Source organism: Azospirillum sp. (assembly GCF_035627195.1).
GTDB lineage: Bacteria > Pseudomonadota > Alphaproteobacteria > Azospirillales > Azospirillaceae > Azospirillum.
The window spans coordinates 1-40,382 of the sequence record NZ_DASPMG010000271.1 but is presented as its reverse complement, the minus strand read 5'-3'; the positions used below and the strand labels follow the sequence as shown (position 1 = coordinate 40,382).

General features: G+C 69.3%; 38 protein-coding genes and 1 pseudogene. 11 read left to right on the top strand and 28 right to left on the bottom strand.

Annotation, left to right across the window (positions count from 1 at the left end; translation table 11 throughout):
• The 6 genes from VED21_RS25175 to VED21_RS25150 all read right to left on the bottom strand — a co-directional run.
• On the bottom strand, positions 1 to 1,166 hold a 1,166-nt coding region (locus tag VED21_RS25175), incomplete at its 3' end, for a GNAT family N-acetyltransferase (RefSeq protein ID WP_324887211.1).
• Positions 1,167 to 1,290: 124 nt separating this feature from the next.
• Positions 1,291 to 1,554: an acyl carrier protein gene (locus tag VED21_RS25170; protein ID WP_324887209.1), complete on the bottom strand. Its 264-nt coding sequence runs from the start codon at positions 1,552 to 1,554 to the stop codon at positions 1,291 to 1,293.
• Between the two features lies 1 nt (position 1,555).
• Complete coding sequence (locus tag VED21_RS25165) at positions 1,556 to 2,509, bottom strand: methionyl-tRNA formyltransferase (RefSeq protein WP_324887207.1); 954 nt, start codon at positions 2,507 to 2,509, stop codon at positions 1,556 to 1,558.
• Entirely contained in the window at positions 2,509 to 4,149 is a 1,641-nt protein-coding gene (locus VED21_RS25160) for an amino acid adenylation domain-containing protein (protein WP_324887205.1), read from the bottom strand. The genes VED21_RS25165 and VED21_RS25160 overlap by 1 nt, the downstream gene beginning before the upstream one ends.
• Positions 4,149 to 5,168, bottom strand: coding sequence for an LLM class flavin-dependent oxidoreductase (locus VED21_RS25155; RefSeq protein WP_324887204.1), 1,020 nt, complete (start codon positions 5,166 to 5,168; stop codon positions 4,149 to 4,151). The genes VED21_RS25160 and VED21_RS25155 overlap by 1 nt, the downstream gene beginning before the upstream one ends.
• Before the next feature lie 347 nt (positions 5,169 to 5,515).
• On the bottom strand, positions 5,516 to 6,040 hold the full coding sequence (locus VED21_RS25150) for a hypothetical protein (RefSeq protein WP_324887202.1): 525 nt from the start codon (positions 6,038 to 6,040) through the stop codon (positions 5,516 to 5,518).
• A gap of 141 nt (positions 6,041 to 6,181) precedes the next feature.
• On the opposite strand from VED21_RS25150, the gene VED21_RS25145 reads away from it, so the two are divergent.
• The gene (locus VED21_RS25145; protein WP_324887200.1) at positions 6,182 to 6,562 is read left to right on the top strand and encodes a hypothetical protein; all 381 of its coding nucleotides are present in this window, start codon (positions 6,182 to 6,184) and stop codon (positions 6,560 to 6,562) included.
• A 55-nt stretch (positions 6,563 to 6,617) separates the two neighbouring features.
• Here the strand turns inward: VED21_RS25145 and VED21_RS25140 are convergent, their stop codons facing one another.
• Entirely contained in the window at positions 6,618 to 7,577 is a 960-nt protein-coding gene (locus VED21_RS25140) for a transporter (RefSeq protein WP_324887198.1), read from the bottom strand.
• A 65-nt stretch (positions 7,578 to 7,642) separates the two neighbouring features.
• Positions 7,643 to 8,044 (bottom strand): DUF2946 family protein, encoded by a 402-nt coding sequence (locus VED21_RS25135; RefSeq protein ID WP_324887196.1) that lies wholly within the window; start codon positions 8,042 to 8,044, stop codon positions 7,643 to 7,645.
• A gap of 158 nt (positions 8,045 to 8,202) precedes the next feature.
• Here VED21_RS25135 and VED21_RS25130 point away from each other — a divergent pair, with 158 nt between their 5' ends.
• Positions 8,203 to 9,840, top strand: a complete 1,638-nt coding sequence (locus tag VED21_RS25130; RefSeq protein WP_324887194.1) for a lysylphosphatidylglycerol synthase domain-containing protein — start codon at positions 8,203 to 8,205, stop codon at positions 9,838 to 9,840.
• A 9-nt stretch (positions 9,841 to 9,849) separates the two neighbouring features.
• On the opposite strand, the gene VED21_RS25125 is transcribed toward VED21_RS25130, so the two are convergent.
• The 8 genes from VED21_RS25125 to urtA all read right to left on the bottom strand — a co-directional run bounded on the left by VED21_RS25125 (position 9,850) and on the right by urtA (position 17,192).
• Positions 9,850 to 10,278 carry a group III truncated hemoglobin gene (locus tag VED21_RS25125; protein WP_324887193.1) on the bottom strand — a complete coding sequence of 143 codons (429 nt, stop codon included), beginning with the start codon at positions 10,276 to 10,278 and terminating at the stop codon, positions 9,850 to 9,852.
• Between the two features lie 365 nt (positions 10,279 to 10,643).
• The gene (locus VED21_RS25120) at positions 10,644 to 10,982 is read right to left on the bottom strand and encodes a zinc ribbon domain-containing protein (protein ID WP_324887191.1); all 339 of its coding nucleotides are present in this window, start codon (positions 10,980 to 10,982) and stop codon (positions 10,644 to 10,646) included.
• Between the two features lie 14 nt (positions 10,983 to 10,996).
• Positions 10,997 to 12,226 (bottom strand): formamidase, encoded by a 1,230-nt coding sequence (gene fmdA, locus VED21_RS25115; RefSeq protein ID WP_324887189.1) that lies wholly within the window; start codon positions 12,224 to 12,226, stop codon positions 10,997 to 10,999.
• Between the two features lie 38 nt (positions 12,227 to 12,264).
• The gene (gene urtE / locus VED21_RS25110; RefSeq protein WP_324887187.1) at positions 12,265 to 12,954 is read right to left on the bottom strand and encodes an urea ABC transporter ATP-binding subunit UrtE; all 690 of its coding nucleotides are present in this window, start codon (positions 12,952 to 12,954) and stop codon (positions 12,265 to 12,267) included.
• A gap of 20 nt (positions 12,955 to 12,974) precedes the next feature.
• On the bottom strand, positions 12,975 to 13,721 hold the full coding sequence (urtD, locus tag VED21_RS25105; RefSeq protein WP_324887185.1) for an urea ABC transporter ATP-binding protein UrtD: 747 nt from the start codon (positions 13,719 to 13,721) through the stop codon (positions 12,975 to 12,977).
• A 26-nt stretch (positions 13,722 to 13,747) separates the two neighbouring features.
• Positions 13,748 to 14,878 carry an urea ABC transporter permease subunit UrtC gene (gene urtC, locus VED21_RS25100; RefSeq protein WP_324887183.1) on the bottom strand — a complete coding sequence of 377 codons (1,131 nt, stop codon included), beginning with the start codon at positions 14,876 to 14,878 and terminating at the stop codon, positions 13,748 to 13,750.
• A 14-nt stretch (positions 14,879 to 14,892) separates the two neighbouring features.
• Positions 14,893 to 15,819 (bottom strand): urea ABC transporter permease subunit UrtB, encoded by a 927-nt coding sequence (urtB, locus tag VED21_RS25095; RefSeq protein ID WP_324887181.1) that lies wholly within the window; start codon positions 15,817 to 15,819, stop codon positions 14,893 to 14,895.
• Between the two features lie 113 nt (positions 15,820 to 15,932).
• A complete protein-coding gene (urtA, locus tag VED21_RS25090) occupies positions 15,933 to 17,192 on the bottom strand; it encodes an urea ABC transporter substrate-binding protein (RefSeq protein ID WP_414638301.1) in 1,260 nt (419 codons plus the stop codon).
• Positions 17,193 to 17,522: 330 nt separating this feature from the next.
• Between urtA and VED21_RS25085 the strand changes: the two genes are divergently transcribed.
• On the top strand, positions 17,523 to 20,903 hold the full coding sequence (locus VED21_RS25085) for a hybrid sensor histidine kinase/response regulator (RefSeq protein WP_324887179.1): 3,381 nt from the start codon (positions 17,523 to 17,525) through the stop codon (positions 20,901 to 20,903).
• Between the two features lies 1 nt (position 20,904).
• Positions 20,905 to 21,840 carry a response regulator gene (locus tag VED21_RS25080; RefSeq protein ID WP_324887177.1) on the top strand — a complete coding sequence of 312 codons (936 nt, stop codon included), beginning with the start codon at positions 20,905 to 20,907 and terminating at the stop codon, positions 21,838 to 21,840.
• Between the two features lie 48 nt (positions 21,841 to 21,888).
• Here VED21_RS25080 and VED21_RS25075 read toward each other — a convergent pair whose 3' ends face one another.
• Complete coding sequence (locus VED21_RS25075) at positions 21,889 to 22,932, bottom strand: aliphatic amidase (RefSeq protein WP_324887175.1); 1,044 nt, start codon at positions 22,930 to 22,932, stop codon at positions 21,889 to 21,891.
• Between the two features lie 349 nt (positions 22,933 to 23,281).
• Here VED21_RS25075 and VED21_RS25070 point away from each other — a divergent pair, with 349 nt between their 5' ends.
• Positions 23,282 to 24,976, top strand: a complete 1,695-nt coding sequence (locus VED21_RS25070; protein ID WP_324887173.1) for a sensor histidine kinase — start codon at positions 23,282 to 23,284, stop codon at positions 24,974 to 24,976.
• Complete coding sequence (gene btsR / locus VED21_RS25065) at positions 24,973 to 25,692, top strand: two-component system response regulator BtsR (protein WP_324887171.1); 720 nt, start codon at positions 24,973 to 24,975, stop codon at positions 25,690 to 25,692. Before VED21_RS25070 ends, btsR begins: the two co-directional genes overlap by 4 nt.
• Positions 25,693 to 25,726: 34 nt before the next feature.
• Here btsR and VED21_RS25060 read toward each other — a convergent pair whose 3' ends face one another.
• Entirely contained in the window at positions 25,727 to 25,909 is a 183-nt protein-coding gene (locus tag VED21_RS25060; RefSeq protein ID WP_324887169.1) for a CstA-like transporter-associated (seleno)protein, read from the bottom strand.
• 239 nt (positions 25,910 to 26,148) lie between these two features.
• On the opposite strand from VED21_RS25060, the gene VED21_RS25055 reads away from it, so the two are divergent.
• The 3 genes from VED21_RS25055 (at position 26,149) to pflA (ending at position 31,092) form a co-directional block, all read left to right on the top strand.
• A complete protein-coding gene (locus tag VED21_RS25055) occupies positions 26,149 to 27,957 on the top strand; it encodes a carbon starvation protein A (RefSeq protein WP_324887167.1) in 1,809 nt (602 codons plus the stop codon).
• Between the two features lie 70 nt (positions 27,958 to 28,027).
• Positions 28,028 to 30,313, top strand: coding sequence for a formate C-acetyltransferase (gene pflB / locus VED21_RS25050; RefSeq protein WP_324887165.1), 2,286 nt, complete (start codon positions 28,028 to 28,030; stop codon positions 30,311 to 30,313).
• A gap of 5 nt (positions 30,314 to 30,318) precedes the next feature.
• Positions 30,319 to 31,092 carry a pyruvate formate-lyase-activating protein gene (gene pflA, locus VED21_RS25045; protein WP_324887163.1) on the top strand — a complete coding sequence of 258 codons (774 nt, stop codon included), beginning with the start codon at positions 30,319 to 30,321 and terminating at the stop codon, positions 31,090 to 31,092.
• 123 nt (positions 31,093 to 31,215) lie between these two features.
• Here the strand turns inward: pflA and hpaE are convergent, their stop codons facing one another.
• Positions 31,216 to 32,739, bottom strand: coding sequence for a 5-carboxymethyl-2-hydroxymuconate semialdehyde dehydrogenase (gene hpaE / locus VED21_RS25040; protein WP_324887161.1), 1,524 nt, complete (start codon positions 32,737 to 32,739; stop codon positions 31,216 to 31,218).
• A 159-nt stretch (positions 32,740 to 32,898) separates the two neighbouring features.
• On the opposite strand from hpaE, the gene hpaR reads away from it, so the two are divergent.
• Both hpaR and VED21_RS25030 read left to right on the top strand, forming a co-directional pair.
• Positions 32,899 to 33,426: a homoprotocatechuate degradation operon regulator HpaR gene (gene hpaR, locus VED21_RS25035; RefSeq protein ID WP_324887159.1), complete on the top strand. Its 528-nt coding sequence runs from the start codon at positions 32,899 to 32,901 to the stop codon at positions 33,424 to 33,426.
• 156 nt (positions 33,427 to 33,582) lie between these two features.
• Positions 33,583 to 33,855: a DUF4242 domain-containing protein gene (locus tag VED21_RS25030; RefSeq protein WP_324887158.1), complete on the top strand. Its 273-nt coding sequence runs from the start codon at positions 33,583 to 33,585 to the stop codon at positions 33,853 to 33,855.
• Between the two features lie 72 nt (positions 33,856 to 33,927).
• Here VED21_RS25030 and hpaI read toward each other — a convergent pair whose 3' ends face one another.
• The 9 genes and pseudogenes from hpaI to VED21_RS24985 all read right to left on the bottom strand — a co-directional run.
• Positions 33,928 to 34,722, bottom strand: a complete 795-nt coding sequence (gene hpaI / locus VED21_RS25025) for a 4-hydroxy-2-oxoheptanedioate aldolase (protein ID WP_324887155.1) — start codon at positions 34,720 to 34,722, stop codon at positions 33,928 to 33,930.
• 11 nt (positions 34,723 to 34,733) lie between these two features.
• Positions 34,734 to 35,537, bottom strand: coding sequence for a 2-oxo-hept-4-ene-1,7-dioate hydratase (hpaH, locus tag VED21_RS25020; protein ID WP_324887153.1), 804 nt, complete (start codon positions 35,535 to 35,537; stop codon positions 34,734 to 34,736).
• A gap of 6 nt (positions 35,538 to 35,543) precedes the next feature.
• Positions 35,544 to 35,933, bottom strand: a complete 390-nt coding sequence (locus VED21_RS25015; RefSeq protein ID WP_324887151.1) for a 5-carboxymethyl-2-hydroxymuconate Delta-isomerase — start codon at positions 35,931 to 35,933, stop codon at positions 35,544 to 35,546.
• A gap of 14 nt (positions 35,934 to 35,947) precedes the next feature.
• Positions 35,948 to 36,799, bottom strand: a complete 852-nt coding sequence (hpaD, locus tag VED21_RS25010) for a 3,4-dihydroxyphenylacetate 2,3-dioxygenase (protein ID WP_324887149.1) — start codon at positions 36,797 to 36,799, stop codon at positions 35,948 to 35,950.
• A gap of 29 nt (positions 36,800 to 36,828) precedes the next feature.
• Complete coding sequence (locus VED21_RS25005) at positions 36,829 to 37,569, bottom strand: fumarylacetoacetate hydrolase family protein (RefSeq protein WP_324887147.1); 741 nt, start codon at positions 37,567 to 37,569, stop codon at positions 36,829 to 36,831.
• A complete protein-coding gene (locus tag VED21_RS25000) occupies positions 37,566 to 38,234 on the bottom strand; it encodes a fumarylacetoacetate hydrolase family protein (protein WP_324887144.1) in 669 nt (222 codons plus the stop codon). Before VED21_RS25000 ends, VED21_RS25005 begins: the two co-directional genes overlap by 4 nt.
• A gap of 3 nt (positions 38,235 to 38,237) precedes the next feature.
• Positions 38,238 to 39,569 carry a TRAP transporter large permease gene (locus tag VED21_RS24995; protein WP_324887142.1) on the bottom strand — a complete coding sequence of 444 codons (1,332 nt, stop codon included), beginning with the start codon at positions 39,567 to 39,569 and terminating at the stop codon, positions 38,238 to 38,240.
• Positions 39,566 to 40,096, bottom strand: a complete 531-nt coding sequence (locus tag VED21_RS24990) for a TRAP transporter small permease (RefSeq protein WP_324887139.1) — start codon at positions 40,094 to 40,096, stop codon at positions 39,566 to 39,568. The genes VED21_RS24995 and VED21_RS24990 overlap by 4 nt, the downstream gene beginning before the upstream one ends.
• A gap of 21 nt (positions 40,097 to 40,117) precedes the next feature.
• Positions 40,118 to 40,382, bottom strand: a pseudogene (locus VED21_RS24985) (C4-dicarboxylate transporter); the annotation flags it as partial.

Here is a 40,382-nt window from a genome sequence, read left to right as displayed (position 1 = left end):
CCGCCGCGGCGCAGGCGCCGCAGGATCCTGCCGACGCGGCTGCGCAGCTGGCGCGCCTGCGCGTCGATGGCGCGGTGGATGCCGTCGCGGCCCAGCGCGAACCAGTTCATCGGCTGCTCGGCGTTGGACAGCAGCGGCTTGTGGCCGGCGGCGGTGGACATGAAGTCGTAGCAGCGCTCTCCGCGCGCCAGCGCGTCCTCGATCGCCAGCACGTGGCTGACGAGGCCGGGCTTGAAGCGGTTGTCGCTCTCGAAGGCGAAGCCGCCCTGGTAGTTCAGCACCCGCCCCCGGCTGACGAAGTTGTAGAGGAAGCCGATGGGCTCCCCGGCCGCCGTGATCCGGCACAGCCGGACGGAGCCGTCGGGCACCCCGGTGCGGATCAACCGCTCGTGAAAGGGGCGGAAGGCCGGGTTGTCGAAGGCGCCGGACTCGCCGCGCGCCTTCCAGCGCGCCTGGTGAAGCACTTCCAGCGCGTCGAAGTCGGCCAGCGCCTCCTCCACCGTGGCGGCCACGCGGAACTCCAGCGGCCCGCGGTCGGCGTACAGGCGCAACGCCCGCTTGACGGCGGAGCGCGTGCTGCGTCCCAGCGTGGCGAGGTAGTCGCCGCCCTGCCGCCGCACGAGGTCGAGGTCGACCCACTGCACGCAGTCGGCCGTGCGCACGTCCAGCGCGTGCCCGCCGGCGGCGGCGGCCCGGCGCACCGCGCGTTCGTTGACGGCGTCGAGACCGCCCAGCATCAGCTCGTCCCGTTGCGTCACGCGGGCGGCCAGCCACGCGAAGCAGGCGTCGGTCACCGCCTCCGCACAGCCGGCGTCGGCGAGGATGCCGTTGTACTCGACGAACAGCCGGTCAAAGACGCGGTCGCCCGTTTCGTGCAGCAGCCAGTGCCGCTGCGGCAGCAGGCCGAAGCGCCAGCGCGCGCGCCGGCACAGCACGGCCAGCCCGACGACGCGCCCGCCGCGGCGCGCGGTCAGCAGGTGGGCCCGCGTGCCGGGCGGCAGGTGCCGCAGCCAGTTGCCGACCCACAGCCAGGACAGGAAGAAGGAGCCGTCGGCGCGCCGTTCCAGGTCGGTCCAGGTGCGTTCCAGCGCGTCGACGGGGGGCAACGGGACCAGGTCGACGTCGATCGCGTCGGTGGCGCTGACGGCGTGCGGCTCCGCAGGCATGCGGCGGTCTCCTCCGGGCAGGGGCGGCGCGTCGGTGTCGGGTTTTCGGCTTTGGCCTCAACCCAACCTACAGGTGCGCCGTAGGTTGGGTTGAGGCGTCCGCCGAAAACCCAACGTCATGCGATCACACGGCGGGCTGTTTCAGGCCGTGCAGCAGCGCCGCGATGCCGCCCACGGTGCGCAGCTGGTCGATCTCCAGCGATTCCAGCGGCATGGTCAGGCCGAACCGCTCCTCCAGCAGCACGATCAGGTCGACGAAGACCAGGGAGTTCAGCAGCCCCTCCTCGATCAGGTCGGTGTCGGGCGACGGCACGACGATGTGCATGTCGTCGCGGAACAGGGCAATCAGGGCGGCTTCGGTGGCGGCGTCTTTCGTCACGGCGAGCATGTCAGGCCACTCTCCTTGTTTCGGCGAAGTCGGAAGCACCGGCGAAGCGGCAGCCGGCGGCCAGGATGCCGGCGGCTGGATGACGCCGCCCGTCGACGAGCAGCTGGTTGAGGAGGAGCGTGCCGCCCCGCGCGGCGACGAGTGCCGAGCCGTCGGCGTTCAGCGCCACCACTGTGCCCGGCGGCGCGTCCGCCGGCCGGTCGCCGCGGCGCAGGCGGGTCACCGCCATCATGTCGTCGCCCAGCAGCAGCTTGGGCGAACCCCAGGGCGAGGCGAAGGGGCCGAAGGCGCAGGCGCGGGCGAAGTTGGCGATGGTGTCGGCCGGCCAGTCCCAGTCGATCCAGCCGCCGTTCGGCGGCTTGCGCCCGTACACGCGGCGCCCGGCGGGGTCGAGGTTGCGGTGGTGCACGGACGCGGGATCCTCGGCATACCGATCCACCAGCCGCGCGACCAGCAGCAGGCCGAACTTGGCGCAGCGGGTGTAGACGGACAGCGCGGTGTCGTCGGGGCCGATGGGGAACGCCTCCTCCGCCGCCACCGGCCCGGCGTCGATGGCCGGGACCATGCGGTGGAGCGTGACGGCGTGCCGCGTCTCGCCGTTGAAGATCGCCCAGCTGGGCGCGTTCAGCCCGGCGTAGTGCGGCAGCGGGCCGGGGTGCAGGTTGTACGCCCCCAGCCGCGGCGCCTCCAGCACCTGGGGACAGACCACGTGCAGGGAATGGACGTTCAGCAGCAGGTCCACACCCGCCGCGCGGATGGTGTCGGCGAAGGCCGGGTCCTTGACCAGCGACGCCGGCCATACGGCCAAGCCATGGCGCAGCGCCAGCCGCTCCACCCCCGCCGGGTCGCCGGGGGTGACGGCGACACCGGCGATGCGGTGCGGCGTGCGCAGCAGCGCCTGGAGGAGTTGGAGACCCGCCGCCTCCTCGACGGCCAGGAACAGGGTGAGCGGCATCAGGCGCCGGCCTCCGCCCCAGCGGCCTGCCCCGCAGCCTGTCCTTCGATCTGTTTCGCGAACACCTCGTTGCGCAGGTAAGGGCGGTCGATCTTGCCGTTGGCGTTCTTGGGCAGCGGGTCCATCACCGCCCACTGGGTGGGCAGCATGTAGGCCGGCAGCCGGGATGCCAGACGCGCGCGCAGCTCGCCCGGGCGCAGCTCGGTCCCGTCCTGCGGCGCGTAGGCGCAGCAGATGGTCGCCCCGTCGAAGCCGCCGCGGTCCACCGCGACGACGGCGTAGTCCTTCAGCCCCTCCACCGCGCCCAGCGCCGCCTCGATCTCGCCCAGCTCGATGCGGTAGCCGCGGCTCTTCACCTGGGTGTCGGCGCGGCCGACGAAGTGCACCTGCCCGTCCGCCCCCATCCGCGCGAGGTCACCGGTGCGGTACATGCGGCTGCCGTCGCTGCGGCCGACCTCCGGCACGAAGACGGCGGCGGTTTTCTCCGGATCCTCCCAATAGCCTTCCGCCAGACCGGCGCCGGCGATGTAGAGGTGACCGATCTCGCCCGGCGGCGCCGGGTTGCCGGCATCGTCCAGCACGTAGAGCCGCTCGCCGCCGCAGGCCACGCCGATGGGCACCGGCACCGCCGGATCCTCCGGGCAGGACGGGACGGTGTAGTAGCTGGACGCGATCGTCGCCTCGGTGGGGCCGTAGAGGTTGGTGAAGGTGACGTGCGGCAGGCGCTTCATCCAGTGGATCAGCGGTGGTGTCGGGAACGCCTCGCCGCACCACATCAGGCGCTTCAGGCTGGGGAAGTCGTCCTGGCGGACGGCGTCCAGCTTGGCCATGTAGTTCAGCACCGACGGCACGGAGAACCACTGCGTCAGCTCCCGCTCGCGGATGAAGGCGGCGAGGCGGGCCGGGATCAGGTTCAGCTCCGGCGGCACGATGTGCAGCTCCGCCCCGGCGGCGAAGGCGCCGTAGATGTCGAAGGTCGACAGGTCGAAGTGCAGCGGCGCGTGCCCGGACACGCGGTCGCTCCCGTCGATGCCGAAGTAGCCGACCGACCACTCGACGAACGCCACGACGCTGGAATGCGGGATCACCACGCCCTTCGGCTGCCCGGTGGAGCCGGAGGTGAACAGGATGTGTGCCCGCCCCTCCGGATCGCCGGACAGCGCCGGCGGCTCGTCGGACAGGCTCGCCACCTCGTCCGGTCCGAAGGCGAAGGACAGGCCGTCCAGCACCGCCGCCTCGCGGCCCAGGCGGCCCAGCGTGGCGGCGCGCGCGGCCGGGCTGACCGCCGCCACGTCGCTGAGCAGCGGGGCGGAGGCCGCGGTGGCGAGGATCACCTTCGGCCGGCAGGCGTCGATGATGCGCGCGGCGCGGGGTGCCGGGTTCTGCACGTCCACCGGCACGTAGAGGCAGCGCGCGCGCAGGCACGCCAGCATGGCGACGATGGCGTCGGCCGACTTCGGCACCATGATGGCGACACGGTCGCCGTCCCGGCACCCGGATTCCCGCAGCGCGCGGGCGAGGCGGCCGGAGGCGGCCCACATCTCCCCATACGACAGGCGGCCGTGCGGGGTGACGATGGCGGCCGCGTCCGGGCGGGCCGCGGCCGTTCGGGCGACGAGATCGTGGATCAGCGCGGCCATCAGGCGGCCTCCACCAGGGCGGCGGCGTCGAAGGCGGCGCCGATGTGCTCGTACTCCGCCTCGTCCGGGGCGATGTCGAGGATCACCGTGCGGTAGCCCTTGGACAGGTAGCGCGCCAGTTCCCGCCCCACCGCCTGGTAGCTGCCGACGAGGTAGGGGCAGAAGGTCTTGTAATGATGGAACGGACCCAGCCAATACGGGCTCTCCCCGCCGTCGGGCTGATCGTTCAGGCTGGACAGCTCCCTGTGCCAGACGCTGTCGCTGACGCTCATGGCCACGCGGTGCATGACCGCCCCCTGGCGGGTGGCCGGGAACCGCTCGTGCGCGACGCGCCACGCCTCCTCCACGCTCGGGCGGGCGACGATGCCCACGCGGATGCCCAGCGGCATGTCGGGGAAGTCGGCGGCCCCCACCTCCTCCTCCGCCGGCTTGGGGTAGCGGATGGCGGTGGCGCCGATGGCCTGGGCCGCCTGCATGCCGGCCTCCGACGAGCCGGAGATGAGGATTTCCGGCTGCAGCCCGGCCGGCAGGCGCACGGCCATGGACAGCTTGTCGGTGCGGTAGTGCTTGCCCTCGAACGTCACCGCGCCGCTGCCTTCCAGAAGGGCGCGGATGATGCGGGTGTACTCCACCGTGCGCTCGTACCGGGCGTCGTGCGGGGTGGCGTCGCCCAGCGCCAGCAGATCGTTGATGAAGCCGCCGGCCAGCATGTTCAGCGCGACGCGCCGGCCGTGCAGGAAGCCCAGCGAGGCCACCATCTTGGCCGCGGTGTAGGGGTGCATGTAGACCGGCTGCACGGCCACCAGCGGCATCAGCCGTTCGGTCCCCGTCAGCACCGTCTGCGCCACCAGCCAGGGGTCGACCAGCCCGTTGTCGGTGTAGACGAGCATGCCGGCGCATCCCGCCGCCTCGCTCCACCGGGCATGCTCGGCGACGGTGCGGAGGTAGTCCGCGGGGCCGACGTCCTTCGATTGCGGACAGGTCGAGTAGAGCTGAATCGAGCCGTGGCGAGCAGACATGGTCGAGCCTCGCAGCAAATATCCCGGTCAGGCGCGGAGCAGGTCACCGGCCGCGGGCCTGATAGGGCGGCATCGCCGCCCGGCCCAAGCGGCCTGTTGCGTGCGCTCACTATCGCAGAGCAGGAAACCTTAAGCGAAAGCGCGGAAGTTGAGCGGCCACGGGTCTGAGCAACTACCCCTTCCGACGCGCCAAATCGATAGTGTTAGTGCCACCGATCGGCCGTCTTCTTGCAAGGATGCAGTTGAAGAAGGGGGCAGTACTTCCCACCGGCGCGCCGTTCAGCGGCATCGGCCACGCATGCGCAAGAAAACAAAGGGGCACAGAGAGAAAAATACAAGGCCGCTGTTCAGCCCAGCGCCCTGCCGATGCGCTCCACCGCCGCATCCACAGCCATGCGGCTGTCGGCCGCGAGGCGCGACGGGGCGCCAGGGTCCAGCGGGCCGGCGCGGTCCGCCTGCGCCTGCCAGCGGGCCGCGTCGGACTCGGCGACCGCGGAGATCAGGAAACGGTCGGGCAGGTCCTCCGCCCCGAACGCCTCGAACCCGCGCTTGGCGCCGACCAGCCGGCCTTGCTGCGGCCGGGCCAGCGTGCGGGCGAGGCGCCCCACCAGCGCATCGACCTCCTCCACCGTGGCGTCGCGCCAGCCGGCGCCCGCCCCCGGAGTCAACTGGCGGATCGCGTCTTCCAGTTCGGCGGCGTGGCGCAGCGGCGGGGTGCCGGACAGGATGCGGTAGGCGCGCCGCACGGCCAGCGGACGCGGGTTGCCGGCCTGCAGCAGGCGCAGGTGTTTCACCGGATCGACGGCGCCGCCGGTGCGCACTGGGCGATCCTGCCCCGCCTCGGTCAGCAGGTAGAAGAAGCACTCGGCCACGGCACCGCCCCCATCGTCGCACGCACCCGTTCTGCCAGAATTGCGGGAAGACAGGAAGCACACGCCGCCAGCCATATCACCGGTTGCATTTCCCTCACGGGACTGGCATGCACATGCGTGTACCCACGCCTGGAGTCAGCCATGGACGACGACGCGAAGGTTCCGGAGAGTGCGCGCGAACTGACCGAGGCGGAGCTGTCCGGCGCCGGCATCGAGGCGCTGGTCGTGCGGCTGAACGCGGCCCGGCGCAACGCCGCGCTGGCACGGGCGCGGGCCGAATACCAGGATGCCAACAACAACCACCGCGAGGCGGTGCACTACGAACGCCTCGTCGCCGCCAACGAGAAGATGCCGCAGGCCGAGCGCAAGGCGATTGTCGAATCCAGTCCCGACGTGCTGAAGGGCCGGCAGCAGAGCATCGTCCACGCCAAGGACGCCGCGCTGTGGACCGCCGAGGCCGAGGCGCTGCGCCTCTACATCCTGGCCCGCACCCGCTCGGCGGACGCGGGCGAGACGGCCTGAGAGGGACCGGCCGCCCCCCGATCACCCAAAGAAGGCGGCCGGCCCCTGCCAAAGATCAGAACCGGGTCCGCAGGCCCAGCACGCCGGACCAGTCGGCGGTCAGTTGCACGCCGTTCACCCGCTGCCAGACCGGCAGCTGCACGAAGCCGTACAGGCTGACGTTGTCCAGGACGGCGTAGCTGACGCCGGGGCTGAGGGCGATCATGCTGCGCCCGCTGTCGTCGGGCTCCGCTTCCCGCCCGCGGTCGCGGCCACGCACCAGGGCGTTCACCTGGGCCAGCAGCGACAGCCGCTCGGTCACGTCATACTGCACGCCGACGTCGAAGCCGAACTGCGATCCGGGGCGGTAGCCCTGCCGCTCGTTCAGCGGCGTCTGCACGCTGGCCTGCACGAACCAGGAGGCGCTCCATTCCGGGATCGGCTGGTGGTAGAAGGCGCCGAGCAGCAGGTCGGTGGTGCCGGTGCCCGGCTGCAGCGACCGCTCGGCCACATCGCCGCGGCCGTTGGCGACGGCGAAGCGCCCGGTCGGCAGCTTCAGCCCGGCGGTGACGCCGAAACCGGCGAGCGCCCCCTCGGTCACGCTGTAGCGCCCAGCCACCCGCGCGTCGCCCAGCTTCGTGAAGTCCCACGCCTCATTCAGGCGGGCACCGTGGTGGTTGTGGATGTGCTCGTGATCGCGGCTGACGACCGGCAGCTGGAGCGACACGCCCCAGTTGGGCGAGAAGGCGTGGTCGACCGTCGCCACCGCGTTCCGGTTGGTGGTCTTCACCTCGTCATGGTGGCGGCGGGTCTGGCCGACGCCGACCGTGCTGCTGCCGGCGCGGGGCTGGTCCTGCGGGATGTATTCGAAGCGCAGGTCGAGGGTGGTGCCGCTCTCGGCCGGGGCGCTCTGCACGCTCCAGTTCGTGTTGACCGAGCAGAAGGCGGCGCCGCAGCTGGCCTGGGCCGGCAGGGCCGCGATGTGGGCAAGGGTGAACGTGGCGCCGGCCATGGCGGCGCGCGCGAGGGTGTTCATGCTGTCGTCCTGACACACACGTTGATGTCGGCCGGGCGGATCCCGGCGAATTCAGGGAGGTGCGGTCAGGCGGACGGCGGGGCGCGCGCCCGGAAGGCGTCGAAGCGTCCGGCGACGGGCACGGCCTCCGCCGCGCCCGGCGCCAGCCGGTCCACGACGCGCGGCCGGTAGACGAGAACGACGTCGTCCGGCACCAGGAAGGCGCCGTGCAGCTGCAGCGACTGGCAGATCGGGCAGGGCGGCATCGCGCCCGGATGGACCGGCTTCGTCGGGGCCGGCGTGCCGCCGTCCACGCCGTCCACGCCGTGCTCGCAATGCTCGCCGGCAGCCTCGGCCGACTGGGCGGCATGAGCCACCGCCTGAAAGCCCGGCACGTGCAGCCCGGCCATCGCCACGTGGACGAGCAGCGCCAGGGCGCCCAGAAGGGCACCGGCACGGCTTGTCCATGGATGGCGGCGAACGATCATGCCTCGACCCTAGCGGCCTCCGCAGCACGGCCCCTTGACCGGGGTCATGTTGCGAATGCGTATCATGAACGTCCGCGGCCGTCTCGAACAGAGCCATCTGCGCCGTCGGCGCTCCCCGCCTGTTGTCAGGGCGGTTGAGGCGCATCGAATGGGGATCCATGGTCCAGACCGCACCCCACGGCGACGTCCGGGAAGGGCAGACGCCGTCCAGTTCCGCATGGCCGCTGGTGCTGCGCTACGGCACCGGGCTGCTGATCGTCGCGCTGCTGGTCGGCGCGCTGTTCATCCTCGACCGCTGGCTGGACCAGTACAGCATCGGCGACATCCGCCAGGCGATCCGCCGCATCGAGCCGGGGCAGCTGGCGACGGCGATCGGCGCGGCCGTGGTCAGCTACTGGCTGCTGACGCTGTACGACACGCTGGCGCTGCATCACCTGCGGCGGCCCCTGCCCTACCGCTGGGTCGCCTTCACCGCCTTCACCAGCTATGCCTTCAGCCACAGCCTGGGCTTCGCCAGCGTCATCGGTGCCACGATGCGCTACCGCCTGTACGCGCCGCTCGGCCTGCACGCGGTGGAGGTGGCGCAGGTGACGCTGTTCGTCGTCACCACCTTCATGCTGGGGCTGGTGGTCGTGCTGCCCATCGTCATGCTGCTGGATCCCACGGCGCTGAAGGCGCTGCACCTGCCCCCCGACAGCGCCATGCTGCTGGGGGCGGCGGCGCTGGCGGTCATCCTCGCCTACGCGCTGGCTGGCGCCTGGATCCGCCGGCCGCTGCGGGTCTTCGGACACGACATCGCCTTCCCGCGGCCGAAGATCGCGCTGGCGCAGCTGGCGCTGGGCCTGTGCGACCTGTCGCTGGCGGCGGCGGTGCTGTACCACTGCCTGCCGGCCAGCGACGCCGTCACCTACATGGACGTGGTGGTGGCCTTCGGGCTGGCGCTGGTGGCGGGGATCATCAGCCACGTGCCGGGCGGCCTGGGCGTGTTCGACGCCATCGTCCTGGTCACCCTGACGCCGGAAATGGCCGGCAACGACGTGATGGCCGGCCTGCTGGTCTTCCGCGTCATCTACTATCTGGCGCCGCTGCTCATCGCCGGGCTGATGTTCGGCGCGCTGGAGGCGTTCCAGGCGCGGCACCGGATCACCGTTCTCTCGCGCGGGGTGTCGGCCGCGATCGGCCCGGTGGTGCCCTACGTGCTGGCCGCCTGCACCTTCATCACCGGGCTGTTCCTGCTGTTCTCCCGCGCCACGCCGGAGGAGACGCTGCCCTCCCCCTTCGACGCGGCGTCACTGCCGCTGGTGGAGATGTCGCACTTCACCGGCAGCGTGGTGGGCGTGCTGCTGATCCTGCTGTCGCACGCCATCCAGCGGCGGCTGCACGCCGCCTGGGTGCTGTCATTGGGGCTGCTGGCGCTGGGCGTGCTGTCGTCGCTGCTGAAGGGCGGCGACTGGCCGGAGGCGATCGTGCCGGCGCTGATCTTCCTGGCCCTGCTGCCGGCGCGCGGCGAGTTCCACCGGCGCGGCGCCCTGCTGGCCCAGGCGCCGACGCCCAGTTGGTTCGCAGCCGTCGGCGTGGCGCTGGCCAGCGCCCTGTGGCTGGGCCTGTTCTCCTACAAGCACGTGCAGTTCAGCGACGAATTGTGGTGGCACTTCGCCCTGCACGGCGACGCCTCGCGCTTCCTGCGGGCGTCGGTGGCGGTGGGGGTAATCGCGCTGGGCGCCGCCGTCGTGCACCTGGTGGCGCTGACCGCCCGCCTGCGCCACCCGCCGCCGCCGGGACGCGAGGAGCCGTGAGCGCGGGCCTCAACCGGCCGCGCGGTCGCCCTTCACCACGCCGATGCCCATGCGGAAGCTGTTGGCGATGCTGTGCGCGCGGTCGGTGAAGAAGCGGGCGGCGGCGGGCGTGCAGACCTCCGCCGCGGTCTCGGTGAACAGGCCCAGCCAGCGGTCGAAGTGCTCCGCCCCGATGTCCAGGCGCACGTGCACCGGCAGCGGCCGGCCGTCGTAGCGTTCGGTCAGCAGCGCCACCGAGGACCAGAAGTCCATCATCTTGCGCAGGTGCGGTTCCCAATCCGTGATGGCGGCGCCGAACACCGGACCCAGCACCGCATCCTCGCGGATCTTGCCGTAGAAGGTGCGGACCAGCGCCTCGATCATCGCCTCGTCGATGCCGGTCGCGGCGACCCGCTCGGCGACGGTGATGTCGCGGAAGGAAGGCGGCGGGGTGTTCATGGCGGGCAGGTCCTGATCCGGTGCTGTGCCCCGCACCTTAACCATCCCGCCCCGCCGTGGGAAGCGCCGCCTGCCGCCTACTTGCCGCCGCGGGTGAGCAGGAAGGCGAACACGCCGATGGTGACGACGAACACGCTGGCCGCGCCGACCAGGGCGATGTAGGTGGTGGTGTCGAAGTTCATGGGACCGCTCCCGTCTGGATGCGTCGAGCTTGGATGCGCCGGGGGCCGCCGGGCGGCCATGCCCGGACGCTACGCCCGGCCGGCACGGCTGCCCTTGCGAATCCTCAATCCCACACTGCGACAAAATGGGCGGCGGGCCGGCCCGCGTCCGGCCGGCCCGCGCCGTCTCCCAATAGCCGTCTCCTAATGGTTGATCACCCAGGGCCGGTTGCCGGGAAAACTCTTCGCCCCGTTGGGATGGTGCAGCGTGCGGCTGGGCTTGCCGTGGCTGCCGCACCCGCAGCCGGGGCCGTGCTTGTGCCCGCCCTGGGAGGACAGGCGCGGGCTGTCCGCGCTGCGCTCGTTGGTGGCGTGGGCGGTGCGCGTCGCCGCCGGCATGGCGCCGAAGGCAGGCGCGGTGCGCAGCACCCGCGGGGCCGGGGCGGCGCAGTCCGGGCAGGGCTGCGGCTCCCGGTACTCGGACATGGGGCGCAGCGCCGTGAAGCCGCCGCAGGTCCGGCACTCGTACTCGTAGACGGGCATGGCGTCGCCTCCGCTCACAGGTCCGGGGCCAGCGGGATGTCGATGTCGCCGGACAGGAACTTCGTCGGTCCCTTGGCGTTCGGGCGGATGTCGAAGTCGAAGATCTCGGTCGGCAGGAACAGCGTGGCGCAGGCGTTGGGCACGTCCACCACGCCGCTGATGTGCCCCTGCACCGGTGCGGTGCCGAGGATCGCGTAGGCCTGGGCGCGGGAGTAGCCGAACTTCGTCAGATACTCGATGGCGTTCAGGCACGCCTGGCGGTAGGCGACGTGGACGTCCAGGTAGTGCTGCTTGCCCGCCTCGTCCACCGAGATGCCTTCGAAGATCAGGTAGTCGTTGTAGGTCGGCGTGATCGGGCTGGGCTTGAAGATCGGGTTGCGGATGCCGTACTTGGCGACGCCGTCCTTGATGATCTCCACCTTCATGTGCACCCAGCCGGCCATCTCGATGGCGCCGCAGAAGGTGATCTCGCCGTCGCCCTGGCTGAAGTGCAAATCGCCCAGCGACAACCCGCCGCCCTTCACGTAGACCGGGAAATAGACCTTGGAGCCGCGCGACAGGTCCTTGATGTCGCAGTTGCCGCCGTGCTCGCGCGGGGGAACGGTGCGGGCACCCTCGGCCGCCGCCTTGTCGCGGGCGTCGCCGGCCAGCCGGCCCATGTGCGCGGTCGGCGCGTAGGGCGGGTTGGCGAGGCCGGGGACGCGCGTCGGGTCGGTGGCGATCAGTTCCGCCTCGCGCGCGTTCCAGGTGTTCAGCAGGTCCTGCGACGGCAGGCAGCCGATCAGGCCGGGGTGGATCAGCCCGGCGAAGCGCACGCCGGGCACGTGGCGCGACTTGGTGTAGACGCCCTCGAAGTCCCAGATCGACTTCTGCGCCTGGGGGAAGTGGTCGGTGAGGAAGCCGCCGCCGTTCTGCTTCGAGAAAAAGCCGTTGAAGCCCCACTGCTGCTGCGGGAAGGCGCCGATGTCCAGCAGCTCGACCACCAGCAGGTCGCCGGGCTCCGCCCCATGCACGCCGATCGGGCCGGAGAGGAAGTGCACCTGCGACAGGTCGACGTCGCGCACGTCGGCGGCGGAATCGTCGTTCTTGATCTGCCCGCCGGTCCAGTCGAAGCATTCCACGATGAAGTCGTCACCGGGCTTCACCCACGCCACCATCGGGATGTCCGGGTGCCAGCGGTTGTGGATCATGTCGTTCTCGTAAGCGGACTGCGACAGATCGACCTTGATCAGCGTATCGGCCATGGAGGTTACTCCCAAGAAAAAAGGAAATTTCGGGAAAATCAAACGGACAGCAGCTTCGCGATCTTCGCTTCGTCCACGCGGTCGCGGTGGTCTTCGTGGACGATCTCGCCGTTCTCCATCACCAGCACGCGGTCGGCGATGTCGAGGGCGAAGCTGAGCACCTGCTCGGACACCACGATGCTCAAGCCGCGCTCGTCGCGGATGCGGCGCAGCGTGCGGGCCATCTCGCGGATGATGGAGGGCTGGATGCCCTCGGTCGGCTCGTCCAGCAGCAGCACCTTGGGCCGCGTCGCCAGGGCGCGCGCGATGGCCAACTGCTGCTGCTGCCCGCCGGACAGGTTGCCGCCACGCCGGCCCTTCATCTCCAGCAGGACCGGGAACAGCTCGTAGATGTCGCCGGGGACGGCGCGCTCGCCGTGCACGGACAGGCCGGTCTCGATGTTCTCCTGCACCGTCATGGCGGGGAAGATCATGCGGCCCTGCGGCACGTAGCCGACGCCCCTGGCGACGCGCTCGTAGCTCTTCAGCCCGGTGATCTCGGCACCGCCGACGCGCACGGCGCCGGAGCGGGCGGGCACGATGCCCATGAGCGACTTCATGAGCGTCGTCTTGCCCATGCCGTTGCGGCCCATGATGGCGACGATCTCGTTTGGCGCCACGGTGAAGTCGAGCCCGTGCAGGACCTCGCTCTCGCCGTAGGCCACGCGCAGTTCGGAAACGGACAGCATGGTAAGGTCTCCTTCGCGCGTCAGTGGCCGAGGTAGACTTCGACGACCTTGGGGTCGCTCTTCACCCGCTCCATGGAGCCTTCGGAGAGGATCCGGCCCTGGTGCAGCACGGTCACCTTGTGGGCGATGTCCTCGACGAACTTCATGTCGTGCTCGATCACGATGACCGAGCGGCCCTTGGTGATGCGGTTGAGGAGTTCGGCGGTCTTCTTGCGCTCGTTCACGCTCATGCCGGCGACGGGTTCGTCCAGCATGAGGAGTTCGGGGTCCTGGATCAGCAGCATGCCGATCTCCAGCCACTGCTTCTGCCCGTGGCTCAGGTATTCGGCGCTCGTGTCCAGCTGGTCGGCCAGGAAGATCGTCTCCGCGACCTCCGCCACCCGCTCCCGCACCTCCTGGTCCCGCTTGAAGGCGAGCGCGCCGAAGACGGAGCGGCCGCGGGGGAAGGAGATCTCCAGGTTCTCGAACACCGTCAGGTCATCATAGATGGACGGGTTCTGGAACTTGCGGCCGATGCCGGCGTGCACGATCTGGTGCTCGCGCATCGCCGTCAGCTCCTTGCCGCGGAACTGGATGGAGCCGCCGGTCGCCTTGGTGCGCCCGCAGATGAGGTCGAGCACCGTGGTCTTGCCGGCCCCGTTCGGGCCGATGATGACGCGGATCTCGTTCTCGTCGACGTAGAAGGACAGATCGTCCACCGCCTTGAAGCCGTCGAAGGACACGGTCAGCCCCTCCACCGACAGCAGGAAGTTGGGTTGTGCCGTCATGGCCGGTGCTCCTTTCATTCGGCCGTTCATTCGGCTGCTGGGGCCGGCGGCGCGACCGGGGCGACGCGCGCCAGCGCCCCCGGCAGCAGCCGGCGCAGGCGGGGTGCGACATAGTCCTGGTAGAGGCCGGCCAGACCGTTGGGGAAGGCCATGACGACGCCGATGAACAGCGCACCCATGGCGAACAGCCACAGCTCCGGGAAGCTTTCGGAGAAGCTGGTCTTGGCCCAGTTGACCAGCAGCGTGCCGTACACCGCACCCAGCAGCGACAGCCGGCCGCCGACCGCGCAAAAGATCACCATCTCGATCGACGGCACGATGCCGACGAAGGAGGGCGACATGAAGCCCACCTGCAGCGTGAACATCGCCCCGCCCACCGCCGCCAGCCCGGCCGCCAGGCAGAAGACGAAGATCTTGAAGTTCGCCACGTCGTAGCCGGAGAAGCGGACGCGGTCCTCCTTGTCCCGCAGCGCCACCAGGATGCGGCCCAGCTTGGAGCGGCGCACAGTGAGGCACAGCAGGATGGCGCCGATCAGCAGCAGCCCGTTGACGAGGTAGAGGACGACCTTGGCGCCATCGGTGCGGATGTCCCACCCCATCAGCGTGCGCAGGTCGGTGATGCCGTTGATGCCGCCGGTGTAGCCCTGCTGCCCGACGATCAGGATGGTCAGGATGGCGGCGAAGGCCTGCGTGATGATGGCGAAGTACACGCCCCCCACGCGCCGCTTGAACATGGCGAGGCTGACCAGGAACGCCAGCGCCACCGGCACCGCCACCACGGAGAAGACCGCGAAGGCGAAGCTGTGGAACGGCTCCCAGAACCACGGCAGCGAGGTGAGCTGGTTCCAGTCCATGAAGTCGGGGATGCCGGGGGTGGACTGGATCTTCGTGGCCTCCGGGCTGGACGCCTCCAGCTTCAGGAACATGGCCATGCAGTAGCCGCCCAGCCCGAAGAAGATCCCCTGCCCCAGGCTGAGGATGCCCGCACTGCCCCAGCACAGCACGAGGCCGACGGCGACGAAGGCGTAGGTCAGGTACTTGCCCACCATGTTCAGGCGGAAGCCGTCGAGGCCCAGCGGCAGCACGACCAGGATGAGGACGGCGAGCAGCAGGACGCCCGCGATCTCGCCGTCGATGCGCAAACGGAGGTTGTTCATGGGATGGCCCTCGCTCACCGGCGGACTTTGAGGACGAACAGGCCCTGCGGGCGCAGCATCAGGATGCCGACCACGGTCAGCAGGGTGAGCACCTTGGCGGTCGAGCCGCTCATGAAGAACTCCATGGTCGACTGCGCCTGGGAGATGCTGAAGGCCGACGCGATGGTGCCCAGCAGGCTCTGCGCGCCGCCGAAGACGACGACCAGGAAGGTGTCGACGATGTACAGCTGGCCCGAGGTGGGGCCGGTCGAGCCGACCATGGTGAAGGCGCTGCCCGCCACCCCCGCGATGCCGCAGCCCAGACCGAAGGTGTAGCGGTCGACCTTCTCCGTGTTGATGCCCACCGCGCCCGCCATGGTGCGGTTCTGCATCACCGCGCGCACGCCCTGCCCCCAGCGGGAGCGGAACATGACCGCGTAGATGACCAGGGTGATGGCGATGGTCAGGCCCATGACGAACAGACCGTTGATCGGCACCTCCGTCGTCTCGGTCAGGCTGAGCGAGCCCATCAGCCAGTCGGGCAGCGCCACGCCCACCTCGCGCGCCCCGAAGACGGAGCGGTAGATCTGCTGAAGGATGAGGCTGAGCCCCCAGGTCGCCAGCAGCGTGTCCAGCGGCCGGCGGTAAAGGAAGCGGATCATGCCCCACTCCACCAGCATGCCCAGCGCCCCGCTGGCGACGAAGGCCAGCGCCATGGCGATGAAGAAATAGGCGGGGAACAGGGCCGGCGCGTGTTCGGAGACGACGGTCGAACACAGGTAGGTGACGTAGGCGCCGAGGATCATGAACTCCCCGTGCGCCATGTTGATGACGCCCATCTGGCCGAAGATGATCGCCAGGCCCAGCGCCATCAGCACGAACACCGAGAAGAGGATGAGCCCGGCGAACCCCTGCATCACGAAGATGGAGCCGAGTTCGGCGAGGCTGTAGGAATCGAACATTGGGATACCCCGCGCTGTGCCGGTGTGGGAGGTCGCGGTGTGGAGCCCCGCCCGCCCCCGCAGGGCGCGGGGACGGGCGGAGGTGGGGGCAAGGCTGTCCTGACCTGCCCGCCTTACTGGTAGCCCTTCGGGAACGGATCCGGCTCGATCAGGCCGGCGGTCTCGTAGACCACCTCGAACTGGCCGTTGGGCTTGGCGCGGCCGACACGGGTCTTGCTCCACAAATGATGGTTCTCGTGGATGCGCACATAGCCTTCCGGCGCCCCCTTGAACTCGATGCCGGCGGACGCCGCGGCCACCTTGTCGATGTCGAAGCTCTGCGCCTTTTCCACCGTCGCCTTCCACAGCCAGGGGCCGAGGTAGGCGGCCTGCGTCACGTCGCCGATGACGCTGTCGGCACCCCACATCTTCTTGAAGGCGGCGACGAACTCCTTGTTGTTGGAGTTGTCCAGGCTCTGGAAGTACTTCATGCAGGCATACGCCCCGGCGATGTTCTCGCCGCCGATGCCCAGCATCTCGTCCTCGGTGACCGAGATGGTCATGAGGGTCTGCTTCTCCAGGTTGATGCCGGCCGCCTTCAGCTGCTTGTAGAAGGCGACGTTCGACCCGCCCACCACCGACGCGTAGATCACGTCCGGCTTGGTCAGCTTGATCTTGTTGATGACCGAATTGAACTGCGTGTGGCCGAGCGGGAAATACTCCTCGCCGCTTACCTTCATGCCGTTCTTCTCGATGTGCTTGCGCGCGATCTTGTTGGACGTGCGCGGCCAGATGTAGTCGGAGCCGATGAGGAAGAAGGTCTTGGCGCCCTTCTCCTTCGCCACCCAGTCGAGGCCGGCGAGGATCTGCTGCGTCGCCTCCTGCCCGGTGTAGATGACGTTCTTCGACTGCTCCAGCCCCTCGTAGAAGGTCGGGTAATACAGCATGCCGTTGTACTGCTCGAACACCGGCAGCACCGCCTTGCGCGAGGCCGAAGTCCAGCAGCCGAACACCGCCGCCACCTTGTCCTCGACCAGCAGCTTGCGCGACTTCTCGGCGAACGTCGGCCAGTCGCTGGCGCCGTCCTCCTGGATCACCTCGATCTTGCGGCCCAGCACGCCGCCCATCTCGTTGATCTGCGCGATGGCCAACTTCTCGGCCTCGACCGATCCGGTCTCGCTGATCGCCATGGTGCCGGTGACGGAATGCAGGATGCCGACCTTCACCGTGCCGTCGGTCACCGCCAGCTTGGTGGTGTTGACCGCCGCCGTGGGCAGCGCCTGGGCGAACCCGGCGCGCGGCAGCAGCGCCAGCGCCGGGGCCGCGGCCATGCCGAGCAGAAGCTTGCGGCGGAGCGGGGAGTGCGAGCCGCCACCAAACGTGTCCGAGGACATGGGACCTCCTGTTCTTAAGGATTTGGCTGTTCTTGAGGATTTCGAATTTTTTGGCGTGGGAGAGGAGCGGGGTGCGTGTACCGCACGCTGTCGACGCCGATGTTCGGCAGCATGGTGCGTTGCAGCAATACGTAGATCGACGTATGTTCACGAAGGACCGGAGACTCCATGCTCCACGCGCTAAGATCGGGGAGAGATGCCTCTGCCGAAGTTCATAGTGACGGGCGGGCGATGACCGCTATTTTGCTAAGAAAAGTAGGGTCTCTGGTCTCGCCCAGGCGGCAGTTTCCGTGCGTATTACTGATATCCGCAAAACAGCAGGATGTCTGAATGACCGTGCAGCAGAGGGTCGTCCCGGTCCGCCGGACCTACAACCGCTGGGTGGCGAACCAGACCTTCGAGGACTTCGCCCTGCGCTTCACCGCCAAGCGGGCGCGGCGCTGGTCGCTGGGGCGGGTCGCCAACACCGCGCTGGGCGGCATCTCGTTCCTGGCGCTGGAGGCCATCGGCGGGGCGATCACGCTGAACTACGGCTTCACCAACGCCGCGCTGGCGATCCTGGCTGCGGGGCTGCTGATCTTCGCCACCGGCCTGCCCATCAGCTATTACGCCGCGCGCTTCGGCATCGACGTGGACCTGCTGACGCGCGGCGCCGGGTTCGGCTACATCGGCTCCACCGTCACGTCGCTGATCTACGCCTCCTTCACCTTCCTGTTCCTGGCGATCGAGGCCGCCATCATGGCGACGGCGCTGGAACTGTGCTTCGGCATCCCGCTGGCGCTGGGCTATGTGCTGAGTTCGCTGGCGGTGATCCCACTGGTCGCCTACGGCTTCACCTTCATCAGCCGCTTCCAGCGCTGGTCGCAGCCGGTGTGGATTGCGCTCCAGGCCCTGCCCTTCCTGTTCATCGCCGTCCAGGACCGCGCGGTGTTCGACGGCTGGGTGTCCTTCGCCGGGCTGTCGGGCGGCGGGGGCGAATTCGACCTGCTGCTGTTCGGCGCCGCCGCGTCGGTCGTGCTGTCCTTCGTCGCACAGGTGGGGGAGCAGGCGGATTTCCTGCGCTTCCTGCCGCCGCCGCAGCCGGGGGGGCGCGGGCGCTGGTGGGCCGCACTGCTGGCCGCCGGGCCGGGATGGATCGTGATCGGTGCGGTGAAGATGCTGCTGGGCTCCTTCCTGGCGGTCTACGCGCTCAGCCATCTTACAGCGGCGGAGCAGGCGGCGGAGCCGACGCAGATGTACCTGCTGGCCTTCCAGGACCTGATCGCGCAGCCGCAGGTGGCGGTCGGGCTGACCGGGCTGTTCGTCGTGCTGTCGCAGGTGAAGATCAACCTGACCAACACCTACGCCGGCTCCATCGCCTGGTCGAACTTCTTTTCCCGCCTGACGCACAGCCATCCGGGCCGCGTGGTGTGGGTGGTCTTCAACGTCGCCATCGCGCTCTTGCTGATGGAGCTGGGCATTTACAAGACGCTGGAGCCGATCCTGGGCTTCTACGCCAACGTGGCGGCGTCCTGGGTGGGGGCGCTGGTCGCCGATCTGGTGGTCAACAAGCCGCTGGGCTTCAGCCCGCCGCACATCGAGTTCAAGCGCGCCCACCTCTACGACATCAACCCGGTCGGCACCGGTGCCATGGTGCTGGCCTCGGTGGTGTCGGTCACCGCCTTCACCGGCACCTTCAGCCCAACGGCGCAGGTGCTGGCGCCGTTCATCGCGCTGGGCGTCGCCTTCGCGGCGGCGCCGGTCATCGCCTGGGCCACCGGCGGGCGCTACTACATCGCCCGCACCTCCCCTCCCCTGAGCCCCGCCACCACGCAGGGCACCCGCTGCATCGTGTGCGAGCACGCGTTCGAGCCGGAGGACATGGCCCACTGCCCGGTCTATTCCGGCGCCATCTGCTCGCTGTGCTGTTCGCTGGACGCGCGCTGCGCCGACGGCTGCAAGCCGCAGGCGCGGCTATCGGTGCAGATCCTCGACGCGCTGGGCGCCGTGCTGCCGGGCGGGATCGTGTCGGCGCTCAACGCGCGCCTCGGCCACTACCTGGGCATCCTGCTGATCCAGGCGCTGGTCATCGGCGCCATGCTGGCGATGGTGCACGTCCAGGTCATCCAGGTGCATCCCGAGGCGCGCACGGTGATCGCCGGCACGCTGTGGACGGTCTTCTTCATCCTGATGATCGTCGTCGGCGTGGCGACGTGGCTGTTCGTATTGGCGCGCGAGAGCCGCCGCGTGGCGCAGGAGGAATCGAACAAGCAGACCAGCCTGCTGATGCAGGAGATCGAGGCGCACAAGCAGACCGACGCCCAGCTCCAGAAGGCCAAGGAGGCGGCGGAGGCCGCCAACCTCGCCAAGAGCCGCTATCTGGTCGGCATCAGCCACGAGTTCCGCACCCCGCTCAACGCCATCTTCGGCTACGCCCAGTTGCTGGAGCGCGACCCGACCATCCCCGCGCGCCGGCACGACGCCATCCGCGTGATCCGCCGCAGCTCCGAGCATCTCTCCGGCCTGATCGAAGGCTTGCTCGACATCTCCAAGATCGAGGGCGGGCGGCTGCAGCTGAACCGGGCGGAGGTGCGCGTCGCCGACCTGCTCGACCAACTGGTCGACATGTTCCGGCTTCAGGCGGCGGCCAAGGGGATCGAGTTCCGCTTCAGCCGCTCCGACAAGCTGCCGGCGGTGGTCCACACGGACGAGAGCCGGCTGCGGCAGATCTTCATCAACCTGCTGTCCAACGCCATCAAGTTCACCGAAACCGGCCACGTGGCGCTGCGCGTCGGCTACCGCAGCCAGATCGCCGAGTTCGAGGTGGAAGACACCGGCCCCGGCATCCCGGCGGCCGAGATCGGCCGCATCTTCGAGCCGTTCGAGCGCGGGGCGGCGGCCGAGGCCGCCATGGTGCCCGGCATGGGCCTGGGCCTGACCATCACCAAGCTGCTGACCGAGGTCCTGGGCGGCGAAATTTCCGTCACCAGCGAGCCGGGGCGCGGCAGCACCTTCAAGGTCAAGCTGATGATGTCGGAGGCCACGCATTCCGAGATGGCCGCCCCGGCGCCGGAGCACCTGATCCGCGGCTACGCCGGCCCGCGCCGCAGCATCCTGGTGACCGATGACGACGAGGCGCACCGCGGCCTGATGCAGGATTTCCTCTCCGCGCTGGGCTTCACCGTCTACACCGCGCCGGACGGGCCGAGCGGTCTGCGCCTCGCCGCCCGCTGCCAGCCGGACGCCTTCCTGCTGGACATCTCCATGCCCGGCATGACCGGGTGGGAGGTGGCGCGGGCACTGCGCGAGGCCGGGCACCGGGCGCAGCCCATCATCATGGTGTCCGCCAACGCCCGCGAGAACCGCCCGGTCGAAGCACCGGATTCCCCCTACGACGGCTTCGTCGCCAAGCCGGTGGAGGTCGGCCGGCTGCTCGCCAAGCTCCAGCAGCTCCTGAAGCTGGAGTGGGAGTACGACGAGGCGGCGGCCGACACGCTGCCGGCGGTGCCGCGCTTCTCCCCGACCGAGGTGCCGCCGCGCCAGCATCTGGCGGACCTGCTGCACCTCGGGCGCATCGGCTACATCCGCGGCATCCAGTCCAAGCTGGCGGACATCGAGGCAGCACACCCCGAGCACAAGCCCTTCGTCACGCAGATGCGGGGGCTGGTCGGCACCTTCGCCCTCAACCAATACATGGCCGCGCTGGAGGCGGTGTACCACGATGAGCGCTGAGATGACCGCTGCAACGACCGCCGGCATGAAGCCCCGCGACATCGTCCTGGTCGTCGACGATTCGCCGGAAACGCTGAGCTTCCTGACCGACGCGCTGGAAGAGGCGGGGGTCACCGTCCTGGTGGCGCTGGACGGCCCCGGCGCCTTGTCCCTGGTCGAACGCGTGACGCCGGACATCGTGCTGATGGACGCCGTCATGCCGGGCATGGACGGATTCGAGGCCTGCCGGCGCATCAAGCGCGACAGCCGCGTGGCGCACGTGCCGGTCATCTTCATGACCGGCCTCAGCGAGACCGAGCACATCGTGGCCGGCTTCCGCGCCGGGGGCGTGGACTACGTGACCAAGCCCATCGTCGCCGACCAGCTTCTGGCGCGCATGTACGCCCACCTCGCCAACGCGCGGGCGGCGCAGAGCACGCGCGCGGCGCTGGACGCCACCGGCCGCTACCTGCTGGCGACCGACGGCGAGGGCCGCGTGCTGTGGTGCACCCCGCAGGCCAGCCGCATGCTGGCCGCCGCCTTCGCCGGCTTTTCGCTGCCGGGCTTCGCCCTGCCGCCGGCCGCCTGTGACTGGCTGCGCCGGCGCCGCGACGGCAAGGCGGCGGAGTCCGTGGTGATCGACGCCGACCTGCAGGAACTGCGGCTGCGCATCACGCCGGTGGGCCAGATCGGCCCGGACGAGATCCTTCTGCAGCTGGCCGAGGATTCCGGTGCCGGCGAAGCGGACATCCTGAAGCGCAAGCTGCCGCTGACGGCGCGCGAGGCGGAGGTGCTGAGCTGGGTCGCCGCTGGCAAGTCGAACCGCGACATCGCCGAGATCCTGGGCCTGAGCCCGCGCACGGTGGACAAGCACCTGGAGCAGATCTACGCCAAGCTGGGCGTGGAGAACCGCGCGTCGGCGGCGGCCGTGGCCGTGCGGACCCTGAACGCGCGGTAACCAAATTTCCCCTCCCCCGCCGGAGGCGGGGGAGGGAGTAGAGGCCGCTCAATCCCCCACAGTCTCCAGCTCCTCCGTCGGAATCCCGTCGATCGGGCATTCCGGGGTGCCGACGGCCGGCCTCGTCAGCGCCTCCACCTTGCGGCGCGTCGCTTCCGGGTCGGCGATCCACTGGCGGTAGAAGTCGTAAGGGCACTCCGCCGCCCCCTGCTCGCCGTCGCCGGAGTTGATCATGCCCGTGTAGCCGCGGTGCAGCAGCTTGAACAGGTGGTTCTCCGACTGCATGTTCCGCCGCGCGTCGCGGATCAGCGACTTGGACAGCTGGGCGTACTGGATGCCGTACTCCTCCTCCCCGCATTCGCCCAGCGTGCGGCCGTCGAAGCCGATGATGGCCGAGTGGCCGAAATAGGAGTACACGCCGTCGAACCCGGCGGCGTTGGCGACCGCGACGTAGACGTTGTTGGCCCACGCCATCGCCTTGGCCATCAGCACCTGCTGGTCCTTGGCCGGGTACATGTAGCCCTGGCAGCGCACCACCAGCTCCGCCCCCTTCATGGCGCAGTCGCGCCAAATCTCGGGGTAGTTGCCGTCGTCGCAGATGATCAGGCTGATCTTCAGCCCCTTCGGCCCCTCCGACACGTAGGTGCGGTCGCCCGGATACCAGCCCTCGATCGGCACCCACGGCATGATCTTGCGGTATTTCTGAACGATTTCGCCCTTGTCGTTCATCAGGATCAGCGTGTTGTAGGGCGCCTTGTGCGGGTGCTGCTCGTGCCGCTCGCCGGTCAGGGAGAAGACGCCCCACACCTTGGCCTTGCGGCAGGCGGCGGCGAAGATCTCCGTCTCGTCGCCGGGAATGGTGGAGGCCGTCTCGTACATCTCCTTGGCGTCGTACATGATGCCGTGCGTCGAGTATTCCGGGAAGATCACCAGATCCATGCCCGGCAGGCCGGTCTTCATGCCGACGATCATGTCGGCGATGCGGTTCGCGTTCTCCAGCACCTGCGCCTTGGTGTGCAGGCGCGGCATCTTGTAGTTCACGACGGCGACGCCGACCGTGTCGTGGCTGCTGGAAATATCGCCGTGCAGCATCTCTGCCTCCTTGTTGTGGATCCGGCGGTCCCGCCAAGCAGACGCGTGGCATCGGCAGCCGAAGAAGGCGCCACGAATGCTCGTCGTTGCCGGGTTCGGCTGTGGGCTTTGTTCCCCGATACTCGATCCCGGCCGGGAAAGCGGCAATACGTGGTTTGCCGTAGCGCGGCGCGCCCGACCGCGCCGCCCGACCGTGGTGCAGGGCTGCCCGGCCTTTTGCCGCATTGCGGGGGCCGTTCGGTACTAATATATCTCAACAGGCCCTGCCGGCCGGGACGCATGATCACCCCACCGGCTACCGCGCCCCGACCCGAGACGCGCCGGCCCCCGTTATCCAGAGCAGCCGGTCATGCCCGTCGAACCGTTCAGCCTCGTCGTCTCCCTGCTCCAGCAGATGTGCGTCTACCTCGTGGTGGCGTACATGCTCAGCCGCACGCCGCTGTTCATCCCGCTGACGCACGTCACCGTGCGCTGGCCGCACAAGCTGGCCTGCTACCTGATCTTCTCCGTCTTCTGCATCATGGGGACGTACTTCGGGCTGCAGATCGACGATTCCATTGCCAACACCCGCGCCATCGGCGCCGTGCTGGGCGGCATCCTGGGCGGACCGTCGGTGGGCGTGTCGGTCGGGCTGACCGGCGGGCTGCACCGTTATTCGCTGGGCGGCATGTCGGCCACCGCCTGCGCCATCTCCACGGTGGTGGAGGGGCTGATCGGCGGGCTGGTGCACCGGCACATGGTGAAGCAGGGCCGCATCGGCCCGCTGTTCGACCCCGTGCGCGTCGGCGCCGTGACCTTCGTCGCCGAGATCATGCAGATGCTGATCATCCTGGCGGTGGCCCGCCCGTTCGACGCGGCGGTGCATCTGGTGCAGGTGGTGGCCGCCCCGATGATCATCGCCAACACCCTGGGGGCGGCGCTGTTCATGCGCATCCTGCTCGACCGCCGCGCCCTGATCGAGGAGCAGTCGAGCGCCTTCTCCGCCAAGGCGCTGAAGATCGCCGCGCGCGCCGACGGCGTGCTGCGCAGCGGCTTCAACCAGGAAAACAGCATGCGGGTCGCCCGCATCATCTACGAGGAGACGGGGGTGGGCGCCGTCGCCATCACCGACCGCGAGAAGCTGCTGGCCTTCATCGGCATCGGCGACGACCACCACCTGCCGGGCCGTCCCATCACCTCCCCGCAGACGTTGCAGGCGATATCCAACAACCAGGTCCTCTACGCCGACGGCAACGAGGTGGCCTACCAGTGCTCCATCAGCCCGCACTGCCGGCTGGGCGCCTCGCTGGTGATCCCGCTGGTGGGCGAGGACGACCGGGTGATCGGCGCCATCAAGCTGTACGAGCCGAAGACCAAGATCTTCTCCACCATCAACCGCACGCTGGGCGAAGGCATCGCCCGGCTGCTCTCCGGCCAGATCCTGGCCGGCCGGTACGAGCGGCAGAAGGCCCTGCTGGCGCAGTCGGAGATCAAGCTGCTGCACGCGCAGGTCAACCCGCACTTCCTGTTCAACGCGCTGAACACCATCTCCGCCGTCATCCGCAACGACCCCGAACGCGCCCGCCAGCTGGTGCAGAGCCTGTCCACCTTCTTCCGCAAGAACCTCAAGCGCCCCAGCGAGATCGCCACCCTGGGCGACGAGATCGAGCACGTCAGCGCCTACCTGCAGATCGAACTGGCGCGCTTCACCGGCCGCCTGACCGTGGACATCGACGTGCCCGACGAGCTGCGCCACGCCCGCCTGCCGGCCTTCTCGCTCCAGCCCGTGGTGGAGAACGCCATCAAGCACGGCACGTCGCAGCTTCTGGACGCCGGCCACGTGCGCATCTCCGCCGCGCGGGACGGCGACGACCTGCTGCTGACGGTGGAGGACAACGCCGGCCTGTACCAGGAGAAGCCTGCCGGCGACGGGCTGGGCATGACCCTGGTCGACCGGCGCATCCGCAACCGGCACGGCGACGGCTATGGCGTCACCGTCGCGTGCGAGCCCGACGTGTCCACCCGCATCACCCTGCGCGTCCCCCTGGAGGCGGTCCCGGCATGATGACCATCCTGATCGTCGACGACGAGCCGCTGGCGCGCGAGGAGCTGCGCCGCCTGCTGGAGAAGGAGGCCGACGTCCAGATCATCGGCGAGGCCGCCAACGCCATCGAGGCGATCGGCGCCATCAACCGCCAGTCGCCCGACGTGGTCTTCCTCGACATCCAGATGCCGCGCGTCAGCGGCCTGGAGATGCTGAGCATGCTCGACCCCGAGCGCATGCCGCGCATCGTCTTCCTCACCGCCCACGACGAGTACGCCGTGCAGGCCTTCGAGGAACACGCCTTCGACTACCTGCTCAAGCCCGCCGACCCGGCGCGGCTGGAGAAGACCTTGCAGCACCTGCGCCGCGAGCGCGCGCCGCAGGACGTGCGCGTGCTGAAGGGGGCGGCCGAGCTGCGCCAGATCCCCTGCGCCGGGGTGAACCGCATCACCCTGATGAAGCTGGAGGACGTGGAGTACGTCGTCTCCCGCCCCGCCGGCATCTACGTGGTGGGCGAGGACGGGCAGGAGCGCTTCACCGAGCTGACGCTGCACACGCTCCAGGAAAAGAGCCACCTGTTCCGCTGCCACCGCCAGCACCTGGTGAACCCCGAGCGCATCCGCGAGATCCGTTTCCAGGACGGCGGCTTGGCGGAGATCCTGACCCTGGGCGGGCACACGGTGCCCGTCAGCCGCCGCTTCCTGGGTGCGCTCAAGGAGCGGCTGGGGATCGGGTAACCAAAACCCCTCTCCTTGGGCGGGAGAGGGACTCTTACCGCCCGCAACACCCCCGTCCCAGAGTCAGCAGGATCTGCTTCTTCTTGAAGGTCTGCCGGTCGAGCGGCGGCTCGTCCGGGGCGACGCGCGCCTGTTCTTCCAGGTAGCGCTCGTAGGAATCGTCCTTCAGGATCCGGCACAGGCCGGTCCAGGCGGTGCGGATGACGGTCGTCGGCATGGGGACCTCGCAACTCCGGTTCACCGCCATGCTGCGCCCGCCGCGAATCCCCGTCACCGCCGATCCCGGCCAGCGGCGCCATGACCGGCTCGAGCGGCGCTCCACGGCACCCCAGCGGCGCCGCTCGCCCCCTCCCGGCGACCGCTCGGCATCCCCATTCCGCCGCTCCCGGCTTCCCGCCCCACCCGGGTTCCCGCCGGGAGTAGCGTCGGCTCAGATCCTTCCCAAGGAGAGCCGTCATGGATCACGCCATTACGTTTGTGATCGCGACACTCTGCGTCCTGGCACTCTGCTACCGCTTTTACGGCGTGTTCTTTGTGCGCAAGGTCCTCCGTGCCGATGATTCGGAAGTCACGCCGTCCCACACGCTCGCGGACGGCCGCAACTACGTCCCCACCAAGAAATGGGTCAACGCCGGCCAGCACTTCGCGGCCATCGCCGCCGCCGGCCCGCTGGTGGGACCCGTGCTCGCCGCCCAGTTCGGCTACCTGCCGGGCTTCCTGTGGCTGCTGATCGGCTGCGTCATCGGCGGTGCGGTGCACGACACGGTCGTGCTGTTCGCCTCGATGAAGCACAAGGGGCAGTCACTGTCCGAGGTCGCGAAGGCCGAACTCGGCCCCGTCGCCGGCTGGTGCACGGGCTTGGCGATGCTGTTCATCATCACCATCACCATGGCCGGCCTGTCGATGGTCGTCGTCCACGCGCTGGAACGCAACGCGTGGGGCGCCTTCGCGGTGTTCATGACGATCCCGATCGCCATGGCGCTGGGCCTGTACGAGCGCTACACCGGCTCGTCCAAGGGGGCCACCTACGTCGGCATCGCCGCCATCGCCGCCTCCGTCGTCGCCGGCCCGTACCTGCAGGGCACGATGCTGGGCGACTGGCTGACGCTGCACAAGGAAACCGTCGCGGTGGCGCTGCCGATCTACGCCTTCTTCGCCACCGCGCTGCCGGTGTGGATGCTGCTGACCCCGCGCGGCTACCTGTCCAGCTTCATGAAGATCGGCGTGTTCGGCGCCCTGGTCGTCGGCGTCGTCTTCATCAACCCGGAGATCCGCTTCCCGGCGCTCACCGACTTCATCGCCGGCGGCGGCCCCGTGCTGAACGGCCCGGTGTGGCCCTTCATCTCGATCACCATTGCCTGCGGCGCCATCTCCGGCTTCCACGCCTTCATCGGCTCGGGCACCACGCCGAAGCTGATCGACAAGTGGAGCGACATCCGCACCGTGGCCTTCGGCGCCATGCTGGCGGAATGCATGGTCGGCGTCATGGCGCTGATCGCCGCCACCGCCCTGCACCCGGCCGACTACTTCGCCATCAACTCGACCCCGGCGGTCTTCAAGGCGCTGGGCATGGAGGTGGTGGACCTGCCGCGCCTCAGCCAGGCCATCGGCCTCGACCTCTACGGCCGCACCGGCGGCGCCGTGACGCTGGCCGTCGGCATGACCGAGATCTTCACCCGCATCCCCTGGTTCAACCACCTCGCGTCCTACTTCTTCCAATTCGTCATCATGTTCGAGGCGGTGTTCATCCTGACGGCCGTGGACAGCGGCACCCGCGTCGCCCGCTACCTGATCCAGGACCTGATCGGCGACGTCTACGCCCCGATGAAGCGGCTGGACTGGATGCCCGGTTCGATCGTCGCCAGCGTGCTGGCCTGCCTGGCCTGGGGTTACCTGCTGACGTCGGGCGACATCAACTCGGTGTGGGCGCTGTTCGGGGTGTCGAACCAGCTGATGGCCTCGGTCGGCCTGATCATCGGCGCCACCATCATCCTGCGCCTGTCGCAGAAGCGGATCTACATGCTGACCTGCCTGGTTCCGCTGGCCTACCTGTTCGTCACCGTGAACGTCGCCGGCTACTGGATGATCGCCAACGTCTACCTGAACCCGGCGGCCAAGGGGTACAACCCGTTCAACGCCGGCATCTCGATCATCATGCTGACGCTGGGCTTCATCATCCTGATCGCCGCCCTGCGGAAGTGGAAAGAACTGATCCGGATCAAGGTTTCCGCCCCGTCCGGTCTGGTACCTACCGCCGCGGAATAACCATTCGACCACGAACAGAGATGGGGATGCCGCCGAGGCGGCATCCTCCCCCATCACGAGGGTTACGACCATGGACACCCTGTTGACCGAACACGTTGTCGCTTCGCTGGCGCGGACGCCGGCGGCCGATCCCTGGCGCGGCTTCAAGCCCGGCGCCTGGCAGCGTGACGTCAACGTCCGCGACTTCATCGTCAAGAACGCCCGCCCGTACGAAGGCGACGCCAGCTTCCTGGCCGGCGCCACCGGCAAGACCAAGGCGCTCTGGGACACCGTCAAGGACCTGCTGAAGGCGGAACGCGCGGCCAAGGGCGGCGTGCTCGACGCCGACACCGAAACCTTCTCCTCCATCGTCTCGCACGCGCCGGGCTACATCGACCGTGAGCTGGAGACCATCGTCGGCCTGCAGACCGACAAGCCTCTCAAGCGCTCCCTCATGCCGTTCGGCGGCTGGCGCATGGTGAAGAACGGCCTGGAGGCCTACGGCTTCACCCCCTCGCCGAAGCTGGAGGAGATCTTCCCGCGCCTGCGCAAGACGCACAACGACGGTGTCTTCGACGTCTACACCGACGAGATGCTGCGCTGCCGCAAGTCCGGCGTCATCACCGGCCTGCCCGACGCCTATGGGCGCGGCCGCATCATCGGCGACTACCGCCGCCTCGCCCTCTACGGCGCCGATTTCCTGATCCAGGACAAGAAGGACCAGCTCAAGTCCCTCGAACTCGACCGCATCGACGACGAGACGCTGCGCCTGCGCGAGGAGATCAGCGAACAGATCAAGGCGCTGGGCGAACTGGTCGAGATGGCCGCCAGCTACGGCTTCGACGTCAAGCGCCCCGCATCCACCGCGCAGGAGGCCGTGCAGTGGACGTATCTGGCCTACCTCGCCGCGGTGAAGGAGGCCAACGGGGCGGCCATGTCGCTGGGCCGCGTCTCCAGCTTCCTCGACGCCTACATCGAGCGTGACATCAAGGAAGGCACGCTGTGCGAGGTCGAGGCGCAGGCGCTGATCGACCAGTTCGTCATCAAGCTGCGTCTGGTCCGTTTCCTGCGTACGCCGGAATACGACCAGCTGTTCTCCGGCGATCCGACCTGGGTGACGGAGTGCATCGGCGGCATGGGCCTGGACGGCCGCACGCTGGTGACGAAGAGCAGCTTCCGCATGCTGAACTCGCTCAACAACCTCGGCCCGGCGCCGGAGCCGAACCTGACCGTGCTGTGGTCGGAACAGCTGCCGGAGGGCTTCAAGGCGTTCTGCGCCGAGACCTCCATCAAGACCTGCTCGGTGCAGTACGAGAACGACGACCTGATGCGCCCGTTCTGGGGCGACGACTACGGCATCGCCTGCTGCGTGTCGGCCATGCGCATCGGCAAGCAGATGCAGTTCTTCGGCGCGCGCGCCAACCTCGCCAAGACGCTGCTGTACGCCATCAACGGCGGCAAGGACGAGGTGTCGGGCGAGCAGGTCGGCCCCACCTTCGCGCCCGTCACCGGCGACGTGCTGGAGTACGACGATGTCGTGGCGAAGTTCGTGCCGATGATGGAGTGGCTGGCCAAGGCGTACATGAACACGCTGAACGCCATCCACTATTCGCACGACAAGTACATGTACGAGCGGCTGGAGATGGCGCTGCACGACCGCGACGTGCTGCGCACCATGGCCTGCGGCATCGCCGGCCTGAGCGTGGTGGCGGACAGCCTGTCGGCGATCAGGCACGCCACGGTCAAGGTGGTGCGCGACGCGCGCGGGCTGGCAACCGAGTTTGCGATCGAGGGCGAATACCCGGCGTTCGGCAACAACGACGCGCGCGTGGACGATATCGCCGTGTGGGTGGTCGAGACCTTCATGGCCTGCATCCGCAAGCAGAAGGCCTACCGCAACGCCCTGCCGACGCAGTCGGTGCTGACCATCACGTCCAACGTGGTGTACGGCAAGAAAACCGGCTCGACGCCGGACGGGCGCAAGGCGGGCGAGCCGTTCGCGCCGGGCGCCAACCCGATGCACGGCCGCGACAAGAAGGGCGCCATCGCGTCTATGGCGTCCGTGGCGAAGCTGCCCTACGCCGACGCGCAGGACGGCATCAGCTACACCTTCACCATCGTGCCGGGCGCCTTGGGCCCGACGGAGGGCGAACGGGTGGCGAATCTGGTGGGCATGCTGGACGGCTACTTCGCCCAGGGCGGCCACCACATGAACGTCAACGTCTTCGACCGCGAGACGCTGCTGCACGCCATGGATCATCCGGAGCTGTACCCGCAGCTGACCATCCGGGTGTCCGGCTACGCGGTGAATTTCATCAAGCTGACGCGCGAGCAGCAGCTCGACGTCGTCAACCGGACCTTTCATGCGAAGCATTAAGGGCCATGCCAAGCACTAGCACCATGCCGGCCGGCGCCGCCCCTTCGGGGGCGGTGCGCGGCTGGGTTCACTCCGTTGAAACCGGCGGGACCGTGGACGGGCCGGGCATCCGGTTCGTCCTGTTCCTGTCCGGCTGCCCGCTGCGCTGCCAGTACTGCCACAACCCCGACACCCAGCACCTGCACGACGGCAAGCCCGTCTACTCGACCGAGATCGTGCAGGAGATCGGCACCTACGCCGACTTCCTGACGCGCGCCAAGGGCGGCGTGACGCTGAGCGGCGGCGAGCCGCTGGTGCAGCCGGAGTTCACCGCCGCCATCCTGCGCGGCTGCAAGGAGCTGGGCCTGCACACCGCGCTGGACACCTCCGGCTTCCTGGGCAGCCACGCCGACGACCATCTGCTGGACGACGTCGACCTCGTGCTGCTCGACATCAAGGCGTTCAAGGAATTGACCCACCGCAACCTGACCACCGTGCCGCTGCGCCCGACGCTGGCGTTCGCCGAGCGGTTGAGCGCCCTGCGCAAGCCCATCTGGCTGCGCTACGTCCTGGTGCCCGGCCTGACCGACGACCTCAAGGAGATCGAAGGACTGGCCGAGTTCGCCGCCGGTCTGGAGGTGGTGGAGCGGGTGGACGTTCTGCCCTTCCACAAGATGGGCGAGACCAAGTGGCAGGCCCTGGGCCGCCCCTACCGCCTGACCGACACCCAGCCCCCCTCGGCCGAACTGACCGGCCGGGTGCGCGACACCTTCCGCGCGGCGGGGCTGACGGCGCCGTAAGGGCTTCTGCCCCCTCCCTAACCCTCCCCCGCGTTGCGGTGGAGGGGACTGCCGCCGCTATACCCTCCACCGCAACGCGGGGGAGGGTGGCTGAGCGCAAGCGAAGCCGGGAGGGGGCTCCCCTCATACCCCCAGCTTCGGAATCGCGTGCGTGCCCAGCGCCACGCAGATGTTCTTCGTCTCCATGTAGAAGTCGAAGCTGTAGTCGCCGCCGTCGCGGCCGATGCCGCTGGCCTTGGTGCCGCCGAAGGGCGTGGGCAGGTGCCGGTTGTTCTCCGAGTTGACCCACACCATGCCGGCCTCCAGCGCCAGCGCCACGCGGTTGGCGCGGCCGACGTCGCCGGTCCAGATGTAGCCGGCAAGGCCGTACTGCACGTCGTTGGCGATCCGCACCGCCTCGGCCTCGTCGTCGAACGGAATGACCGTCAGGACGGGGCCGAAGATCTCCTCCTGCGCGATGCGCATGCGGCTGTCGGCACCGGTGAACAGCGTCGGGCGGACGTAGTTGCCCTCATCCCCCATCTCCTCGGCCCGGACGCCGCCGACGCGCACCTCCGCGCCGTCGCTGCGCGCGATGCCGCAATAGCCCAGCACCTTGTCCAGATGGCGGCGGTGGATCAGCGGCCCGACCTCCGTCTGCGGGTCCAGCGGGTGGCCGACGCGGATGCGCGTCACGCGCTCCGCCAGCCGCGCCACGAAGGCGTCGTGCACGCCGCGCTGCACCAGCAGGCGCGAGGACGAGGTGCAGCGCTGGCCGTTCAGGCTGTAGATCATGAACACCACGGCATCGAGTGCGCGGTCCAGGTCGGCGTCGTCGAAGACGATCACCGGGTTCTTGCCGCCCAGCTCGAAATGCACGCGCTTCAGCGTCGGCGCACCCTGCGCCATGATGTGGCCGCCGGTGGAGGATTCGCCGACGAACGCCACCGCCTTGATGGCCGGATGCTCGGTCAGCGTCTTGCCCGCCTCCTCGCCCAGCCCGTTGACGAGGTTGACGACGCCGGCCGGCACGCCGGCCTCCGTCATAATCTCGGCCAGCAGCATGGCGGTCAGCGGGCTCCACTCCGCCGGCTTGTGCACGACGGTGCAGCCGGCGGCCAGCGCCGGGGCGATCTTCCAGGTGGACAGCATGAAGGGCGTATTCCACGGCGTGATCACCGCCACCGGCCCGATCGGCTGGCGCACCGTGTAGTTCAAATGCTCCTTGGCCGGCAGCGACAGGCCGTTGCCTGCCTCCGGCGCGCGGTCCGCGTAGAAGCGGAAGTTCTCCGCCCCGCGTTCGGCCGCCTTGCTCATGAAGCGGATGGGCTGGCCGGTGTCCATGCTCTCGACCAGCGCGATCTCCTCGCCGCGCGCGACGATCAGGTCGGCGATGCGGTGCAGGATGGCGCGGCGCTTGTCGCCGGGCAGCGCCGCCCAGGCCGGGAACGCCGCCTGCGCGGCCCTGGCCGCCGCGTCCACGTCGGCGGCGGTGCCGGCCGCGACCTTGTTGATCACGCCGCCGTCAATGGGCGAGAGATTGTCGAACAGCGCGGCCGGAGCACCCGCCACCGGCCGGCCATCGATGAAGTGGCCGAGCGGCTTGTCCCGGAAGCGGGCGAGGTACCCTTCTGCCTTGGTCCGGTTGGTGTCGAATGCGCTGGTCATGGCGTTACACTCCCTAAGGGGGCTCGGGTGCGGCACGGGTGCCCCGGCCGTTATCGTTGCGATGTTAATATTTAACATGTTATGTAACTTGCGGCGCCTGTCAAGCGGTTTCGCAACCGGCGCCGCCGCGCTATCCTCCCGGCACTCCAGGACACCAGCATGGACACGGCCTTGCGACGCACGAAGACCGCCACCACCGCTCCTTTGGCCGAACCCACGCCGGGCGAGGATCTGCGTGCCTTCTCGCGCTCGCTGCCCATGGCACTGCTGAAGGCGCGCGAGGCGGTGATGGCGCGCTTCCGCCCGCTGCTGCGCGAGCACGACCTGACGGAGCAACAGTGGCGCGTTCTGCGCGCGCTGACCACCGTCGACGGCCTGCGCGCCGGGGAGCTGGCACGGGTCAGCTGCATCAGCATGCCCAGCCTGTCGCGCATCCTGAAGGTGCTGGAGAAGCGCGGCCTCACCGTCCGCACCGCCGAGGAGAGCGACCTGCGCGCCGTGCAGATCGCCATCTCCGCCACCGGCCGCGCGCTGGTCGCCGGCATCGGCCCGCACAGCGAGCGCCGCTACGCCGAGATCACCCAGGCCTTCGGCACCCAGCGCCTGGACGCGCTGTACGCGGAACTGGAGGCGCTGACCGCCTGCCTCGCCGGGGACGGCGACCCGCCGCCCGACGACGAGGAGTAACGACGCCGTTCCCAAATTGAGCGCACGCCGGATCCGACGGTGCAGATACGCCTTTGCGCGCTTGGGATTGCCAGGCACCGGGGAAATAATCGATGCGTCCCATAACCATAAGCTGGCGCATTGCCAAGGGAGGCGTCGGTCATCGACGAAACGCTCATGCCACAGTTCGTCATCGAGAGAGACATGCCCGGAGCTGGCCGGCTTTCCGCCGCCGACCTGAAGGGCGCCGCGCAGAAGTCCTGCGACGTGTTGCGAGAGCTTGGGCCTGACGCGCAATGGGTCCACAGCTATGTCACCGACGACAAGATCTACTGCATCTACCGCGCGACGAACGAGGACGTCATCCGCAAGCACGCGCAGATGGGGGGGTTCCCCGCTGACCGGATCTCGGTCGTTCGGGCCACCATTGATCCTACGACGGCCGAATAGCGGCCATCCTTTGCGGGCCGATGCGCTCCGGCACCTCGGCCCGCTTGGCATTCCATATCAATACCCGCCCGATCAATACCCACCCGACGGCTTCTCCGGCTGCGCCGCGCCGTCGCCGCAGAACGTCGCCGCCAGGGCGCCCAGCGCGCGGGCGTACAGCGTCGTGTCCACGCCGACGCCGACGAACAGCGCGCCCTTGGCGGCATAGCCGCGCGCCAGCGCCTCGTCGGTCGCCAGCACGCCGGGCGCCTTGCCGGCCGCGGCGACGCGGGCGATGCCGTCCTCGATGGCGGCGCGCACCTCCGGATGGCCCGGCTGGCCCAGGTGTCCCAGCGAGGCGGCGAGGTCGGCCGGGCCGAAGAACACGCCGTCCACCCCCTCCACCGCCGTGATGGCGTCCAGGTTCTCCAGCCCGCGGCGCGATTCCACCTGCACCAGCAGGCAGACCTCCGCATCCGCCTCGTGCAGGTACCGCGCGCGGCGGTTCCAGCGCGAGGCGCGCGCCAGGGCGCTGCCCACCCCGCGCACGCCGTGCGGCGGATAGCGGGTGGCGGCGACCAGCGCCGCCGCCTGCTCCGCACTCTCCACCATCGGCACCAGCAGGGTCTGCGCGCCGATGTCGAGCAACTGCTTGATCACCGCCGTGTCGCCGGTCACCGGGCGGACGATCGGGTGGCTGCGGTAGGGGGCGACGGCCTGCAGCTGGGCCAGCACGCTGCGCAGGTCGTTGGGCGCGTGCTCCCCGTCGATCAGCAGCCAGTCGAAGCCGGCCCCGGCGGCGATCTCCGCGCAATAGCCGTCGGCAAGGCCGAGCCACAGGCCGTATTGGGGACGGGCGGCCTGAAGAGCGGCCTTGAACACGTTCATCGGGCGTCTCCTCAGGCGAAGCGGAAGGCGATGGAGCCGAAGGGGCCGTAGTCGGCGTGCACCGTGTCGCCCGCCTTCACCGGCACCGGCCGGGTGAAGGATCCGGCCAGCACCACCTGTCCCGGCTCCAGCGCCACGTCGTGCGGCGCGAATTTCTTCGCCAGCCACGCGATGCCGTTGGCCGGGTGGTTCAGCACGCCGGCCGCCACCCCCGTCTCCTCGATGACGCCGTTGCGGTAGAGCAGTGCCGAGACCCAGCGCAGGTCCACTTCCATCGGCCGCATCGGCCGGCCGCCCAGCACGATGCCGGCGTTGGCGGCGTTGTCGGAGATGGTGTCCATCACCTTGCGCGGGCGCTTGCTTTCCGGGTCCACGCGGTGGCAGCGGGCGTCGATGATCTCCACCGCCGGCACCACGTAGTCGGTCGCCGACAGCACGTCGAAGATGGTGACGCCCGTGCCCTTCAGCCGTTCCTTCAGCACGAAGGCCAGCTCCACCTCCACCATCGGCGCGATGAAGCGGCCGATGGGCACGTCGCCGCCGTCGGCGAACACCATGTCGTCCAGCAGCGTGCCGTAGTCCGGCTCGTCGATCTGCGACGACTGCTGCATGGCGCGGGACGTCAGGCCGATCTTGTGGCCCCACACCGTGCGCCCCTCGGCCAGCTTCAGCTGCACCCAGGCGCGCTGGATGGCGTAGGCGTCCTCGATGGTGATCTCGGGATGGTCGAGGGAGATCTGGCGCACCGGCGTGCGCGTCCGCTCGGCCTCGTTCAGGCGATGGGCCGCGGCGCGGATGATGTCGGGGGAGAGCATGGGCGGTCAGGCCTTCTTGAAGCGCGCGTGGATGTTGTTGTGCTTGTAGGTGCCGCCCTCGCTGAACTCGATCAGCTCCATCGACAGCGCCAGGTAGCGGCGGGCGAACAGCTCGGCGAAATGGTCCTTGATGGCGGCGAACAGCTCGTCGCACGCCTTCTTCCTGACCTCCTCCGGCCGGCCGGAGCCGATCTTCAGCGTGACGTGGACGAAGGCGTCGTCCTCCGCCCCGTCGGCGACGCGGTAGTCGGTCAGGCGGATGGCGCGCGAGCGGATGCCGCCGGTCGGGAACACGCCGCCCTGGGCGATCAGGACGCCGTTGATCGCCGCCAGCAGCTCCGGCATGCGCGCCTCGGCGGCGATGTTGTCGGTGTATTCGACGATGACGTGCGGCATCGCTCGGCTCCCCCTCAGCGGACCGGGAAGACCGCGTTGATCTGGCCGGTGCCGGAGCTGGGGAAGTACGGCGTCACCACCTCCACCTTGCCCTGGTATTCATCCCAGCCCAGGGCGCCCAGCAGCATCGCCGTGTCGTGCATGAAGCCCTCGCCCCAGCACTTGTCGGCGTACATCGGCAGCATGGCGGTGAAGGTCTTCCAGTCGCCCTTCTCCCACAGCTCGACCACGCGCAGGTCGACCTGCTCCAGGAACGGGTCCCAGATCTTGTTCAGGTACTGGTCAGACACGCCGTTCTGCGCGAAGCGGTGCGACAGCGACCCGCTGGCGAAGATCGCCACGGTGCCGTCGTATTCCTCCTCGATCGCCGTGCGGACGGCGCGGCCCAATGCTGCGCTGTCCGGCAGGTTGTGCACGGTGCACATCGCGGAGATGGACACCACCTTGAACCGCTGGTCCTCGTTCATGTAGCGCATGGGCACCAGCGTGCCGTACTCCAGCGTCAGGCTGGTCTGGTCGTGCGCGCGGGTCAGCACGCCGGCCTTGGTCGCCGCGTCCGCCATCAGGTGGCCCAGGCGCGGGTTGCCGGGATAGGCATAGTCCAGGTTCTTGATGAAGTGCGGCAGCTCGTTGCTGGTGTAGGTGCCGCTGAAGTGTTCGGCGCAGTTGATGTGGTAGCCGGAGTTGACCAGCCAGTGCGTGTCGAACACCACGATGGTGTCCACGCCCAGGTCGCGGCAGCGGCGGCCGATCTCCTGGTGGCCGGCGATCGCGGCGGCGCGGCAGCCGTGGTTCGGCCCCGGCAGCTCCGACAGGTACATGGACGGGACGTGCGTGATCTTGGCGGCGAGTGCCAGCGTGCCCATGGTGCGCTCCTCCAGATTATCGTTGCTTGTTATGCGCCGGCTATGGTGTTGACCAGCCGGCCGATCCCCTCGATCTCGGTGACCACCTCGTCGCCCGGTCGCACGTCCACCAGCCCCTCCGGCGTGCCGGTGAGGATCACGTCCCCCGGCGACAGCGTCATGAAGGAGGACAGGTACGTGATCAGCGTCGGCACGTCGAAGATCATGTCCCGCGTGTGCCCTTCCTGTGTCACCCGGCCGTTCACCAGCGTGCGCAAGGTGAGGTCCATCGGATCCGGCACGTCGGCCGCGTCGACCAGCCAGGGGCCGAGCGGCGTGCAGCCGTCGCGGTTCTTCACCCGCAGGTTCGGGCGGTAGTAGTTTTCCAGGTAGTCGCGGACGGCGTAGTCGTTGGCGACCGTGTAGCCGGCCACCATCTCCAGCGCCCGTTCCTTCGGCACGTCACGGGCGGTGCGGCCGATGACCACGGCCAGTTCGCACTCGTAATGCATGAAGGCCACGTCCACCGGCCGACGCGTGCGCGCCCGGTGGCCGACGATGGTGTTGGGCCCTTTGAGGAACACCAGCGGCGTCTCCGGCGCCTTGAACGCCAGCTCCTTCGCATGGTCGGCGTAGTTGAGGCCGAGCGCGAAGACCGTGCGCGGCTGCACCGGCGGCAGCCAGACCACGTCCGCTTCGTCCAGCAACCGGCCCTCGGCGAGGCGGAGCTTGCCGTCCGCTTCCGTGGCGTGGTGGATCGCCCCTTCGAAGGCGACGCGGGCGCGCTTCATCGGGCGTCTCCTTCCAGCATGATGTCCAGGCGGCCGACGCCGGCGATCTCCACGGCGACGCGGTCGCCGGGACCGGCCTGCGGCAGGTCCAGCGCCACGCCGGCCAGCAGCACGTCGCCGGGGTTCAGCGTCATGAACTCCGTCACGTCGGCCAGCAGCCGGGGCACCGGGCGGACGAGGTCGGACAGGCGGCGGACCGCCACCTCCGCCCCGTTCACGAAGGTGCGCACGGTGAGCGCCGAGGGGTCGGGCACGGCGGCCCGCGCCACCACCTCCGGCCCCATCGGGCAGGCGCCGTCGAAACACTTCTCCCGCACCGGCGGGCGGTAGACGCTCGCACTCGGCAAGGACAGGTCGAGGACTGCCGTGTAGCCCGCCACCGCGTCCAGCGCGGTCGCCTCGCTCAGCCGCGCGGCCGGCGCGCCGACGACGACGCCCAGCGTGGCGCCCAGGTCCACCCGGTCCGCCCCCCGCGGCAGGCGCACCGTGCTCCCCGTCCCGACGTGCGTGTTGTACGGCTTGATGTAAAGCACCGGCGCCCGCGGCGGCTTGCCGTAGGGCGGCTGCGACAGCGCCTCCCCCATCCGCTCCAGCGAGGGGCGGTCGTTCAGGATGGTGCCGTAGACCAGCCCCGACACCGGGGGCGGCGTGACCGTCGTGTTCATGAATCACCCTCCGATGGCGGTGACGAGCCAGAGGCAGACGCCGGGGAAGAAGACCAGCAGCAGGATGCGCAGCAGGTCCGACGCCAGGAAGGGCAGCACGCCCAGCGCCGTCTCGCCCATCGGCACGCCCTTGGCCAGCTTGTTGATGACGTACAGGTTCATGCCGACCGGCGGGTGCACCAGCCCGATCTCCACCACCATCAGCGCCAGGATGCCGAACCACACCGACTTGTCCGCCGCCGACAGGCCGAAGAACTCCAGCCCCATGACGACGGGATAGAAGATCGGAATGGTCAGCAGGATCATCGCCAGCGAGTCCATGACGCAGCCCAGCAGGATGTAGACCGCGATGATGGTGAACAGCACCAGCAAGGGCGGCAGGCCGCTGTTCTTCACCCACTCCGCCAGCTCGTTCGGCATCTGCGAGATGGCGAGTGCGGAGTTCAGCAGGTCCGCCCCCAGCAGCACCAGGAAGATCATCGCCGTCGCCTGCGCCGTGCCGTACAGGCTCTGCACCAGGTCCTTCAGCTTCATGCCGCCGGACAGCAGCGCGATGATCCCGCACGCCGCCGCACCGATGGACGCGGCCTCCGTCGGGTTGGCCCAGCCGCCGTAGATGCCGACGATCACCACCAGGAAGACCAGCAGCACCGGCAGGATGTTGATCTGCGCCAGCAGCCGCTCCTTCCACGGCACGGGCGCGCTGGCCGGGCCGGCGGCCGGGTCGCGCCGCACGATCAGGAAGATGACGGCGAGGTAGCCGAGCGCCGCGATGATGCCCGGCACCACGGCGGCGACGAACAGCTTGCCGATCGATTCCTGCGTCAGCACCGCATAGACCACCAGCGGCACCGACGGCGGGATCAGGATGCCCAGCGTGCCGCTGGCCGCCAGCGTGCCCGTCGCCAGCCGGCCGGAGTAGCCGTAGCGCTGCAGCTCCGGCAGCGCCACCTGCCCCATGGTCGCGGCGGTCGCCAGCGACGACCCGCAGATGGCGCCGAAGGCGGCGCAGGCCGCCGTGGAGGCCATGGCCAGCCCGCCGCGCCAGTGCCCGATCAGCGCCCCCGCCGCCCGGAACAGTGCGCGCGACAGCCCGCCGTGCGTGGCGAACTGCCCCATCAGCAGGAACAGCGGGATGACCGCGAGGTCGTAGTTGGAGAAGCGCGCGTAGACGAGGTTGTTCAGCGTGAACAGCAGCGCCAGCGTGTTGCCGCCGTTGATCACCAGATAGATGCCCGCCCCCGCCAGCGCCATGGCCACACCGATGTGCAGGCGCAGCGCCAGCAGCGCCAGGAGCCCGGCGAAGCCGGCCAGACCGACCGCGGTGCCGCTCATCCCTCATCCTCCTCGCCCACGAAATCACGGACGGCGCGGTGCGCGGCGCAGGCCGCGGTCAGCGCCAGGCTGGGCACCAGCGCCGCCACCGGCAGCCACACGGGGATGGAGAGCAGCGGCGTCACCTCCCCCGCCTCGCGGATGTCGACAGCCTGCAGCCCGGTGCGCCACGCCAGCACCGCCATGACCAGCGCCAGCAGCAGGTCCGCCACCCCATCCAGCGGGCGGCGCAGCCACGCCGGCGCCTTCTCGGTGAAGAAGTCGACGCGCAGGTGCTCACCCTGGATGGTGCAGTAGGGCAGCAGGGCGGCCGCGGCGGCCGCCGTGCCGGCCTGCATCATCTCGACGTCGCCGGTGATCGGCGCGTTCGCCAGCTTGCGCCCGACGATCGACACCAGCGACATCGCGATCAGCCCCAGGAGCGCCGCCCCGCCCAGCAGCGCGAAGCCCTTGGCCGCCTGGATCAGCGCCCGCTCGACCACGTCGTGCGGCGCCAGCTCGATGGGAATTCCGATCGGCTCGTTCATCGTCCCGCACCCGGCCGGGGATCAGTGGGCGGCGGCGAGGCTGCGGGCGGAGGCGGCCAGCGCCGCGGCGTCGATGCCCTTGGCCGTCATGTCCTTCACCCACTCCTCCTCGACCGCCCTGGCGGCGGTGCGCATGGCCTCGTAATCGACGGCGGACTGCCGGGTGATGGTGCCGCCCTCGGCCAGGACCAGCTTGCGGGTGGACGTGGCGGCCTCGTCCCACACGCGGCCGAAGGTCTCGACCAGCGCCGGGCCGCTGTTGCGGTCCACCGCGGCCTTCAGGTCG

Excerpts from the sequence above, each read along its gene's own strand:
- pflA (WP_324887163.1), top strand. The coding sequence starts at position 30,319 with ATGCCAAGCACTAGCACCATGCCGGCCGGCGCCGCCCCTTCGGGGGCG.
- hpaH (WP_324887153.1), bottom strand. The coding sequence starts at position 35,537 with ATGCTCTCCCCCGACATCATCCGCGCCGCGGCCCATCGCCTGAACGAG.
- VED21_RS25055 (WP_324887167.1), top strand. The coding sequence starts at position 26,149 with ATGGATCACGCCATTACGTTTGTGATCGCGACACTCTGCGTCCTGGCA.
- VED21_RS25005 (WP_324887147.1), bottom strand. The coding sequence starts at position 37,569 with ATGAAGCGCGCCCGCGTCGCCTTCGAAGGGGCGATCCACCACGCCACG.
- urtE (WP_324887187.1), bottom strand. The coding sequence starts at position 12,954 with ATGCTGTCCGTTTCCGAACTGCGCGTGGCCTACGGCGAGAGCGAGGTC.
- VED21_RS25145 (WP_324887200.1), top strand. The coding sequence starts at position 6,182 with ATGGACGACGACGCGAAGGTTCCGGAGAGTGCGCGCGAACTGACCGAG.
- hpaI (WP_324887155.1), bottom strand. The coding sequence starts at position 34,722 with ATGAACGTGTTCAAGGCCGCTCTTCAGGCCGCCCGTCCCCAATACGGC.
- urtC (WP_324887183.1), bottom strand. The coding sequence starts at position 14,878 with ATGAACAACCTCCGTTTGCGCATCGACGGCGAGATCGCGGGCGTCCTG.
- VED21_RS25060 (WP_324887169.1), bottom strand. The coding sequence starts at position 25,909 with ATGCCGACGACCGTCATCCGCACCGCCTGGACCGGCCTGTGCCGGATC.
- urtD (WP_324887185.1), bottom strand. The coding sequence starts at position 13,721 with ATGACGGCACAACCCAACTTCCTGCTGTCGGTGGAGGGGCTGACCGTG.
- VED21_RS25140 (WP_324887198.1), bottom strand. The coding sequence starts at position 7,577 with ATGAACACCCTCGCGCGCGCCGCCATGGCCGGCGCCACGTTCACCCTT.
- hpaD (WP_324887149.1), bottom strand. The coding sequence starts at position 36,799 with ATGGGCACGCTGGCACTCGCCGCCAAGATCACGCACGTCCCGTCCATG.
- VED21_RS25080 (WP_324887177.1), top strand. The coding sequence starts at position 20,905 with ATGACCGCTGCAACGACCGCCGGCATGAAGCCCCGCGACATCGTCCTG.
- VED21_RS25165 (WP_324887207.1), bottom strand. The coding sequence starts at position 2,509 with ATGCCGCTCACCCTGTTCCTGGCCGTCGAGGAGGCGGCGGGTCTCCAA.
- VED21_RS25030 (WP_324887158.1), top strand. The coding sequence starts at position 33,583 with ATGCCACAGTTCGTCATCGAGAGAGACATGCCCGGAGCTGGCCGGCTT.
- fmdA (WP_324887189.1), bottom strand. The coding sequence starts at position 12,226 with ATGGCCGATACGCTGATCAAGGTCGATCTGTCGCAGTCCGCTTACGAG.
- VED21_RS24995 (WP_324887142.1), bottom strand. The coding sequence starts at position 39,569 with ATGAGCGGCACCGCGGTCGGTCTGGCCGGCTTCGCCGGGCTCCTGGCG.
- VED21_RS25155 (WP_324887204.1), bottom strand. The coding sequence starts at position 5,168 with ATGTCTGCTCGCCACGGCTCGATTCAGCTCTACTCGACCTGTCCGCAA.
- hpaE (WP_324887161.1), bottom strand. The coding sequence starts at position 32,739 with ATGACCAGCGCATTCGACACCAACCGGACCAAGGCAGAAGGGTACCTC.
- urtA (WP_414638301.1), bottom strand. The coding sequence starts at position 17,192 with ATGTCCTCGGACACGTTTGGTGGCGGCTCGCACTCCCCGCTCCGCCGC.
- VED21_RS25130 (WP_324887194.1), top strand. The coding sequence starts at position 8,203 with ATGGTCCAGACCGCACCCCACGGCGACGTCCGGGAAGGGCAGACGCCG.
- VED21_RS25070 (WP_324887173.1), top strand. The coding sequence starts at position 23,282 with ATGCCCGTCGAACCGTTCAGCCTCGTCGTCTCCCTGCTCCAGCAGATG.
- urtB (WP_324887181.1), bottom strand. The coding sequence starts at position 15,819 with ATGTTCGATTCCTACAGCCTCGCCGAACTCGGCTCCATCTTCGTGATG.
- hpaR (WP_324887159.1), top strand. The coding sequence starts at position 32,899 with ATGGACACGGCCTTGCGACGCACGAAGACCGCCACCACCGCTCCTTTG.
- VED21_RS25170 (WP_324887209.1), bottom strand. The coding sequence starts at position 1,554 with ATGCTCGCCGTGACGAAAGACGCCGCCACCGAAGCCGCCCTGATTGCC.
- VED21_RS25160 (WP_324887205.1), bottom strand. The coding sequence starts at position 4,149 with ATGGCCGCGCTGATCCACGATCTCGTCGCCCGAACGGCCGCGGCCCGC.
- VED21_RS25085 (WP_324887179.1), top strand. The coding sequence starts at position 17,523 with ATGACCGTGCAGCAGAGGGTCGTCCCGGTCCGCCGGACCTACAACCGC.
- VED21_RS25075 (WP_324887175.1), bottom strand. The coding sequence starts at position 22,932 with ATGCTGCACGGCGATATTTCCAGCAGCCACGACACGGTCGGCGTCGCC.
- VED21_RS25125 (WP_324887193.1), bottom strand. The coding sequence starts at position 10,278 with ATGAACACCCCGCCGCCTTCCTTCCGCGACATCACCGTCGCCGAGCGG.
- VED21_RS25135 (WP_324887196.1), bottom strand. The coding sequence starts at position 8,044 with ATGATCGTTCGCCGCCATCCATGGACAAGCCGTGCCGGTGCCCTTCTG.
- VED21_RS25015 (WP_324887151.1), bottom strand. The coding sequence starts at position 35,933 with ATGCCGCACGTCATCGTCGAATACACCGACAACATCGCCGCCGAGGCG.
- VED21_RS25000 (WP_324887144.1), bottom strand. The coding sequence starts at position 38,234 with ATGAACACGACGGTCACGCCGCCCCCGGTGTCGGGGCTGGTCTACGGC.
- VED21_RS24990 (WP_324887139.1), bottom strand. The coding sequence starts at position 40,096 with ATGAACGAGCCGATCGGAATTCCCATCGAGCTGGCGCCGCACGACGTG.
- btsR (WP_324887171.1), top strand. The coding sequence starts at position 24,973 with ATGATGACCATCCTGATCGTCGACGACGAGCCGCTGGCGCGCGAGGAG.
- VED21_RS25120 (WP_324887191.1), bottom strand. The coding sequence starts at position 10,982 with ATGCCCGTCTACGAGTACGAGTGCCGGACCTGCGGCGGCTTCACGGCG.
- pflB (WP_324887165.1), top strand. The coding sequence starts at position 28,028 with ATGGACACCCTGTTGACCGAACACGTTGTCGCTTCGCTGGCGCGGACG.